The sequence below is a fragment of the Gilliamella sp. X-60 genome (assembly GCF_057063585.1).
In genome coordinates this window covers 1-57,671 of the sequence record NZ_JBXSQJ010000016.1, presented here as the reverse complement: position 1 = coordinate 57,671, position 57,671 = coordinate 1, and the positions used below count along the sequence as shown (strand labels likewise).

The window sequence follows — 57,671 nt, the reverse complement described above, 5'->3', positions numbered from 1 at the left end:
ATTAGGATCTTCAGGCAATTGACGATGAAAATAGCCATTTTGGTGTACATCAAAACCCAATTTACCTGAAACAGCTAGATACGCCAGCGAACTATTAATGTGCTGAGTATCTAACCCTGTTTTTATCGCTAGCTGAGTCAGATCAATTAGTGAATCAAATTGTAAAATAGATTGAATAAGTTGAGCATTTTGTAATTGCTGTTTTGGTGCAAGCAACTCAAGTAAGGCGCCTTCGCCAGAATAACCTTGCCATGGCTGTGCAGTTAAGCTCAAAGTAAGCCTTGCACCGTCGAGTTCGACTTCTACCATGCAGGATCCTTGTTCGCCACTTGCTAACCGATAAAAAGTTAAACGTTTAATATTGGTCATTAATCGCTTAAGTGCGCTTAACCGGTGTAGCCCCGAAATATACACACTATTGATATCGCCTTGAGCCATCAATTTAATACCGGTATTGGATGGCACTAGCCAGCTTGATTGTTGTTTACTAGTCACGGTTGGCAATCCCGCAATAAACGTTTGTGCTTGTATTCCCGTTATCGTAAAAACAGCGACCATTTTGGTATGAATTTCAGCTACATTACCAAGTGCTCGAATCCACCTATCTGGCATTGCAACAGGGCGCTCAATAATGGCTTTTATACCAATCACATCTCTATCTTGTTTTTGGATATGGTGCGTTGCCAAACCTTGATTGCCAATATTGAGATAAAGTTTATCTTTATTATTAACCTGAGTTAGCGCTTGCCTTAAGCTAATACCAATATCTACATTGGTTGTGCCTCGTGATATTTTTCCATCAAATCCTTGTTGTAGCAAATCTAAACGGGCATAAACACTGTTACAGGCAGAAAAAACTTCTGCTCTTAATTGATTCCCTTGCGCAGATAAAACAGGATCACGCAAAGTCACCGGCACCGGTTTAAAATATCGGGTCGCAGTAATATCAGCTAGAACCAGTAAAGATCTAGCAAGAATCTGTGGGTAAAGAGCATAACCAGCAAAAAATTGAGGGTTGTCAATAATTCCATCTGGTGTTAAGGCTGGCGATAACGCTAAGGCTAATACGTCGTTAGTGAGTTTTGATTGCTGAGAAAACTTCAATATAAATCATCCTAACACATTAAAAATAGACAAAATATCATGCTCATGAGTATAAAATAAGCAAAATATATTGTCTATATTTGATGTTTTTTTACTATTTTGATGAAAAATATTCTTGTTTTATCAAAGCTATCTAAATGATTTCTGCAACAGGTGAGCCCGCGTTAACATAATTGCCTTCTTTGATTGTCTGTTTTAAAACGCCGTTTCGATGTGCAATAACTTGAACTTCCATTTTCATGGCTTCCATAATAGCAATAACATCGCCTGCGTTTACGCTTTGATTATCATTCATCACCCATTTAAAAAGACTACCCGACACAGGTGACTGGACAATCAATTCAGAGATTTCTTCTTTCACGCTTGAAGATGTATCTAAATTAGCTTCCGTTTGCAAGGATAACCCAGCAAAGAGTTGTGCAGGAAAACCCAGTTTACAACGTTTACCGTCAATCTCGATAAATGTGTGAGTCAGCGTTGCTTCTTCTTGTGGTATTTGCCTTTTGGCCGGCGTTATTGTTGCAGTCAATTCAGTTTCGATCCAACGCGTATGCATTTTAAAATCATCACAAAAATCAGGATGTTCAATAACCGCACGTGCAAATGGTAATACACTTGCCACCCCCTCAATCGAAAACTCAGCTAAAGCACGACGAGCCCTTGCAATGGCCTGTTCACGATTATTTCCAACAATAATCAGTTTTGCTATGAGTGAATCAAACATTGCAGGGATCGTTGAACCCGTTACCACCCCACTATCTAAACGTACTCCCGGCCCCGATGGTGCATCAAACTGCGTAATTGTACCAGCTACGGGTAAAAAGCCATTAGCTACATCCTCAGCATTAATACGAAACTCAATGGCGTGACCTCGTGGTTTAGGCGTTTGGTTAATGCTAAGCGGTAAACCTTGGGCAATGCGCAGTTGCTCGATAACAAGATCGACACCCGTTGTTTCTTCTGTAACTGGGTGTTCAACTTGCAATCTTGTGTTTACTTCAAGGAAAGATAACTTGCCATCCTGACTAAGCAAAAATTCAACTGTACCCACGCCGACATAATTTGCTTTAGCACAAATATCAATCGAAGCTTGAATAATTTGTTGCTCTAATTGTTCGTTTAAAAACGGTGCTGGTGATTCTTCAATTAATTTTTGGTTACGACGTTGCAGTGAACAGTCACGAGTTCCAACCACAACAACATGACCTAATGTATCTGCAATGATTTGTGCTTCAATATGCCGAGGATTATGTAAAAATTGTTCTAAAAAACATTCACCACGACCAAAGGCAGTAGTCGCTTCGCGTACAGCGGAATGATAAAGTTCTTCAACTTCTTTCATTTGCCAAGCCACCTTTAATCCCCGACCGCCGCCACCGAATGCCGCTTTAATCGCTATCGGTAAACCATGAGCGTGCGCAAATTCAACGACCTCTTTAACATCTTGCACTGGTTGTTTAGTTCCAGCCACTAAAGGCGCGCCAACTTGCAATGCAAGTTGTCTGGCTCTGACTTTATCGCCTAATATTTCGATCGTTTCTGGATTTGGTCCAATCCATATTAAACCAGCATTTTGCACTGCTTTAGCAAATTCAACACGTTCTGATAAAAACCCATAACCTGGGTGCACCATTGTAGCGCCTGATTTTTTGGCTATAGCAATGATTTTATCAATATCGAGATAAGTTTCACTCGGTAAGTTGCCTGATAATCCATAAGCTTCATCTGCCATTTGTACATGAAGTGCATCAATATCCGCATCGGCATAAATTACAATAGACAAAAAACCCATATCACGACAAGCACGTATAATACGTACGGCAATCTCGCCTCGGTTAGCGATCAATACTTTGTGAGTTATTTTTTGATTATTTTCAGACATGATCAATATCACTCCCTTCAATTTCTTTAAACATCCCTATAGGATTAAATTTTATTTTGGCATTGACTGGAATTTGACCGGCCAAATCTAAATGGTATGTACACACAGCCCCGATAACAGGATAGCCCCCTGTTAAAGGGTGATCATTCAAAAATAGTACTGGCTGCCCATTTGCTGGAATTTGTATTGCTCCAATGCAGGTGCCTTCACTGGGTAATTCTTGCTCTTTGTCACGGCTTAAAGGCATGTCACCAGACAAACGTAAACCAATGCGATTAGATGCAGGTGTCACCTGCCATAGTTGAGAAGAAAGTAATTCTACCGCTTGCTTTGTAAACCAATCAGTACGCGGTCCAAGCACAATATCGAGTACAATAATATCATTACAAGTAGGATAGCGTATCATTGGTGTTTCGGTTAACGACACCGCATTTAAGGTTTGAATTTTTTTAATAGCTAGCGTTTGACCGATTTTAAGTGGCGATGGTCCGACTTGAGCAAGTGTATCGAAAGAGCAACTGGTTAAAACAGGTGATACTTGAAAACCACCACGCACAGCGAAATAACTACGCACACCACATTTTACGCTTCCCAAACTAATAATATCGCCTTTTTCCAATTGAATCGGTTGATACATGGCCTCATTATACTTTTCGCCATCTGATGTTGTAATGTGTATATCACACTCAGCCCCTGTAACAGCAACCAACATACCACAGTTTACCTGCGCTTTAAAACCACCTTGCGTAATTTCTAATACGGCTTCATTTATTGGATTGCCCACAATGCGGTTACCGCTATGTAATGCTCCCTTATCCATCGCTCCAGATTCAGAGATACCTAATGCCGCCTGACCAATGCGCCCTGCGTCTTGTAGAAGTGTTTGTAATCCTGTTGCTAATATTTTGATATCCTGTTGTTGATTGCTGTTGCTATCGCCTTTTTTAGTGGTAGGCAAATGATACTTCTTAGTGGATTTGCTAGCATCAACAAAATTAACTCGGCTACCGGGTTTCAATAATGCAGGTTGATCGCGATTTAAATCCCATACAGCGGTATCGGTTATACCAATAAGTTGCCAACCGCCGGGACTAGCTTGAGGATAAATACTACTAAACTCACCTGCTAAAGCAACTGAACCAGCTGGAATACGAACTCGTGGTGATGGACGACGCGGTACATTAAGCTGAGCATTTTTAGACACCATATAAGCAAAGCCAGGCGCAAAGCCACAAAAAGCCACTTGATATTCATTATTGGTGTGTCTTGCAATGGCTTCAGCAACAGTTATACCTAGATATTCAGCCACTTGGGCTAAGTCCTCGCCATTATAATGAACAGGTATTGTCACCAATTCACCAGATTGCATAACACTTGCTGAAATATCCAATTTAGCGATATGCTTAACAAGCGTATTAGCATTAGTCGCAATGGGGTTATAACGAATCAATATAGTGCGCGCTGCGGGGATTATCTCTTCTATATGCCAATGCATAAATACACTTTGCAGTGCATTGGTAAGCGCCATCGTTTGCTCAAGAGTTGTTAATTCAACAATAAACGCATCAACATTAACGGGTAAAAATCGCATTAAGCACCTCTATATATAGTAAATATCCAATCCCTAACTATAACTATTTTATAGCGTTGTGTCATATCAGAGACTAAATTTATTGCCGGCTTAACAAATTCGTATCTAATCATAGTTCTATTTTTTCGTTAACTTAACTAAGTTTCCAAAACTTAACTAATCTAATGATTATTTACCTTAGCAAACGAAACAATATTAATGCCATTTTGTTGTAATTTTTCACGAACTTTTTGCGCCATTGCTAAGGCACCAGCGCTATCGCCGTGAACACAAATTGATCCCGCTTCAATACCGACAAACTGCCCATCTATAGAAGTCACACCACCATCACTCACTAACTGTAGCATACGGTCTGCAACTAGATCGGGATCGTGCAACACAGCGCCGGCTTCTTTACGAGACACTAACGTACCATCGGCATGATATGCCCTATCAGCAAAAGCCTCGGCAACCACACGTAAGCCGTTTTCTTTAGCCCACTCAATGAGTTTTGAGCCCGCAAGCGCAACTAAAATCAGTGTTGAATCAATCGAACAAAGTGCATCAATCACAGCCATTGCCTGACGCTTATCATGCGCAATTGTGTTATATAAGGCTCCATGAGGTTTAACATAACTCACCTTAGCACCAATTGAAGCGGCTAACCCTTTGAGTGCACCAATTTGATAAATCACATCTGCGGTTAATTCATCGGCGGCTATATCCATATTACGACGACCGAAACCAACTAAATCAGGATAACCGACATGAGCACCGACTTCGACATGATTAGCTTTAGCCGCTTTTAATGTCTTTAAAATACCCGCTGGCGATCCTGCATGGAATCCGCAAGCAATATTGGCACTGCTAACAACTTTTAGCATTGCCTCATCATTTCCCATCTGCCATTGACCAAAACTCTCGCCAAGGTCACTGTTTAAATCAATACATTTAGTGATTGTCATATTGTCCTCTATTTTAAATAGTTAAAAATAGTAGCAACCGACATTATGCCCATATACCAAGTAATTGCACACACAACTACACCTGACAGCAATAGCCATCTTGGATAATGATATCCAGACATAAGATCAGCACGTCGCCAACCAATATAGACAAAAATAGTTAAACCAAGCGGTAAAACTAAACCATTAAAACCGCCCGCAAAAACTAATAATGATACAGGTGCGGTTCCCATGATTAAATAAATAGCTAGCGAAACAGCAATAAAAACAATAGTGGCAAACTGGCGTTGCTTTTCTGTAATTGCCCGTTTAAAAGGGGTAATAAAAGTCATCGAAGTATAAGCTGCGCCAATAATACTAGTTATCGCAGCCGCCCATAAAATCAAACCAAAAATACGTAACCCCAATTCACCTAAAGCGGCCTGAAAGGCTTGTGATGCGGGATTGGCAGCATAGCTTGAAATGTCAATTGTTACACCACTTGCAACCACACCTAAAATGGCTAAAAATAAGATGTAACGCATCAAACCCACAACCATTATTCCTTTGGTTGCCGCGCCCGAAACATAATCGATATGCTGAGCACCAACCATACCTTTATCAAGTAAACGGTGAGCACCAGCATAAGAAATATACCCCCCAACCGTTCCCCCAACAATAGTCGTAATAGAGGCAAAATCAACACTGCTTGGAAAAACCGTTTCCTTTAAAGCTTGCCCAACAGGTGGTTGAGAAGCAAATACCACAAACAAGGTCAAAATAATCATGAGCAAACCAAAACCAATCATTAAACGATCAATAAAATGACTGGCTTTACGGGATGAAAATATATAAACCGCTAAGAGCGCACTAATTGCCCCACCCCATTTAGGATCAAGCCCAACAAGTGCGTTTAAACCTAAACCAGCGCCGGCTATATTACCAATATTAAACACCAATCCACCAAATATAATCAGCACTGCAAGTATATAGCCACTAAATGGAATCGTCGCATTAGCAATATCTGAAGAATTCATTTTGGTTAACGCAACAATTCGCCAAATATTTTGCTGAACAACAAAATCAATAATAATAGAGGCTAAAATACCAAAGCCAAAAGCAGTACCAAGGGTGACGGTAAAAGTGGCTGTTTGGGTAATAAAGCCCGGACCAATTGCCGAAGTCGCCATTAAAAAAATAGCACTGATTAATGAGGCACGCCGATTTTTAACAAAAGCAACGGTACTACCGCTATTATTTTCCATATGCATGTTTCCTCTAAACTTATTTCTAGAATTATGACTATAGTTATACCAAATAGTATTTACAGACAATGACTATGCCATAGCTCTAACAAATTTTGATAAATAGGGATAAATATAATTACTGTTTTTAAAGTAAAAAACTAATAAAAAATAATTATAATGATTCATCAACAAAGAATAACGAACTTATTAATGATAAAGGAGATAACTCAATTTTTAACTTGCACTCAATTAATGTGCAAAAATACCCTTAAATAGGGTAAATATCTTTAATTAACATTACTAAAAATAATAATTTTTGTAAAGAAGTTTCAGATAACCCTACATTTCAATATAAAAAACTAAAGAAATTCATCTTATACCAATTTAAATATAAGGTAAGTTTTTTTTCATAAATTTGTTTTATGTTTTACATAAAACAAAAATAGAGTTACCCATAAAGATATTTTTAATAATTTTTAATGATATTTTTATAATATGTTTACTTAACTTACAATCTAGACATGATAACACTGATCCTCTCAGACAAAGAAAATCGGTCAATGGTTTCCACTATCTATCCAATTGTCTGACTGGTATTTAAAATAAGGCGGGGTAAAAATAATGCGTAACACAATTACTATCTAATGTCTTAATATAATGGAACTAGAAATTGAAATGTGCCACAATTTGTTACACACTCAATAATATGAGATTAGTTGATTTTAAAAACGACTAAGACTCTTGTCATTTTCTAAGTTAGTTTTGCACTCAGTATAAAGTATTAAAATCTAAAATAATCACCTTTTTTAAAATTAAAAAATCATATTGGCATATAAAATTAACATTTTAGTCAGGCTGTTATTTATCTTTTGTAAATTCACATTTATGCGTGTTGCAATTACTGTTTAAGTAGTAAATATAATTGATGATTAGATAAGGAGAGACAGTTTCCCAACTTCCTGCTGTTGGCTGGGAAACATTAATGTTTATGCGAAGTCCACTTATATTAAAAATGGCAATGGCAAATTAATTATTAAAAAATGACCTTAAATAGTGTGATTGATGAAATTAAAAAATAGCTCGCACTAATTGCTATCCCATAAGGTAAGGTAACGCCACCTTCTGGTTTTTTTAGATGCTTATATATAATTGCGATGATTGCCAGCGGTAGCCCAAAGAGTGTGATTATCATCAAAAAAGACAGAACGCTGCTGCCTGATGGAATAGAGATTAAAAGTACAGTAATTAATTTTATATCCCCTGCACCAACAAATCGACAATAAAACATAAAAAAACCACAGATTAAAAATATGCCCGATGCACTATAGTTTAGTTGACCATCTCCAAAAATAAAATTCAAAATAGTAAGGATGAATATTATGCCAACAATATAATTTGAAATCGTGCGGCGTGTTAAATCAGTATAACAAGAAACCAACAAGCATCCCCAAATTAGTAACAAAATAATATCATTAATTAATCCATGACTAATCATTATTTTCCTTGCCTCTGAACGTGATCTTTACTATAAAATTTTTCATTGCATCTACAAAAAAATGCATTCCAATCGCAGGTTTCCAATTTCTTATTCCAATCATTTAGTTAAATTTACATCCACCACCATACCAAAGACTTGTCATTCATCATACCAATAAAATTGATACTCTTTATCGCCATCAAGCTTAACAAAATTACTTTCGTAGTTTCTAAATGTTGCTACGTTACGTACAAGATATTTCTAAAAGCACCATCAATAATATCCCATATTAGCAATTTTTTATCTTTAGTACTGGCAATACATCCTGAATATTGGAAATAAAGTCGAATATCACTATCTTTTTTACGCTGACTCTAAATGATTACTTCTCCCATACCATAAACTTAATCTAATGCATCTAAAAAAGCGGTAAAAGTATTCCTACCAAAGAACTGTAAATAGTACAGCCCCTCCCTAAACCTCTCAAGTTTAATAATCCGTATTCCTGATTTTATTGTTATACAACAGCATAGAACCGCTATTCACGAATGATAGCCTTAATCTAAAGTCCTAGACTCATCTTTGATAACAAAATTTCCCGTCTCTGTCTGAATAATTTTTGTCATTGTATCAAGTAATGTCTGATAATCTTGAGCCTCATGTAAATATTGTACATTACCATTCATACACTTAGTGAACCATTTGCCGTATATTGCTTCATATTGAGCATCTGTTGACAAATTATTTGCCTCTGGATTGAGCATTATATAGTGGATCGCCGCCGTTTTAGCCACCCTCGCAATAAGACCTTTGTCTCTATTGTCTGACGAAGTTAACCCGCTAGTTATTGCTTGGCAAATACCTTTATCCAAAAATTGATCTCTAAGAATATCGGCCCCAGTATCATCTTTGCCATCAGTAATAATAATTATCAATTTATTATCAGCGGTACTACTTGCCATTATGGGAACAGTCCGTAACAGTGCAGTCATTGTATCTGTTCCTCCTCCTGGTTGCCAATTTCCATGCTCCATATACCTGAGTAATTTTCTATTGTGATCTTTATCGGAACTAAAAGGAACTAAATAAGGGGATAATTTAAATGTCCCGATATGCCTTGAGGCTTCTTGATACCTTTGGACATTAGAATTCATATTAATCACTCTTTCACTCATAATACCATTATTATATAAAGGGGATTGGCACATTCCCAAAAATGGTGAAAAATCACTACTCGCTGGCGAAATCGGTCGATTAAATGTTATCGTTTTCCCATCCATTCCCTCAAATAATTCATTAATTGTACCGTCTACATCAACTGTTTTAGTATTAGCAAATGAATAATGCACATCATTAAAATTTCCCGAAAACATATAGTTATACAGTTGAACTACCTTACCATATTGTTCTTTAACAATGTTTTTATTTCGACTGCTTAATGGGTAATCAGGATTATTTTCACCACAAGCAAATTTTGCATTTCCCATATTAATCTGTTCACTAGGAGATCGACTTCGACACAATCCTCCACTCACTAAAGCTCCATCACTATAAAGTCCTTTTGCAGGTCCAATTATTTGTGAATAATAACGATAATTAAAATAGTCTAAATAATAATAAACGGTGTTCTTGAATTTATTGAAATAGTCATAGGATGAATAATCATCTTTACCTTCATTATCTTTATCTATAGTAATCGCCCCATTTGTTTTTAAGCTACTCCATTTTCCATATGCAATATTTTTATTGGCCCAAAAATTATAATCAATTTTGTCTTTGCCATAAGGTGGCTTCATTTTGTACATAACCGAACAACCATAGCTCTCTCCATCAGCAGGGTTTGCTGTATTTTGCTTAACAGGTACGCCAATGTCATAAGGAACCAATGCAAACTTAGTTGAATCTCCATTAAACCTCTTAATAATGCCAATTATTGCATTATTCATATATTCGAGACGTTGCTGACCAGCGTCTATAGCTTCGGAGTAACTGTTACAATTTGGGTTGTCTACCGATTGATATTTGCACGTTACTGAACCTGAAAAATCGGCGACAAATGCGATATCATATGCATCAAAACGCTGAAATTTTTTTGTATTACCGTAACTTTCCGTATTACCTTCAATCGGTATAGATAGATTTAACACATCATCTTTTTTATTATTTTTATCACTACTAGTTAGGGAATTAGATTCTTGTGCATAAACAACACTATATACTCCTGATCTTTCGCTATATTCTATATTGATAGTAGCACCACTTTCTTTTGATAAATTGTCACTAATTTTTTGATCGGTAAAATAATTAATATAGTTCAATGCCATTTTACGATTTTGTTCAATTGCTTCATTACCAACATTTTTATTGTCTAAAGCTATAATGGCTAACGAGGCTTCGTTTGTTGCTTCAGAGAGCCGAGCACGATTACGCATTGTTTCGGCATAATTTATTGAAACTAACATACAAATAAATAGAGTAGGAAGCATAATCGCAAAGCTTACAGCAACAGCTCCTGAAGTACACTTAAAAAAAGATTTATTATCATTCATTTGGTTATACTTATTATTGCTCATGTATAATCCTCTAAAAAGCATGTTGATTAGCGATGATAAATTGGGCAAGCAGTCTCATCAACGTTCAAAATATCATTACAGCGAGACAACACTACAATGTTACTACATAAATTTGGTAAAGTATCCGTGGATTGCCTGTTTGAGTTGAGCCATTTTAAATAAAGGCTCTCTTCGTTAACAATACATATACTAACGCGATATAAGGGAATCCAACGTCCTGCTAACCCACTTGTAGGGTCGGCAATTCTTGGAACATACGGAGTAAGTTTTGAATAGTTATAGAGTGAATTTGAACGATTATTGATGCTGGGTAACGAGGTAAAATAGTTTCTTATTCCATTATTGCAGTTACCAGAAGGGCAAGATTCAGCGCTTAACGCGACAAGCTCAGCCCTTTCCAAGCTCGCAGGGTGAGCAACATCTTGAAAAATAAATAAACCATCTATTTTTAAAGCAACATCACGTCCATTTAGTAATGAACTCGCTATTTGACTGAGTTTTTTCGCTTGAGTATTATCAAACAGCTCATAGGATTGAAAGCAGGGGTTAGAATTACCGCATAATGAAAAATCAGAACCATTTATAGCAGGAAACAAAGATGATCTTTCGCGAAAAATTGATGCTACTGCATAATTCGCTCGCTCCAATCTATTTTGTAGCATGATGGTACTATATACATCATAGATAATGAATACTATAACCGAAAACAAACCGAGACACGCTGCAAACTCTATGGAAAGTATGCCGTTTTTATTGTGCAAAAAATTACCAGAAAATTTCATTTTTTAATCCGTTTCTCTATGTTCAATTGGATAAAACTCACGGTACACAATTGTTTTCTTTTTCAAAGAAGAGTCAATTATACGACTAAATAGTTCGGAAAAAATGGCGTAATAATGATACTCCAAATCAAATACTAATATGTGAGTATTATCGCTGAGAGCGTCTTGACACTTATTCTCTATTGCTTCTTCTATTGTTTCACAATAAGTTAGTGTTATATCTAATTCTTCTCCATTAGTCAAATAGGGCCACATCGGTACTTCAAGTAAAGCGAAATGGTTGACCACTTCGTCATAATCATTGTATTCATAAAGTGAAGTTTTTTTTGTTATCTCTGTAACCATTAAATCCAAAGACGAACCAATAGCCATAATTCGACTAAATTCAAGTACAAACAAAAACAGAACACCCAAATAAGGAACAACGATTGCAGCTTCTATTGAAACACTTGCTCTCTTTTGACGAAACAACAATTTCCAATATTTCAACATAATTTTTGCCCTACTCTATTATTATATAAAGGGTTAATCTTTCTTTTTCTTAAATATTGAAAAAGATGTTTTTGATTTACTTTTTTTGATTTTTTTATTACCAATAATAGCTGAAGCTATTTCTTTGATTTCACTGTTATTATGTGCTTTTTTAAATTTATCCATCCTTGGGATAAATTTACGTGTAAAATCAATACTTCGACCTAAAAACTCTTCAATATCATTATCTCGTAAAGCATTTTTTTTATCATAAGGAAGATTATCATTTAAACAAACCAAAAAGCGCTTATTTAATAAATCTGAATTTTGTGTGGTTGCTCGAGAAATTTCATCTAGCATTTTTTTAGCCACTTTAATAGAGAAAGGATCCCGATTTGTTACGATAAAAACGATATTTGAAAGTGTAATCATCTCATCAAAATGCTTAAATGAAGATGATAATCCCATATTTTGATCAATAACAGTAATGTTGAATTGTCCAGAATTCAAATCATCATATTTCCAAATCTTATCGCTAGATTCAACTTTTACTTGTAAAGAAAATTCAACATCAACTATTGAACCATCTTGGGGAATAGGCATTTCAAATAAAAAATCAGCATTAGGGCTAGTTGTTGCACCTTGAACATAGAGAAGAGGATAATTAGTTAACAAACTGATATGTTTTAGTGTATGAACCGCTAATGATGATGTGCCAATTCCGCCTTTACAACCTAAAAATGTAATAATGCTACCAACCCTTTGGCTTGAACCTTGTGGTGTCAAACTCTTTGAATGTAAAATAGAAGGGATTTTCTCCAATTGACCTTCTTCTAATAAGAAATGTATTCCTTTTCTTAGTAATAATTCAGAAAATTGGATTGAATCATGGCTACCAACGAGTATGGTTGATGTTTTAATTGGAATACAACGATTAACATTTTCTGATAATAACTCAGCATCATCTTCATCTTGGATATCTAGAATAATTGCATCGTACTTGTTCCAACGTGGCTCCTCTTTTAATTCAGATAAGTCTAACGAGATGATCTCCATACTTAATACATTGTAGAGAAAAAGTATAGAACGAATATTTTCAATCAATTCACTTCTTTTGCTTAAAATAGCAACGTGAAAACCAGAAATACGCCCAACCACAAATTCTTGTGAAAGTTCTTTTGATATATCTTTATCTTTTTTATTACCAAATAATTGCATAAGAATCCCACTAACCTTTTATTCAATAAAACCCATGTCATTAATAAATTTTTCACTCTCGTTAGATATTGGTACTGTTTTGCGTCGTTGTTTATCCATGTTATTTTTAATATTAAAGAAACTATTAATTACATCAGTTCGTTCTAAAATTGGTAACTCTACACTATCAAAACTATTATTAGATGTAACCAAATTAACGGTTGCAAATACGACCATTTCAGTCTTTTCACGGCCTGTCGTTGAGCTACGAGCCAATGCTCCTAAAATTGGAATCTCACTAACAAAAGGAATACGAGATAATGTTTCAGAATCTTGTTCATTAATTAATCCCGCAATAACAAAGCTGTCTCCATCAGATAGGTCTATGGTTGAACTGGTTTTTCGAGTGGATAAAGTGGGAATATTATAGTTATTAAAAGCATACGCTCCTGAAACTGAACTCACTTCATTATTAATAAATAATCTAATCCGTTTATCATTATTTACTTTGGTACTAATATTTAATTTAATACCATACTCTTTATAAGTAACATTAGCATCACCATCTTTATTCTTAGTTACTATGGGAATCTCGCCACCAACTAAAAATGACGCATTTTCACCAGACAGTACAGATAGGTTAGGTTGCGCTAAAATCTTGGCTAAACGGTCATTTTTTATTGCACGAATCATTGTGGTGATATTATGAATATTAAACCCCTTTTTTAGGCCTAATAGGGTAAACTCACCAATATTGTTCATCTCAGATCCACCATTTAGCATACTATCCAAGGTTAAACTTTGCCACTCAATACCCAATGAATCGGTAAATTTTTTGCTGACCTCAACAAAAGTTAATTTTACATTGACCTGATACTCTTCAATTACTCTGATATTATCAATAATATTGTTATAAACATAGTAGTCTTGGAAGGTAAGTTCCCGATTTCCTGACTCGCCTGTTGCTGTACTGCGTATTCGTTCTCCACTTTGCCCAACAAGTGAACCCACAACCGCCATAATTTTACCTTTTGTCGTCGTATCTGGTGTAGTGCCATTTAGTACATAAACAAACCGCCCACTTGGATCACCATTATCATAACGATCTATCGTTACGCTACTATTTGGAAAATTTTGTGCCAATCTATGCGTAATTTGAGATAAAAGCGGATCAACATTAATAGTATCATTAATAATAATGTTATTTGCATCATCATAAACCAGCAAGCTAGTTCTACCATTCGACTTACCATATATAATTAATGATTTACCATCAACAACTTCATAATTTGCTACACTATCTTGACTAATGAAAACAGTACCAACATTTTCAGGCAAAACAATTGTTTTGGTTTGCCCAATCTGTAAATTATGGATATTAGCAAAAGTCAAAGAAGAAAAGCCAATAGATAATAAGCAAACTAGCTGTTTAATTGTATTCATAATTGATTTAACTTTTATTAGCATTCTTAGTTACCTTTTAGCAAATTAATCTGTTTTTTCTTTGAAAAAATAGCTTTATCAGTTAATGGCCAGCTTTTTTCTTTATCACTTAACAAACGTAATCCATCATCAACATTTCTTTTATAAGTACTCGGATACATCATAATCGAAGAATTTGTCATCAATGTTCTTAATAATTTAATTTCTTGATTTGAAAGCTCTAATTGAATTTGACCTGCTTCTTGTTTTTGAAATTTAAAATCAACTCCATCATCTGCATTAATATAGAGAATTTTTTTACCTACAATGATAGGTTTTATCCGATTTTTAACAAAATCATCACTAGGCGAAACGAGTCTATCCGCTTTATAATCTTTATTATTAAACTTCGTTGATTCATCATCACTATAAAATATATAAAGATCAACGAGATCTCCACTCTTTAGATTTTTCACCAAATAAGAATCAATCTGTGCTAATTTGAATGGAAACATATAATTCCCTTCTTTTAGCGCCAGTAGCCTATAATCTTCTGAATTAGGTGAAGCAACAAAGCTATTTTCTATAAGAGTATCTTTTGCAATATTGTTTTTAGCAACATAAGCATCAATTGCTTTCGCATTGGTCACATATTTGGATTTTTCATTAGACTCAATATCGACCTCAATTGATTTAAAATAGTAATAATCTTTAGTCAAGATTGTCTTTTTACTAATATCATTCTTTGCAACAGCCACTGTTATAATTTCTTTTTTTGGTACTTCTATTTTAGGTTCTTCTTTAACTTCAACTTGCGGCTGAACCGGTGGCTCAGCAACAGGTGTAGGTGATGACTTTGTAAACAACAATGCCAGTCCCACAACTAGCATTAATATATACAGAACAATTATTTTTTTCTCTTTCATACAAACTCCATATGATTTTATATTTATTGTTATTTTTTTTGCATTTATTTATTCTCTAAATAAAAATCAAATGCAAAACAGTGGGCTTTACCGTTAGAATTAAGACCTGCATCAAAATCCTTCACTATTGAGTTCTGTTTAGTTTTTATTTGTAGAATTAATGTTTTTTCAGCAGTAAAAGTTCCGGTTACATTGGCAAAATCTCGATCACTACGGGAAATTCGATTAATAATATAATTTATTCCTGCAGTAGGAAGCGTTACATCATAAAATGATAATTTAAATTCCGTTGGCGAGATTTTTTCAATTAAGTATTGCTTTTTGCCTAATTGATTAACTGTTTCGAAAGTGATTCTGCTGAATTTACCGTGTTCGCCTGATCGAACAGCTAAAATAGTCGACGAAGCCATCGCCTGATTGACTTGATTATTTTGTTTAGATGTAGATGGATTAGTATCCCTGCCAGAATTAGTTACAGCGGCTTGTCGAGGAGCAATTTTCTGATCAGTTTCTGTTTCTAATTTGGCTACATTTGATAATTTAGCACTAATTTCTGACTTAGCGGTAGTTTGTGAATTAGTTTCTTTTTTAGGTTTAACTGCGGTATCTTTTTTGGATACTTGCTGTGAGGCTATTTTTTCAGTCGTATAGCGCTTTTGATTATCACTTTGTGCTGGTGTAATCTCATTAAATTTAATCGCATCAACTGGTTCTATCTGTTTTAATTCTTGAATCAGGATTTCTGGATCATTAGATAATCGATGCCTTAAACAGAATGTTTTAGCTAATTGCATTTTATTTAATTTCACCAACGTGTAAAGCAAGTTGTGAAGAATAGTTTGATCACGATATCCTTTTGTATATAAAATATTTAGGTGCTTATAAGCTTCATTATAGTCTTTATTCAAAATTGATAGCATTGCTAGGTTATTTGTGACTTTGTTTTCATCATAAAAGTTTTCTCTAGCTAGGCTGAATGAATAACGTGCAGCATCATATTGTTTCTTTTTCAGCAAAACGATACCTTTTATATTATATGCTTCACCATTTTTACGATTGATTGCAATTGCTTTATCTAAATATTCTAATGCTGTGTCATTATTCCCCATTTTAGATTCAACATGAGCATACAAAGCAAAAAGATTATCATTCTTACTTTTATTTAAAACAGGGGTTAATGTTCTTTTTGCTGCTTCAAAATCATTAGAAAGGTAATAAACTTGAGCAAGTTTATATCTTGTATCCTCGATATCAGAACGTTGTAAGCGTTGTTTATAAAGCTCAATTAAGCCGCCGTAATTTTTTGTTGTTTCATGAATATAAATCTTTTGTTGCTCATTCAAATCGTATCTGACGGTACTGTTTTGACATCCAACAGCAACAAACAACATTGAACATACCACAATAAATTTTGGTTTTATTAACCTTCTTGGTTTACAGTATATTGAAAAATAGTTCATTATCTCTACATCCCTATCTATTACTTAATGTTGATATAATATTCATGACAATAGGTCCTGTAATAATCACAAGAACAGGCGCTAAGAAAAATCCCATCATCGGTAATGTCATTTTGGCTGCAATAGCAGCAATTTTTTCTTCTATTGTTAATTTTTGTATCTCTCTAATTTCAGAAGATAATTCTAATAATGCCTCATAAATTGAGTTTCCATAACTAATACTTCTCTTTAACGTAACACAAAACATTCTGATTTCTTTGCAAGGTACTTCTCGCTGAATCAAATCAATTGAGAGTTCGATACCATTAACATCCATCATTAAACAAGCCCTTTCTAAGATAGCTGCCACGTCTCTATTAATTGGTTTCACTCTCGTGCTTAAGTACCTAAAACCATTTTCAACTGTCATGCCTGATTTAACCATAATTGCCATCATATCAATGATCAGTGGTAAGTCTCGTGAAATTCTTCTGATTTTTTTAGCTGTTTGTATTTTTAACAGCCTATCGGGCACAATAATGACCACAATAATAATAAAAACTAAAACAATCAATAAGATATTTGAATCAATTATAACCAATGAAAAGATTTGATTTACAAGATAAAAAAATGAAAATCCAATAACAACAGCGTAAATCTTCCAACTATTTTGTTCTTGAAAGCGACGCAAAAAACTTAAACTTACACTATTTTTTGCCGCAATTTTTTCAAAAGCAACATTCTTTTGGTTAATATGTTTTTTAGTTATTTTCTTTTCTTTATTCTCGCTATTTAAAAGTAAACTGAGTTTTTCCTTTCTTTGATACAGTAAATAGGAGTTTATCAACTCTCTACTGCCGATATAGATTAAAATAATTGGGATTATTATATTTAGTAAACTAATCATAATTTAAATGATCTTGCTAATCATCCCCTTGATAATGATAAGACCAATAACCACGCTACCAACAACATAATACAAAATATAGTGACCAACTGTTGTATTAACCAAATAATCATAATTTGCCTGTGAAACTAATTTAAGTATAAAGATAAAAGCAAAAGGCATACACCCTAATATTGTCATCGTCATTCTTAATTCCGCTGTTTTACCATCTCTGGTTTTAGTTAAAATTCGATTGCTGGCTAGCATTTTAGCTAATCGACTCAAGACTTCCTTTAATTCTCCCCCACTATCAAGATTAACCATTACCGTTAAAATAAAAAAATAATATTCTGGAAAAGGGAGTCGTTGATAAGAGTTTATTAAAACTCCCTCAATGTTATCACCGATTTCTATTCGGCTATCCACTTCTCTCATTGTTTTACCTACAATACCACTAATTGAATCTCCACATGTTTTAAAACTTGTTGTTATTGCACCACCCGATGATACAACACCTGAAATAACATTTATTGCTTCGGGGAATGTTTCGTAAAATTCTTTTTTCAACTTCCGCTTTTTAATAACAACATTTAGAACAACTGTGGCAACAGCACTAATTGGAATTACAATATAGCTATCATAATGGAGGTACTTTTCATTCAATATGATGCCCGCAACCGTACCTGCTAAAATATAAATAAGCAACCGAGTTTTCGATTGCCCCATTATAAGCAGATTGTGATAGGAGCTAATCATTACTTTAAAATCAAAGCTGATTCTATCCCAAAAAGATTGTTTCTGTCGGGATAGTTGGTTTTCAACCAAACTAGATAATGATGTATTCTTCACTTCGACATTATGAAAAATTTGCAATCGTATTCTACGACGACGCAATACCCACATATTTATAATAGAGACGAGAATAAGTACAACTGAAAGGATGAAAATCATACTTTGAGCCCTACTGCGTTTAACATTAGCTTTTCTAATACGTCTGACATTTCATAATATTGAGCGCTTTCATAAAGTGCAGAGCGTTTAACCAGCCCATTACAGACAAATTCACCTTGAATCTTACCTTGTTCGTTTCTATCATCATGAATTTTAAATTTAAACACATCATGAGTAACAATATTTTCAGACTCTAAACCCATAATTTCAGTAATACTCATTACTTTACGTTGCCCATCTGGAAGGCGAGAAACCTGAATGATAAAATTAACCGAAGAAGCAATATAGTGCCTAATTGCAACCATCGGCAATTCAGGCTGAGCCATAATAATCATGCTTTCTAGGCGAGATAATGCATCTTTAGCCGTGTTGGCGTGTAGTGTAGACATTGAGCCATTGTGTCCAGTATTCATGGCTTGAAGCATTTCATATGCCTCTTCACCACGACACTCCCCTAAAATAATTCGGTCTGGCCTCATCCGTAGTGCGTTAACTAATAGATTTTGCATAGTTATTCTTCCGCGACCATCTTCTCCGCCTACTTTTGTTTCCATTCTAACCACATGGTCTTGTTGTAGTCTTAATTCGGCAGCATCTTCAAGCGTAACAGTACGTTCATGCTCACCAATAAATCCAGATAATGCATTTAGCATTGTGGTTTTACCCGAACCCGTTCCACCGGAAATAATAATGTTCATCCGACAACGCGCCGCAATGACTAAAAAGTTAGCCATGTCTTCGTTTAAAGAACCATAGTTGATTAAATCATGGAATGTGCGACGACCAGCACCGAATTTACGAATTGACATCGAGGTGCCATCAATAGCAATTGGTGGAATAACAACATTAAGCCGGCTACCATCCGGCATCCGAGAATCAACTAACGGGTGCGACTCATCGATATTTTTGCCTACTTTGTTAACTAAGCGTCTTGCAATATCAAGTAGCTGGCGTTCGCTAATAAAAAATTTATCCGTTTTGCTAAGGACTCCTCCCCGCTCAACATAAATACTATAAGGACCATTAACCAAAATATCGCTGACAGTTTCATCTTTCATTAATGAATCAATTGGACCATAACCAATGATTTCATCACAAATCATACCAGCCAATACATTGGATTCATCAGTTGAAATATAAGCGTTACCTGAATTAGCGATATCCCTAATCACATTTTGCACTTCACGTTGAATTTTAGTTGGTTCATTCTTTAACTGCTCAATAAGTTCCAAATCAAGGACTTGAAAAACTAAATCACGAACTTTACTCCATTCTTCAGGAAACTTAAATCGTTCATTAACCATAGTGCTTTTCATTAATAACTGATCGTAAATTAACAAAAGCTACTAGAAACCGATAAACAGTTCTAGTAACTTTTACTTGTAAGAATAACGACAATAATCTATACCAAGATAGATCCCTAAGGGATTTTAACTATTAAAACGACGATTATATTCTAATTATCTACCGATAATAACCGTCCTTATAAAAGTAAAATATCCCTTGAACGCCATAATTACTTATGGGTTTGGAGTACCAGGTGTACCACTAATAGCTGCACCTATTGTGCTTGTTAATTTATTTTTTAATGAACTAAATACACTTTGTAACATATCATGGACAGGACCACTATCACCTTTAAAGATAGCTAATACAACAGCAGCAACACCAGCTGCAACAATTGCATATTCGATCGCAGTTACACCTTGTTCACTTTTAACAAATTTGCCCAAGACGTTTCTTACTTGAGCATGAACTACTGATAAATACATCATAATTTTCTCCTTAAATATTTCTTACATTTTTTATTTAATTGATTTACCTTCTTATCGAAAGCTTAAACATTATACATATATAAATTTAAAATAGCTAATTATTCATCAAAAAATTTCAATTAACCACCATTTAAAAATTGATTATAATCAATAATGTGAAAAAAAATGATTACTAAACATATCTTTATTTCAGATTGATATTTAAACTAAAAATTTGTGTGAATATATCAGTATAAATAAAGGCAAAATTAGTTTGCTTTCGGTTTAGCTGTAGAATACATAGCATTTTAATGTTTTAGAAAAACACGATGTTGTTTACACTTTATGATTAAAATAATCCTCTAAAACTCATAAGGCGTTTTTCCAAAACACCACTTAATTTGGTGTTTCCGGTTTATTGAATCAATAGATATTTGCTGAATATGCTCCATTTCCATTTAAAGAGTGAATTACTCTTTCTGCTTGTCCACTTATTTGAGGAATGATGGAGTTATTGAATATTTGGTTTATGCGATAAAAATCACATGCGTTAATAACTTGATGCTCTCGTATTTCTTGATATGACCTCATTATTATCAAAATAAATACACTCTTGTTTGCCGTTTAGCTTGTCGCCTTCATTTATTTTCTATGGTTTTTTCAAATTTAATTGGAAAATTGAGATCATAATTTATTGTTTAATAGCGTTCATTTTTACTAATTCGAAGAAATAAACTCCCGTTATCTGGCTTTTCTAGTCTGTTACAAATTGTCTAGCTATTGACCAAAACCTTTTTGCTAAATCAATAGCCCATATTTTTCATTATGATGTAATCATCTATATATTGCCAGTAACAACAATTAGCAACTTCCTACCTATTTCGTGTAATAAACTATATAATAAAGGCCGTCATTACCAACTAGCAATTACGGCTAATTTATCTTTTAAGGACGAAAATACACTATTAAACATATCATATACCAAAAAACCTTGTTGTCCTTTAAATATCGTTAATACCATTGTTGTAATTCCAGCCGATATAATCGCATATTCAATTGCTGATACACCTTGCTTATTTTGCACAAATTTAGCAAGAAAAGAGCCAACTAGAATATTCACTGCAGATATCATCACATTTTCTCCATACCATATTGTTTATAATTGTTATATCAATGAATTGTTTTTTATTTTAATAGCCTTTTTTATTCTAATAACAAATTGAATAAAATTCAAGCTAATAATGTATTTTACATAAACTATTGTTTGCCAAATATCATCCAACTATATTTATTTTATTATAGCTATATTGTTTTATAATAAAGTTCTTTAATAGTTGAAATAAAGGCTGATTCAGTATATAACTATTTAAATAAAACAATTGGTTATTCTAATTTGAAAATATGTCAAAAATATAATAAAGGTAAGGTAATATAATGAAATTATTTGGAGCTAAAAAAAATTGGTCTTCTCTTATTTTACTGTTGGTTTATATCATCCTTAGTGCTATTTTAGCTTATGTATATTTTACAAAATCCGGTTATGCGCATGAAAAGTTCGTGTTTAAGGAACTGTTTCTGTATATTATCTTAACAACAACATTATGTTTTATTGTACTTGTGCATATCGGTCTTTGTAGCCGTCACTATTTTATTATTGCCCTTAGCACACTATTTCTGTTTCTATTTTTGTCCGAAATAAGTTATTCCATCTATTACGGACAAATAATATCAGATGGCGTGCTTGACTCTGTTGTAGAGACTAATTCTCATGAAGCATTGTCAATGTCTAAACAAGTTTTAATCATAACAGGACCCGCATTTATTGCGACTTTTCTTATTTTATTTATCTTTAGAAAAGTAGTTTCTGTTAAATTTAGACCACTAATCCCCTTAACAGTTTATCTACTTATCTTAGTAATTATTTGTACTATGGCTCCCGCCTCAATCACAAAAAATGAAATTAAACTAGGACATTATAAAAATAGTGCAGATATAGTTCGTAGGTTTTATCCCGCTGCATTGGGTAATTTATCCTATCTTCTGGTTAGTTATACATCAACAGATATCTATTCAAATATTCATGAAATTGAAAAATTTAATGAAGCTGTTCTTTTACCGCCTAACAAATCCGATAAAGACTTGATCGTATTTATCATGGGCGAATCTTCTTTAGTAACCCGTTATAGCGCCTATGGTTATCATAAGCAAACGACTCCTTTTATGACCAATATTTTTAGTCAAAATGGAGGATGTATTATCCAAAATAGCCACTCTACAGCAGCTTTTACTAGGGATTCTATACCAATGACACTTTCATTCAGTGTACCCGAAAGTAGTGATAATTTATTTAATAATAAATCGATTATTGAAATGGCTAAGTTTAATCATTACAAAACCTATTGGCTAGCTTCGATTGCGCAGGAAATTCAAGGTTCATTTAATACTAAATTTGGTTTTATCGCACGTAAAAGTGATGTTGTCTCCTTTAGTGACAAAAAATATGATATTAGTTTGAGTCAGCTATTAGAAGCAACCCTACAAAACGATAATTCACCGAAAAAATTTATTTTTGTCCATTTGCGTGGTAGCCATAAACCCTATGAAAATTATGATGAAGTTGATAAGCAGGCTTTACCTGACGCCGAAGAATATGATCTGACTATTCATCATACCGATCGTACAATTAAGGCCTTGTATGATGTTATCAATAAATATAGTGATAATTATACTGTGATTTATACCTCGGATCATGGTGAGATTGTTAATGTAGGGCACGGTATAGGAAACAATCCTGACCAGTTTTTAATTCCATTTATGTTTACATCAACTAATCACCACTATGACTGCCAATTTATCGAATCGTTTCGAGGATCAACAGGTTATTTAAGTGGGCTGATGAATAAATATATTTTATCTATTCTATTAGGATACAATATTGATCAAACTATTCTTGAGAAAGAAAAAAGTAATGATCGAGTATTTATGCCAGACGGTAATGTCATGCCTTTTTTAGAAGTGCTTAACAAGCACTAATCCTTTACTTAATATGTTGAGTAACAAACTGCGAATATTGACGCAATAGCATTAAAGAGGGGCTAGCTTGTTAGCGTTGTCAAAAAAGATAAATAACCTAACAAATACCCCTGTTTTTGCTATTACATGCTTGTCTCGTTTATTTTCAATAGTAGACTTAGTTGAGAATGTGGATAATTTTCCAGTAAGGCTTACGCATTATTAACAGTGAGCCTAACGACTTAAATTACCCATCACTAATAGCCTAGTAAGAACAGGTTATTGATAACATAAATCACGTTTAGGTATATCAAACTTGTGGGCACATTTTCTGTGATTAGAGATATAACGTTTCGGCAAGAACTTTAAGTCAACTGTTGAAAGAACTCGTCTTGCGAAAATATGTTGTAGGAAAACGCTGGGCTGTTTACACTTGACAATTAAGCTAATCCTCTAAAAATGCATAAGGCTTTTTAGCTGAAATCGCTTTATACAGTTTAACTACATTGTAGTAGTTAATATTTTTTCTATTTTTTGAATCTTCAAATATTTGCTGATTATGCCATATCACAATTAAGGTACATATCACGCTTTTTGTTTTACCATCCGTTTTTGGACTCGCTGGTTTCGTGAATTTTGTTAAATTGTTTACATCCATTTCAATATTAATACCTTTACCACTATGTATTCTTTTTTGGTTTTATATGCCAGTATAGGAAACATAATGCGTTTTATAGTAAAGGAGGGATTGAAACCGCCTATAAAATCATGTTTTTTGCTAGTTTGTGTTGAAACATAATTTATTATAAATGGTGTAAAAGAATTAATATTAAATTTTCCAAATGGTTAATATCAAAACATTATTTAAATATATAATTCTAAAACGCAATAGTGATAGATTAAACATGACTGCTACTCAAAGTAAATTAAAGTTTTGGTATATTTTTGATCATTTCCACTCGCATTAAATAATCATAAAGCGGGACTAATTGTTTAAATCCTTCCATTAATTTGTTGGGCAAATCGCTATTTAACACATCTTCAATATGCTCACTTGTTACCATAACAGCAAGATTTTTGCGGTTATACCATGTTGCTATTTTTGCATCTTGCTCTTTGATTAATGGCCGTTTATAACTTTCACCAACAAGCTCAAATGGTTTTTTAACGCAATGCGTCATCGCTAAAAACTTCCTAGTATCATTACGAATTTCTTCTCGAAAAATATCCATCGTTTGTTTTGATGAACAATAATAACCAAGTCCATATTGATAACTACTTGGGCTAATTTCAAAAAAGTAAGCGGGTGCTTCTTTCCAATCTCGATTGGGTCGTTTAAAGGTCAACCATAAGCGACTACGATAAAGTGATTTATCATTTGAAAAACGAGTATCACGATGAATACGTGAAATCGTTTTACCAATTGAGGGGCGAGTTTCGAACCATTTATCAATTTTAAGCATCTCTGGTGCTAGTTGCTCAACCAAAAGCCTAAAGGGTTTAACTAAATCGTTATCATAAATAGCGCGATGTTGTTCAAACCAAGGTTTGCTGTTATTTATCCAAGCATCTTGCAAAAAATTAAGCCCTGCTTGTGTAAAACCAGTGAAGTTTGCCATTGCTTACCCCTTAAATAATGCTCTTACTTTTTCTAAATCTTCTAGCGTATCAACCCCTATTGCAGGTGGCTGTTTTGCCACTGCAACATGAATTTTTTCACCGTACCAAAGTACCCTAAGTTGTTCCAGCATCTCAATTTGCTCAAGTGAAGATGGCGCCCAATTGATATATTGACGAATGAAGCCAGCACGATAAGCATAAATACCAATATGGCGAAGATAAAAGTCACCAATACTGGATTGTTTTAATAGATCAACCGATTTAGCAAAACGATCCCGTTCCCAAGGAATCGTAGCACGAGAAAAATAAAGCGCATATCCATCTTTGTCGGTCACAACTTTAACTGCACCGGTATTAAATGCTTCTTCAACAGAAGCAATTGGCACCGCTAATGTTGCCATTCCGGTTTTATATTGCACCAAGTTTTCAGCCACTTGATCAATAATAACAGGTGGAATTAAAGGTTCATCCCCCTGTACATTGACAATGATTTCATCATTAGCAAACTGATAAGCATTAATGACCTCTGCTAACCTTTCAGTACCAGAATTATGCTTGTCACTAGTAAGAATGACTTCACCGCCATACTCCTTGACTACGTCAAAAACTCGCTGATGATCTGTTGCAATAATCACTCGAGTGGCTGACGATTTTTTTGCTTGCTCCATCACTCGAACAATCATAGGTTTACCATGAATATCCGCTAGCGGTTTAGCTGGCAAACGACTTGAAGCATACCTAGCAGGAATAATAACTGAAAAATTCATAATTAATACCTTAACTCTTATTCTTAAACAGGCTGTGATTGATTAAGTGGCTTTGCTTCACTTTCTAGCAATACAGGAATGTTATCTTTGATTGCATAAACTAGATTATCTGCTTGGCAAATTAACTGCTGATTGTTGGCATCATATTGTAGTTGCCCATGGCACTTAGGACAAGCAAGTGCACTTAATAAGATTTCTTTCATGTTTTATTCTCTTTGAGATTTTGTCTTGGCTAATAACAAACAGATCTGATCAACCGCCTCTACGGGTATTACCGCATCAATGGGTAGATACCACCAATTTTTCTGGGCAAATTGCCTACATTTAACGGCGTCTTTTTCAGTCATTAAAAGTGTTTGTTCACTACTTGCGACATTGTTTAACAACGATAAAGTAAATTTTTGGTGATCGGCAAAAGAAGCAGTTTTAACCACATCCACTTGCATTTTAATCAACATATCAAAAAAACGTTGCGGGTGACTAATACCCGCAATAGCACAAATATTTTGCAGCGAAGATAATGCTTTTTGTTCTTTTGTAAGCAAATTTACTGCATATCGTGGTGCTAATTGCATTTTGAAAGTTTTTTCTGAGTACTGCTGGGTTAAATGATTTACACTATCACCATTTATGATAATCAAATCAACTGATTTTAATCGACTTTCTCGTTCTCTCATTGGCCCTGCAGGCATCCACCATCCATTACCAAATAAGCGCTTTCCATCAACCACTACGACCTCAATGTCACGCGCTAATGCATAATGTTGCAAACCATCATCGGTCAAAATAACATCTAACTCATACTGCTTTAATAATGCTTGAACAGCTTCAGGGCGATGAGGAGATACAGCAACAGGTACATTAGTACGTTGAAAAATAAGTACCGGCTCGTCACCGGCTTGTTCGGTTGTGGTTGTATTATCTAAAATAAGCGGATAGCTGTCAGCCTTGCCACCGTACCCCCGCGAAACAACGCCAACTTTTAATCCTTTTTGTTTTAATGATTCAATTAAACCAACAACCAGGGGGGTTTTGCCATTACCACCAACGGATAAGTTGCCAATAACGATAATAGGTACAGGAGAGAGCCAAGATTTGAAAATACCTAATCGATACAAAGAGCGACGAATAAAAGCAATCAAACCATATAATAAAGAAAATGGTATAAACAACCAAAATAATCGATTTTTACCATACCACAGTTTTTCAATCATAACTTTAACATCACTTAATTACATTCAGTAAAATTGTTTTATCTTTTAATGTCGACATAACAATTATTAAAATGGTTGCCTATAACAAACGATAGCCTATTTTACTCATAAATTGGTAAACTACCAAACCAATCATGATACCATCTAGGTTTAATTTCGCCTCGCATGGTTTTTAACTTCCAAGTGTGTTTATTAAAAAATAGACTTATTTGACCAGTTCTAGCAGTAACATAATAATCCAAGCGTAAATCTTGATACCGCGTTATTACCTTATTGGAAGGCAGTTTCCAAGGGTTATAACGAGATGTTGACGCCAATGATTTTACTGGTTTAACATGGTTTAAAAATGCATAACTTGATGAAGTACTACTACCATGATGCGGAATTTGCAAGATGGTGGATACTAACTGATCTCGATATTTTGTAATTAACTGATATTCCTGATTACGCTCTAAATCTCCAGTTAATAATACAGAAAAGTGCCCATCAGTCACTTGTATTACACAAGAATCCTCATTTTGGGCATATTCAACCAATTTATTAGGCCACAATATATTAAATGTCAGCCCGTTCCAATTAATACGATTATCAGCTAAACAGGGATAGTTATTATTTAAATTAGAAGAAGAACTCATTAACCATGCCTTAGGGTAAATTTGTTGAAGTAATTTTAAACCTCCAACATGATCATTATGTTGATGACTAATAATAATGCCCTGTACATTCAAATTATGCCATTGTAAAAAAGGAATAATGACCCTTTCCATAGCTGAACTTTTTTCCCAGTTGGCTCCCGTATCATACAAAATAGCTGACTTGCCATCATGAATAACAATTGCCAAGCCATGGCCAACATCTAACATATCTAACCGCCAACGATAATGTTGCTGTTTAAAAAATGGTGTGACTAATATCGCCCAAATGACTAACAAAGTAATACTAAAGTGGTGCCAAAGCCCAGTGCGCATTATAACTACACCTAACCAGCCTAAAAGACTTAACCAATAAAAGTCTGAAGGAATGTTAAGCCACAACCAATTAAGCCGATTTAAACTAAAAAATAACCATTGCAAAGATTTATCAGCAATCACCCAAAACCACAATGCGATGGAAAAACAGTTAATAACACTAAATATTAACGCTAGTAAAACAGAAGGAAATGTAAATAACGAAATAACAGGAATCGCAATCAAATTAGTTAAAATTGAAACCGAACTAACACCTTGAAAAACTAAAAATTGAATGGGAAGTAACAACAAGGTTAACCCAAACTGTAAATGCAATAACCTAAGTACATACCAACGCTTTTTGTTCTTTACTGCTTTAGGGAGCGGCAACCAATCAAACAAAAAAATTAAGCTAATTACCGCATAGCAAGATAACCAAAAACTTTCAGACAAAATCATCAACGGATCAAACAGTAATAATAACGCAATAATTCGATTAACTTTTTGCCATGCACTTATATGATGTTTTGTATAACGTAAATAAATCCAAATTGATAAAGCCAGTATAGCTCGCAATGTAGGAGGATTGAAACCTGTTAACCATGCGTAAAAGAGAGCGCATAACCACCCGATAACAATCGGCACAAAAAAATAGATAAAGCGCTTTGGAATAAAAAATAGTAACACTTTAACCATAAAACAGCTCAGGCCGAAAACCACTAAAATATGCATACCCGATATAGCCATTAAATGGGCAACACCTGTTTGCTTCATCACCATACGATGTGAGTCATCTAATTGAGAACGATCACCAAAAGCAAGGGCATACAAGATACCTCGATAACGAAACAAATCAATGTAAGGTAGTGCTGAATCAGTAATAAATTGTCTTAGATCAGATTTACTATCTAATAGTTTGGCATCAACTAATTTAGCTGATAGTAAACTTCGGTTTGCTATTGAAAAGCGCTGGCTATCAAATCCTCCTTCATTTAAATAGCTATGTACAACTTTGGTTTTTAGTGTTAATTGCCAAATTTGTCCCGATTTGGGAATGTCTGGCTTATCCCAATAAACCGAAATAGGAATATTATTAGATAGCATAACATCTGAAATGGAAAAAACAGAAAATGACAAATAATAAGGATCAACTGCTGTTGCTGTTTGTCGTGTATTTATATTTACTATTTTGGCTTTAACAACAAGGGATTTATCAATATAAGGCGAAATACTCGATAAATATTGTTTAGAATATGCCGTAGACCATAAAAAACCTAAACCAAATACAATAAAAATAGACAAAATAGAGTGTAATTTAGCTGGAACAACCAGCACCAAAATTATCAAGTTCACGGCAATACCATACCACTGCCAATCAGACAATAAATATGGCAAAAACAATAATGGCAAGCAGCCTAGCGAAAACATGATAGCCAATAAATCAAGAGAATAAAATTGTCGCATTAGTGCCCGCCCTATTTATTTTCACCCAATAGCCAGCCTATCACTTAATATGCCTAACAAGATAAATGAGTTTGATTTTTTCGATCAGTCTTCCAATTTGATCATTAATTTAGATAAGATTAATTAAAATTTGTTTGTCATGTTCCTAATTAAAAAATACAACATAGTTATTGAGTTGATGGATTTTTCATGGGCGGATTGGATTGAATAAATGAGAGGACATTGCTCAATGAATTAGCTTGCTCAAAATAAAAAAGCCAGTGATTCGACTCAAAGGCTTTTAATTAAACATAGAATTTAAAGATTATGCGTTTGCAGCTTTATTTACTCTTTCTCGCAACTCTTTACCTGGTTTAAAGTGAGGGATATATTTATGTTTCACTTCAACACTTCCACCAGTTCTTGGGTTTCTTGCTTTACGTGGAGCACGATAGTTTAAACTAAAACTACCAAAGCCTCGGATTTCTACACGATCGTTACTTTCCATGGCTAAAGCGATCTGCTCAATAATATCTCTAACAGAATCATCAACTAATTGCACAGGGAGATGTGTGCGCCAGTTAACAATTCGTTCTACTAAATCTGATCTGTTCATGGTCACTCCTAATTTATTTATGTGTCATGTAACTTATTCAGTTTATACCATAAAAGAAAAAGAGGGCAAGCCCTCTTTACTCTTTACATAAATATTTTTTACTCAGTTTTTGAAGCGGCTTTGAATGCTTCAGCCATTGCATTAGTAAATGATGTCTCTTCTTGAGTTGCCGTACTATTTACCGCAGCAAGTGCTTCTTTTTCGTCAGCTTCATCTTTTGCACGTACTGATAAAGAAATTGCACGAGTTTTACGATCGATATTGACAATTTTAGCTTCAACTTCATCACCAACTTTTAATGCCGTTGTTGCATCTTCAATACGTTCACGAGCGATATCTTGTGCTTTTAAGTAGCCTTCAATACCTTCAGCGATTTCAACAGTTGCACCTTTAGCATCAACTGCTGTTACACTTCCTTTAACAATTGTGCCTTTTTTGAAGTTAGAAGCAAAGCTACTAAATGGATCGTCTTCTAATTGTTTAATACCTAGAGAGATACGTTCGCGTTCAGCATCAACTTGTAACACAACTGCTTCGATATCATCACCTTTCTTATAAGCTTTAACTGCTTCTTCGCCAGGCATATTCCAAGAGATGTCTGAAAGATGAACTAAACCATCAATACCACCATCTAAACCAATGAAGATACCAAAATCAGTGATTGATTTGATCTTACCGCTAACTTTATCACCTTTATTGTGTGATTCAGCAAATTGTAACCATGGATTTGGTTTGCATTGTTTAAGACCAAGAGAAATACGACGACGCTCTTCGTCAATTTCAAGTACAACCACTTCAACTTCATCACCAAGACTAACAACTTTAGAAGGATGAATATTTTTGTTTGTCCAATCCATTTCAGAAACGTGAACTAAGCCTTCAACACCCGTTTCAATTTCAACGAAACAACCGTAATCAGTTAAGTTAGTTACTTTACCTGTTACTTTAGTACCTTCTGGGTAACGCTTAGCAATTGAAACCCATGGATCTTCGCCTAATTGTTTTAAGCCAAGAGAAACACGTGAACGTTCTTTATCAAATTTAAGTACTTTAACAAGTAATTCTTGACCCACTTCAACCACTTCACTTGGGTGTTTAACACGTTTCCAAGCCATATCAGTGATATGAAGTAAACCATCAACGCCACCAAGATCAACAAACGCACCGTAATCAGTAAGATTTTTGATAATACCTTTAACTTCAGAACCTTCTTGTAGATTTTCAAGAAGTTGTTCTCTTTCGGCGCTATTTTCTGATTCAATAACCGCACGACGTGATACAACAACGTTGTTACGTTTTTGATCTAATTTAATTACTTTTAATTCGATTTCTCTATTTTCAATATGAGACGTATCGCGTAATGGACGCACATCTACAAGCGAACCAGGAAGGAACGCACGAACGCCATTAAGATCAACCGTAAAGCCACCTTTAACTTTACCATTGATAACACCTAAAACTGTTGCAGCATCTTCAACTGCTTTTTCTAGAATTAGCCACGCTTCATGACGTTTAGCTTTTTCACGAGATAAGATTGTTTCACCAAAGCCATCTTCAATTGAGTCAAGCACAACATCAACAATGTCGCCGACTTGAACTTCTAATTCGCCTTGGGCATTTTTAAACTGCTCTACTGGAATTGCTGATTCAGATTTTAAACCAGCATCAACTAAAACAACGTCTTTGTCGATAGCAACAACAGTACCACGGATAAGATTACCAGAACGAGTGTCTAGTTGATTTAAAGACTCTTCAAAGAGTTGAGCAAAAGATTCAGTCATATTTATATACTTAAATTAATATTAACGTCCACATTACATCATGTCTTGTGGGGTTGTTTAAAATACTCCAAATATCCCTATATTGGAGCTTGATAAACGCTGAAAGTAACCTTACAACGCAAGTTTTTCGTTTATATACTTAATAGATTGATTAAAAACATCTTGAATAGACAGTGATGTGGTATCAATTATTAGAGCATCAATTGCAGGTTTTAGTGGCGCAACAGTTCGATTACGATCGCGCAAATCACGCTCAGTTATCTCCTGCAAAATTTGGGCGAATTTAACATGATTTTGCTTATCTTGCAACTGTTTCATCCGTCTTTCTGCACGAGAGTGTGCACTTGCGTCAAGAAAAATCTTAACAGGCGCATCGCTAAATACCACGCTGCCCATATCACGTCCATCGGCAATCAGTCCCGGCGCTTGTCTAAAGTCACGTTGGCGTTGTAATAAAGCAGCTCTAACCGTATTAATAGCCGCCACTTTTGATGCTGCGCCACCTATCTGTTCTGTGCGGATGTCTTTCGTGACATCAACATGATTTAATAGCACCTTAACTTCACAACCATCAGTATTAAACGTTAACGGCAAATTAAGCGCTAATTGCACAAGCTGACTTTCATCTTCGAGTGCAACATCTTGTTTAATCGCACTAAGTGCTAGCACCCTATAAATAGCGCCAGAATCTAAAAGATGCCATTTAAAATGATTGGCTAACGCTTGGCATAATGTGCCCTTACCAACACCACTTGGTCCATCCACAGCAATAATGGGAACAGGTTTATTCATTTTATTTTTCGCTTAATCGTTTAAATTGTTCAAAATAATCAGGAAAAGTTTTCATGGTACATTTAGGATCTAATATTGTTACAGCTGTATCAGAAAGCGCCACGAGTGAAAAGCACATAGCAATACGGTGATCGTTATAAGTTTCAATTTCGGCATGAGTTAATTTTGCAGGTGGCAAAATAGTAATATAATCTTTGCCTTCATCGATCGTTGCCCCTACTTTACGCAATTCAGTTGCCATTGCATATAAACGGTCAGTTTCTTTAACTCGCCAATTATAAATATTACGGATTGTAGTTGGTCCTTTAGCAAATAAAGCAGTTGTTGCTATTGTCATTGCTGCATCAGGAATATGATTCATATCCATATCAATACCGTGTAATTCACCGTGTGAACATTCAATATAATCATCAGCCCAAGTTACTGTAGCACCCATTTTTTCAAGCACATGGGCAAATTGTGTATCACCTTGTAAGCTTTTTTTACCAATGCCTGTTACCCTAACTGTGCCACCTTTAATTGCAGCAGCAGCTAAAAAATAAGAAGCCGATGAGGCGTCGCCTTCAACTAAATAATGATCCGGCGATTGATAACACTGATTTGCTTTAACCGTAAATTTTTGATAGTTGTGATTTGTGACCGATACACCAAAAATAGCCATCATATTGATAGTAATATCAATATAAGGTTTAGATACCAAATCCCCAATGATAGTAATTTCAGTATCATTTTGTGCCAGTGGCGAAGCCATTAACAAGGCTGTTAAAAATTGGCTAGATACTGAACCATCAACTTGGATGTTACCACCGGTAAAACCACCTTGAATATGTAGTGGTGGATAACCTTCATTTTCGAGATAATCAATATTAGCTCCACCTTGACGCAATGCATCAACTAAATGACCAATTGGACGTTCTTTCATACGAGGTTCGCCAGTTAACACAATATTATTAGAACCAAGACATAATGCAGCAGCTAAAGGACGCATTGCCGTACCAGCATTACCTAAAAAAAGCTCTAATGTATGGTCAGATTGCAACATTCCCCCTATACCTTGAACATCACAAATGGTGCGATCGTGCGATAACTGATACTTAACACCTAATGCTGCAAGTGCATCAAGCATATAACGCACATCATCACTATCTAGTAAATTAGTTAAACGAGTATTACCTTTACTTAGTGCTGATAGTAATAACGCACGATTAGAAACGCTTTTCGAACCTGGCAAATTAATCGTACCACTAAATTTTTTTATTGGTTGTAATGTTAAGGATAACATAATGACTCTCTTTAATATTCTTTAAAATTTTTCTAACGTCGTTTTTAATAAATCAATTGCTTGCTTATCTTTCGCACTATTTTGCCATAACTTATCAAATAAATGACGATACCGTTTAATGGCATCATAAGATGACGTGATTGACGCAATACCAGTAGTCACGTTAGGTAACTCACCTAATCGAAATGGGCTCATTGCTAATGAGATGGGATTTCCATCTTGATAAAAAATCTGAAAAGCAATTGATGGAATCGCTTCTTGGGTAATAGCAATAGTGGGGGCAAAAGATTGTTGTTCTATTAGCTCAATTAAATGATAAACTTCTTTACGTGCTAATAACACCCTTTCTGACTTCTTACCTGGTGAAATTGTCAAATTTCCCACTAAACCAATATGCAAAAATCGCTCTACATTACGCAAACTAATTAAATTAATCACCTTTGGAACTGATTGATGAAACTGCTTTTTACGTTCTTTTAAAATTGACAAAATGACCGAATATTTTTGATGATCAATCGACTCGCTTGATTCATTGAGCATCAGAGCTAAATGAGAAAGATAATCAGGTGAAGTTAATAAAAATGAAAATGGATCGAAGTGAGAATAGATATGCGTTGATTGCTCTTCTAACTGACGCATGCGCTCAAAAAAACCTTCACCACTCGAATAATATTCGGTATCAATGCCAAGCAGACTTGCAAAAGACGTATCGAGTAAAGATGCCAGTCGCTCTAAAGTTTCGATTTTAACAATTTCACCTTTTTCTAACCGATAGACTGCTGCTCTTGAAATTTTAAGACTTTCTGCGACATCTTCAGCCTTCAATGAAGCGGCAATCCGATACGCTCGTAAACGCTGACCTATAGCACAATAATCAATCGATCCAGTAATCATAATACACTCAAACTATTGGGATTTTGGCAGTGTATCACAAGGTGATAACAATGCCAATTTTTGTCAAAATGGTTCGGATTAATATACATTTGAGTCTATTATTTTAACAAAATTTGTTGTAAAGCCGATGCGTTTTCAAACTCGGTATACTCGGTTATTGCTTGTGGTCGTTTTGATAAATCAGCGATATTACCTAATGCTTGAGAAGCAAAAACGAAACCTTTTGACTCCATTACAGCTCGAGTATAAAAATCAATCAAATCTTGCTTGGTTATTTTTTTTACCTGCGCTATTTTTTTAGCTCTAGAGTCAAAAGCAAATCGAGATAACCGATAATCTGCCATATAACGCCCTAACTCTTCATCCAATGTTTGTGGTGGCATATTTAATTCATCAAGCACACCCTTTTTATATTGCTCAATATCGTCTTTCGATAATGCTTGCAATTTGTTTAGCATGATTGGGAAAAACTCTTGATAACGTTTTAGCAAATAAGCTGGATCATATTGGTTGCTTTGAATTAAAAATCCAATTCCTGATGACTCACCTACGGTCACTGGTTGAGAAAATACAGCATAACCAAGCTGTTCATTAGTGCGCAGTTGGTCATAGAACCATGGTGAAATAATTTTTGACAGTAGATAACTTAATGTTTGTCCGGTGATTTGGTCATAATTAGCAGGGATATAACTCATCATCAGAGCATTATCAGTTGTTTTAGCTCGCTGAGTGAGCCTAGCTGTTAACGCATTTTTGATTTTGATATCTTCTATCGGTGTAAACTCTGCACTACGAACCAACGTTTTTTGAATGGCATGATAAAGATCTAATGATTGATCATTTGATAAATTACCAACGCTTAGCATATAAGGTACTGAACTTGTTAACAACTGATCCCGATAAGCTAAAATATTATCAATACTGATATTGTCTATAATTTTACGTTTTTCACCTCGTTCAAAATAACGTGGCATTACCGATAAGGCTTTTACTGGGTTGATAGCTAATAAATAGCTTTTAGCATGCTCAGCAGCGTCAAGTTGTTGCAAATACCATGATTTAGCCAAAGCCAAACTTTGTTCATCAATATTAACTTGTCTGTAACTATCAAGAATTGCCAAAACCATTTCGGATAAATGCTGATTAAAACCACTCGCTGTGATCATCAATCCGTTATCACTACTTGTTGACAATGACATACCAGCAACGCCAGCTTGAAACTGTAACTTAGCTAAATCACGACCAACAATGTAGTCAAGCAAATCAAATGTTACCACTGATTTAGCATCACTAAAAGCTTGATTGTTGCGTAACGAAGCAACAATAGCAGCTTTAGGTTCATTATTAAAATACTGACTAACAAAATGGATATGATTACCACGTTTACTAAACTCAGCTGGTTGAGCTTGATCACGGTTTTGCTTCATAATTGAAAAATCATCAGGAATATAAGGATTTAATTCGGGCAGATTAAACGCATAATTTTTGCCTAACATTGCCCAATTCGATTTTTGATCGCGGGTAATATTATCCACTTTATACGGTGCATCAACAAAATAAGCGGTCTTATTGGTAGTTTGATTTGGTGCAATCACCCAAATTCTAGCATTATCTGCCGTCAAACTTTTTAAACGTGCCGTAATGGCTAATTTATCAAAATAAGTAGCAACATAATCTGAATTTAATACGTTTTGTACGGGATATAACAACATCTGGTCGGATAGCCATTCTACATATGACATATCACGCTCAACATCTTGATATTTGAACCCTAACGCTAACACTTTTTGCATTTCTTGATAATAAGTGTCAGAAATTCCCTCTTTTTGCATCAGCTGTAAATAATTAAAAATAGCCCCAATAACTTTATCTTTTTGTGCAAGCCCCTCATCAGTTAAAGTCGCATTGATACTAAAAATGCCACTATTACCATAGCGAATCGGATCGCTTCCAGCTTGAATACCTTCAATCAATCCTTGTTTTTGTAGCTGATCAGCCAACGTATTTTGACTACGATTACTAATTAGATAAGCAATATATTCATCACTTTTGTTTGCAAATTTAGACAAGTTATTTTCAATTGGAAATTGCAACAACAATAACTTTTTGGGTTGAGCTGGTATCATGGCAATTTGCTTACCTAAACTATCAGCAGTGATTGCTGGTTTATCAACCTTAGGCGCATTGATATTTTTATTAGGAATTTTTCCGAAAGTGCTTTCAGCTAATTTTGCCAATTTATTGATTGACTGATTACTATAAATCACGCCTACCATAATATTGGAGGAATAATAATTACGATGAAATCCAACTAATGCATCTTGCAACTTACTACCGTCTTTATCGCTTAACGTTTCTAAATTACCGCCTGAAAATTGCGAAGCTGGATGATTTTGATTAATTGTTTCGGAATCAACTTGCCCAATTCGAAAACCATCATTAGATCTGGCCATAGTCATTTCGGCATTAACGGCATTGCGTTCTTTATCGGCAAAATTAGGATCTAAATTAGGTTCAGCAATCGCATCGGCTAAATAATCGAGTGCTTTATCAAATGCACTATTTTCAATCTCAAAATAAAACGCGGTTCGATGTGCCGCAGTGCTAGCATTATAACTGCCTGCATGAAGGCTTAAAAACTGAGAAAAGCTAGCAGGCTCTGGGTAATTTTTTGATCCCATTAGCACCATATGTTCAGCATAATGTGCCAATCCTTGCTGTTCTTGCGGATCTTGTAATGATCCAACAGGCAACGCCAATGAACCGAGTGACTTAACTGCATTAGGATCAGACACAAGCAGCACTCGCATTTTATTTGAGAGCTCAATCACTTCATATTGACGCTTGTCACGATCGCTTTGTTGTACTTTTTCTAACAAAACTGGTCTTGCAAGTTTATTTTCAATAGCAAAAGATATAGGTGAAGTAGTCATAGTTAATAGTCCAATAAAACTACCAATTATTAAATTCACTACTCTTTTATTTTTCAAATCCATCATATTCACTCGCTTGACTTTATCGTAAAAAAATAAGTTTTAAAAAGAAAAGAAAGAGAATTTATCAAAACACCTAGGCATGATGATAAATTCCGCTATTATGTGATAAATACAATTAATGTTCCCGAGTTTTTCGAAATTCAACATCAGGATATCGTTCTTCGGTCAAATTCAAATTAACCATACTTGGTGCAATATAAGAAAGATTATCTCCTCCATCTAAAGCCAAGTTCTGCTCGCATTTACGCTTAAACTCTTCTAATTTTTTCACATCAGAACACTCAACCCAACGAGCAGTTGTCACATTAACAGGCTCATAAATGGCTTCAACGTTATATTCCGATTTTAAACGCGCAACGACCACATCAAACTGTAGCACACCAACAGCGCCCACAATTAAATCATTATTCGCTAATGGGCGGAATACTTGTACCGCTCCTTCCTCTGATAGTTGAACAAGTCCTTTTAATAATTGTTTTTGTTTGAGAGGATCTCTTAAACGAATGCGACGGAATAGTTCTGGTGCAAAGTTAGGAATACCAGTAAATTTCAAATCTTCGCCTTGCGTAAAGGTATCACCAATTTGAATCGTACCATGATTATGTAAACCAATAATATCGCCGGCATAGGCTTCTTCAACATGTTCACGATCACCGGCCATAAATGTTAAGGCATCAGAAATATTAATATCTTTGGCAATACGCACATGACGTAACTTCATACCTTTTTCATATTTACCTGATACAATGCGCATAAATGCCACGCGGTCACGATGTTTAGGATCCATATTAGCTTGAATTTTAAAGACAAAACCACTGAATTTTTCTTCTGATGATTCAACTTCACGTTTATCGGTTTGACGAGGTTGAGGAGTTGGTGCCCAAGCAGTTAAGCCATCAAGCATATGATCAACCCCAAAATTACCCAATGCCGTACCAAAAAAGACTGGCGTTAAATCACCCGACAAGAAAGCATCTAGATCAAATTCATTGGAAGCCCCTTGCACTAATTCAAGCTCTTCGCGCAGTTGCTGTGCTAAATCATCACCGACCGCTAAATCTAAATCAGGGTTAGTTAACCCTTTAATAATTCGCACCTCTTGTATAGTATGGCCTTGACCAGATTGATAAAGATATGTTTCATCTTTCGCTAAATGATAAACACCTTTAAATAACTTGCCACAACCAATCGGCCACGTAATCGGCGCGCACATTATTTTTAGCTCGTTTTCGACTTCATCAAGCAATTCCATCGGGTCGCGAATATCACGATCTAACTTATTCATAAAGGTTAAAATTGGTGTATTACGCAAACGCGTGACTTCCATTAATTTACGTGTGCGATCCTCTACCCCTTTTGCCGCATCAATCACCATCAAACAACTATCAACCGCAGTTAGCGTGCGGTAAGTATCTTCAGAAAAGTCTTCGTGTCCGGGAGTATCCAATAAATTAACCAAACAATCATTATAAGGAAACTGCATAACTGAGGTGGTAATTGAAATACCACGTTGTTTTTCCATTTCCATCCAGTCTGATTTAGCATGCTGGGCATTAGCGCCACGGCCTTTGACTGTACCTGCTGTTTGGATTGCGTGTCCAAATAAAAGTACCTTTTCGGTAATGGTGGTTTTACCGGCATCAGGGTGAGAAATAATCGCAAAAGTGCGACGTGCATTAACTTCGTCTAAATAAGCTTGTTCTGTCATAAAACTGTTTTAATCCACACAAAAATAATCATCTATTTTAGCAGGTATCTGTCTGTTTTGCCATTGATGTTATGCACAAGCCCATTTGCCTTATTTGTTGAACTATGCATAATATTTGCCTAATAAGTCATGCATAATTTACTGCTTCTTGACAAAAAGTTTCAGGAAACTATGCGTTTTAGTATAAAACCGGAACTAGCTATGAACATTCGTGATTTAAAATTGTACCTACATTTATGCGAAACCTGTCACTTTGGTATCACCGCACATGCCATGCATGTTAGTCCTTCAACCTTATCAAGACAGATCCAACGGCTTGAAGAACATTTTGGTCATCCGCTATTTATTCGCGATAACAGGCAAGTACAAATCACTCAAGTCGGCGAAAAAGTCAAACGCTTTGCTCAGCAAGTAATAAACATGCACCAACAGCTAAAATATGATTTAGATCAATCCAACCAACAGCTTGTCGGCGAACTTACGCTTTTTTGTTCGGTCACGGCCGCATATAGCCACTTGCCCGAAATACTCGATCGATTTAGAAGCCACTATCCACTTGTTGAAATCAAGCTTTCAACCGGTGATGCCGCCGACGCAGTTGAAAAGATACAAGCCAATGCAGCCGATTTAGCCATTGCTGGCAAACCTAAACAACTCCCAACTGGCATTGAGTTTTTAAAATTTGGTGAAATTGAAATGGTCTTGCTGATCCCCAAACTTAACAGCACATTTAGCGACAAATTACATCAAAAACAACCCGATTGGCATAATATTCCGTTTATACTGCCAGAACACGGGCCAAGTCGCCACCGTATCGATTTATGGTTTAAGCAAAAAAAAATCACCAATCCCAAAATTTATGCAACAGTTGCGGGGCACGAAGCCATTGTATCAATGGTTGCTTTAGGATGTGGCGTCGCTTTATTGCCAAAAGTTGTAATGGATAACAGCCCAGAGCGAGTAAGAGAACGCATAACCGAATGGTCTACCAACTTAATGGAACCGTTTGATGTAGGTATTTGCGTACAAAAGAGACGGTTATCTGAAAAAATCATCGCTGCCTTTTGGGCAATTTGCAATTTAAATCTACCTAATAACGAATAACAAAAATATAGTGTATAATCGCGCATTAAAAACTAAAACCATCATAATGGACGTATTAAATTACTGAGAAACGACTCATTTTTTGCAAGATATAACAATTAAATCTGATAAATATGATTGTAATGGAATTCCAAATGAAACAGATAAAAATGTTAGCCTCATTGATACTTCTTGCTGGTGTTACCCTACCATCAGTAACACAGGCCAACACGACAGAATCAATCGAACCAGTTAAAAAGACAAAAGCGACCACATCTGGGACAAACACAGATACCAGCATAAAAACCGACAACAAAACAGTTGCAGCTACAGCTACAACCAATACCAAGATTGACACTAACAGTGATACCCCAGTCCAAATTGACAACACAATCCATAAACCTAAGTGGTTAGTTCGCAGTACATTGGCTTATTATGATGGCGATAGCAACGATCTTGTTACCGCTGGACTGGGCTTTACGCCGTTATCAACCACCATTATTACTCCTGAAGTCGAAGTTCCGAGCAAACCACACTTTCAAGAACGACGACAAGCCAAATTAAATCGTTATATTGACACCAAAATTGGCGAGGGAACACTATTCGGTTTTAGAAAGCAAGAATTAACTCCTTTGTTTGACGGCAAAATTGCAGGTACTGAAATATTAGCGGTACAAAGGCAAGACGGCGTGGGCATGCTGCTACAAATTCCGATTGATTTTGACAAAAACAAACCTTGCATTGTTGCCGTTCCTGCCATTGATTCAGACGGAGTACTCAATGCCAAAGATGTACAAATTCGTGGATTATGGGGACTTAGGCACAACTGCGCAGTGGTCTATAACGACAAAGGATTAGGCAATGGCATTTATGATATCAAACGCAAGCTTGGTTTTACTGTATGGGGCGAAGTGGATAGCGGTAATATCTTATTTCATCCTTCGATAAAGAATAAAGAAAAATATATTCAAAAATATCCCCATCGCTATGCCATAAAACAACTGCACTCAAAAATCAATGCCGAAGCACGCTGGGGCGAACATGTTCTAAAATCTCTTGAGTTTGCCTTTTATGAACTTAATAGTATGTTTTCGCCCAATAAACAGGTTATATTTAATAAAGACAATACCCTTGTTTTAGTCTATGGAGCGAGTGATGGTGGCGGTGCAGCATTAAAAGCAGGCGAATTGGATGACCAAAATATGATAGACGGCATTGTAGCAGTTAATCCACAAATTCAGCCGAATATTGATAAATCCCGAGTTACCCTCAAAATAGGTAACAGCAACAAACAAAAACTAGAAACAAAATCCATTGCCAATTACAGTGCTTATGGCGCACTATATATACCGTGTGCAATTCCCGCAATAAAACCTTATAAAGACAATGCTTACGTGCCTTATGCCAGTTATTTTCTTTACTCACAACAACGCTGTAATGCCCTAAAAAAGGCAAAACTACTCACGACAGGTACGCCCGAAGAAGCCCTAGAAAAACTACACCAAAATGGTTGGACACCCGATATGGACATCCAACTACCCTATTTTTACTACACGGAATCCATTGGTCTACCTTACCAATATATTAGTGCTTATGGCAAATACGATGTCACCGAAAACATGTGTGATTTTTCGGTCGCTAGTACTCAGCAAAATCCAATATATTACAGTGGAAAAGTCGCGCCATTAGAAGAAATTTCGTTTGAACAAATATGGGGCATGGCAAACGGACATTTGCCGCTTTGGAATAGCCGAGATGCAACGGTTTTGGATCTGGTTGAAAACGAAGATCTCAACACGCCAAGACGTGAATTTTATTCTAGTTCGCAAACCAAAAATATGGTTGATTATGGCACTAAAGGCGCAATTTGTGTTTATAAAAAATCACAAGATCCGCGCGTTAAGCAAGGCATAAAACAAGTTATGGCATCGGGCAACTTAAATGGTATAAAAACTTTTATTGTACATGGACGCAATAATGTTAAACAGTTACCCAACTATACATCGCGTGCTTATGTTGCTTTAAATAGTTTAGTTGAAGGAAAACAATCGCAACTACGATACATTGAAGTTGAAAATGCTAGTTACTTAGACGGCAGACCACCATTTGACAACACTTTACTACCAATTGATTATTATGGCGAAGATGCCATTGAATGGTTATGGGCCAATTTAACCACCAACGCCACACTACCGGTAAGTCAAGTAGTGCGAGCCAAAGCGCGCGGTGGCAAAAGTGGTTATGCTCCACAAGTAACCAGTAAAAATTTAAAATCGATAACGCAAACGCCGAATCGCAATGATGTCATCCAAACAAACGATGGCAAACTGATATTACCAAATTGACAGTAAATATCCCAAAACCGCTATCGGTTTAAGTGGCTATATAACAGCTTAAACCGATAGCAGAAAAATCCATCTTAGTTCATGCTTTCTTTCACCGCTAAACAAATTTTGGGATATAACACAAAAAACAGCGAGGCTAATTGTGTATAATGTTGTTTAATATCAACAATAGTTTCGCTTAACAAATACAACTTTGGCCGTCTATTGGCCATGCGACTTAGCACATCACCGACAAAATCGATAGAAGCATAATTTTCCAGCCATGCACCTTGCCACATCGCGTTCATAAAATGTTGATAATCGGTCGGATAAGCATCAATATAAGGCTGGATATGCGCTTTTGTTATTTGATTAAATTGAGCCACACTTGGCGACACCCCATAATTAGCCCAATGCTTTGACAAAAAGTGATCCCACACAATATCTAACGTAATGGGAGCAACGCGCTGATGCGATTTTCGAAATAGCAATTTGGCCTGTTTAACTTCAAATAGGCTATCAGTTAAACTATCAATTTTGCGATGCAACATAATGCCATCAGCAATAGTGGGATCATAAGTTAAATAAGGATCACCTTTAACAAAATCCGCCACAGTATTACCAATTAACGAACTACGCGCCAACGTAGCCAAATGTAAATGAGCCAAAATATTCATAAAATAGCAACACTCATTATTCACGATGCTTAAATTCGCCTTCGGCAAAACCTTCTCGCCAATAGCTAGTAATATGAAAAGCATCTGGCTGCAAATGTGTAAACTTATCCTTAACGGCATGACGAACAGCTTGTGCCAACGAACGTTCCATTCCGCCCCAAAATAATAACTTATCTTGCCCTGATAAATCGGCACTGATCACCGCATCAATTAACTGATGAGGTTTATCCGAATTTTGCACCAACCAGTTAACTTCAACACTTTTATTAACTGGTAATGACACCATATCACTTTTATGATTAACCTGCATAAAAGCAAAAACCTTTTGTTTTTTAGGCAGATGCTCAAGTGTATAACAAATAGCAGGCACTGCTGAAATATCGCCCATCAACACCAAACAATCATCAGTAAATTTCAACTTACCGGCAGCGCCAATCAAACCAATTTGATCGCCAACCTTAGCTTTTTGCGACCAAACCGAAGCTAAACCAGTGTCATGAATGGCAAAATCAACAAAAAATTGATTGGCAACATGATCAAACTCGCGCACGCTATAGCTACGAACAAGCTGACGCAACTTATCGTCAACAAGGATTTTATTATTTTCATCAAGTTGTGGAAACGCAATTAAGCCAGTTAAAGGATCTGGGAACAACAATTTTAAATACGGACAAATCCATAATGGATCAATATTAACTGGTTTATTGCAACCAAACTCAATGCGAATAAAGCTCGGTGAGATTTTTTCAACATTCAATACTGTTAATAACGCATTAACAATGACTTTTTTGTTTATTTTGATTTTTTGTTTTTTTTCATCCATCATGTCCACCCTTATTTTTATTGTTAATTAAAATCATCATACAACAAAAAATGTTAGAGTTATGCTATTTTTACAATTGAAAAAATAGATACACTTGTTCGACCTAATAGTGGAAGAACAAGCTCAGGCAAAAAACTAATTGTCAAATAAATTTAAAACGTTAACTTACCAAAAGCACCACACCAATCTTGATTAAACTTAGTAATTGCTGCATCCACAGCTGGATCAGAAATAAACTGTTCTGCCACATCTACCGGCAACGTAATAGACTTGCAATCTGCAAGCATACAATCTAACGCTTGCCTTGGTGTTCTAAAACTAGCGGCTAATACCATTGCCTGTGGACAATGCAAATCTAACAATTTTTGCAACTCAAGTACGGTATCTTTGCTATTTCCACCTTGAGCATCGATGCGGTTGACATAAGGTGCAATATATTTAGCTCCTGCTAATGCTGCCAAAAAGCCTTGTCCTGCACCATAAACAGCCGTGCCTAACGTAGGAATACCTTGCTGGGCTAGTGCTTTTATTGCAATCAAGCCTTGCGCATTAACAGGGATTTTAGTCACAATTGACGGCACCTCCTTTCTAAGTTGATGAGCTTCTTTTATCATTTCGTCGGCATTACTTGAAAGCACTTGGGCAAACAGCAATTTATCTGAACCTAACACCTCTTGTAATTCATCTAATAACGAAAAAATTGGCTTGCCCGATTTTGCTACAATGCTTGGATTAGTGGTAACCCCACTAATAGGTAACACTTTAGCTAAACGTTTGATATCGGCAATATCGGCGGTATCTAAATATAATTCCATGGTTAACTCCTAATTCAGAATGAACAATCACTTGTTAACATATAACAACATTTGCATAACAAACATCGTAGAAAAAAATAACTCTACCGCCTAGAAGACGAATTTGCCATTTACTGGATTTTTATACGCTATATAAAAAAATGAGACTTAGATCACACAATTAAAACTTTAAAATAACTTATTAAATAAAAAAGATTTATAACAATTTCCATCTTTTTTTAACTGTATATAATCTAAATAAAACTACACCACTTAATTTATCCTTATGACAAAATCCATCAACAACGCATTAACCAAGTTTGTAATTCGTCAGCAAACAATCAATCGTATCTATTTTGTAAATAACAGCAATTGCGCTCCTTTGCATACCCACCCCATCGACTTTCCACAAATTGAAATCATATTAGAAGGAACGCAACAAATGCAATGGGCGGATAACAATGGAAAAATTATTGAAAAAATATTATCGACTAATGATCTTTTATATATTTCCGCTCACAGCTGGCACAAGCCCCTTTGGCACACACCATCGACCTTATTAAGTATCTTATTTGATAAACAACAAATCGGTATAAGCTTATTGCATTGGGATGGATTGCAGTTAATTCCACAAGATCAAGTCAATACGCCAAGACGAGGGCCTCGGATTGGCACATTTATCATTCAAGCACTGAGCGAACTCATTTGGCACAACCCACTATGCAAACACAATCAAACCGCCCACTACCTTATTCACAGTTTACTGAGCAATACGTTAGATTTGCTCAATACCGACATCAAAACTTCATCCAAAACAACCAGCCTATATGAAGCTATTCGCCAATATATCGATATACACTTTCGTGAAGATATAACGCGTGACTTTTTGGCAAATATGTTTTATATCTCACCCAATTATTTATCACATCTATTTCAAAGTGAGGGAAAAATAGGGTTAAATGAATACCTAAATCATATTCGCTTAGAATATGCAAAATCGCTATTAAAGGATTATGATCTAAATATAAAAGAAATTGCCCTTGCATCAGGTTTTAAAGATAGTAATTATTTTTGTCGGATTTTCAAAAAAAAGACAGAGCGAACACCAACCGAATATCGTCGACAATATCATAGTAAGTTAATGTGCAAATAGTTTTTTCACAGTTAACGTTCAAACGCTTTTGTTTTTCACAATGAGCTATAGAAAAAGTTAAACCATTGGAAGCTCAAGAATTTATTATTAATGATTTTGGTCAGGCTAATTATCAATTTCCAATAAACGGTAAGCAATCAGCATTTGCAAAATTAGTTGATAACAACGGCAATGAAAAGACTATTTGGTCGAAACAGATTAATCGATTTTTAAATGAAAATAAAGCAGAAAAAGGAGATAAGATTATAATACAAGGTGATAAGTTTATAATGAATAAGAAGCAAATTAAGTCTATAAACTTATCACAAATAGAAATTTAAAAACCACATGAGTGGCTTCTAAAACTTGATTAATTCCAACTTGCATTACCAACTCTATTTTTTGAAACTATCGCTTTGTGAGAGTTTTGACAATTTAAGCTATCACCATCAATTTCACCGTTCTCACATTTTTTACGGTATTCATCTAGTAGTTCTTTATTATTTTTGAAGTCTTCTACAGTATAGGTCTTCTCATTACATCCGAATAAAAACATGGCAGTAATCATTACTAGTATTTTTTTCATATAAATTCCTTATAATTGTGGGTTAATATTAAATTAAGATCTATTGTGTTTCGTTAAGAAATCATTTACAGCCAACCGCAGTAAATCAGAAATTGTCTTCAAAGGCAACTTTGCTCGTTTATTTTTTATTTCAATATCGTCTAATTCTTCATATTAGCTTTCATCAATTTCAAACGAAATTTTTCTCATGACTTTAGATTTAGATTCTTTTTTACCGCTAGAATATAGACGATCTGCTAATTCATCAGCCAGTTTATTTGCTTAGTTGTTTATAGTAATTTGATAAGGCATTGTAATGAATATAAATAAAAAAACAAAATTAACACTTTATCAAAGACAAGAGATTTGTCACATAAATCATAAAGAAAAAATAACTGTCACTGAATTGGCTAAACGCTTTATGATTAGTCGTCCGACTATTTATAACGTACTAAAGAAAACCCGATTGAAGCTGTCTGTGCATCTAACCAGTATAGTTAAACGTTATAAAACAATTAGTTATAAATCTAAACATCTGGTTAAAGTTAAAAAGTCCATTGAAGATAAATTAAGACAACAAGCTAACTAAACACTATAACAAAACCTATCCGGGCGAAATAATCACTGAATAGCATAACCAATGTTTCTGAACCGCCTATGCGGCGGTAAACACCATGAGTTATCTTATATGTCTGTAGCGTTTTTTCTAAACCGCCTATGCGGCGGTAAACTTTATTACGATATATCTAACGAAGATTATCACTTTCTAAACCGCCTATGCGGCGGTAAACCGACTAAACCAGCAAGTGCGGCTGCACCATCTTTTCTAAACCGCCTATGCGGCGGTAAACTAGAAACCGATATACTATAAACCTTGTTTAGCAAAAGGCAAATAGGATTTCTGTTTTCAAAAACCCTTTTTTGTATCGCTTTCCTAATATATTGTTTTTATTTACTTTAATTTATTAACAAAAAAAGGGTTGGCAGCGTTTTGGTTATTTTTATGATGGGTTAATTTTACTATTAAAAATTATTCAGGTAGAGTATTGATTTTATTAAATTTTAGTTTTGTATATTTTTAAAGCAAAACATACAAAACCCAAAAAATAAAAAATCAATCTAACTTAGGATGCTGATCCACTAAATTCTGTCGCTGAGCCTGCAGGGTTTCGATCTTCTGTTCAATATCTTCGACTTTGTGCTCAATTGTGTCAAAGTGATCTGATAAGATTTCTTTGGCTTCTGAACGATCTGATGCCGCTGGCGTTGCGCCACGCAATGGTTGATTTGCGGTTTCTCTCATCTTTATGCCAGTAACTAAACCAATTAATGCCACGACCATTAAATAATATGCTGGCATATATAGATTATGACTTTCTTCAACCAGCCAAGCGATAACGGTAGGTGTCGCACCGGCAACTAATACCGAAATATTAAAAGATATCGCCAATGCACTATAACGAATACTGGTTGGAAAGATAGCCGGTAAAATGGAAGCCATAACGCCAGTAAAACAGTTAAGTAATACAGCTAAAATCAATAATCCTAAGAAAATAAGACCAATAATGTCACTATTGATCATAATGAAAGAGGGATAAGAAAGAATTAATAAACCTAAGCTACCGCCAATAATAAATGGTCGGCGACCAATTTTATCGCTAATAAAACCGATCAATGGTTGCACAAATAGCATGCCTATCATAATGGCAATAATAATTAGCACTCCATGTTCCGTATGATAATTTAGGTTGTGAGATAAATAGCTAGGCATATAAGTAAGTAACATGTAATAAGTCACATTAGTAACAATAACAAGCCCCACACAGACCAGTAGGCTTTGCCAATATTTGGTTATGATCTCTTTAAATGTCATTTTAGGTTGATTGGTAATATGATCACGATCATTTTGATCCAATAAATCGGTATGCTGCTGAAATGCTGGTGTTTCATCTAATGCATGACGTAAATACAGCCCAATTAATCCAAGTGGCAAAGCAAATAAGAATGGAATTCGCCAGCCCCAATCATGAAATGCATTTTTTCCAAGAATGCTTGATAATAATACCACTAAGCCAGCACCAACTAAAAACCCAGCAATAGAACCAAAATCTAACCAACTACCCATAAAACCGCGTTTGCGATCTGGCGAGTATTCGGCAACAAATATGGCTGCGCCAGAATATTCGCCGCCAATTGAAAAACCTTGCGCAAATTTAGCTAGCAGTAATAATATAGGGGCAGCAATGCCAATTGATGCATAAGATGGAATTAAGCCGATACAAAAAGTGCTTAATGACATTATGATAATGGTAATTGATAATACTTTTTGTCGTCCAAATTTATCGCCAAGAATACCAAAAACCAATCCCCCTAACGGCCGAACTAAAAACGGAACCGAAAATGTGGCAAGCGCTGCCACCATTTGAACACTTGGCGAGGCATCAGGGAAAAAGACTTGCCCTAATACATAAGCTAAAAAGCCATACACACCAAAATCAAACCATTCCATTGCATTACCTAATGCTGCTGCAGTAATGGCTTTTTTTAACTTGCTATCATCAATTATTAGAATATCGTTGATGTTTAATGGTTTGTTTTTGGACTTTCTTGTTTTTTTCATAAAATACCGCCTGTTTACCTAAAAATAATAAAAAAGGAATGATGCAACAAGGTAAACGGTTACCTTTTAATACATAAAAAAACAATACTTTTTGGACTACACATCAAAATGTGTTTATCAGCTAATTAAAATTGAAGCAAAAGACAGCAAAGATAAAAAAAGAGGATAATAAAAAAGCAAAAACTAATGTTTTATTGTCTATTTTGTTTTTTACCAAATCACAACAAAACAATTCCTTTTCGTGTATATTGAATACCAATTATAGCAAAATAACCCTATTTTGTAAAATGCAGCAAATAAACTGCTAATCATGTAGCTGTATAAACATAATTAGCAGTTTATTTTTTTGAACAAAAATAGATCCCAATCACAATGAATACTATCGAAACAAGATGAAAATAGGCAACTGGTGTATGTAAAAACACAATACTGAAAATGCCGGCTGATAAAGGGATGATGTGGGTATAAATTTGCCCTCTTGTTGCGCCAATTTCAACTATGCCTTTATTCCAAAATAGATAAGATAGCCAAGATGCAAAAATAGCAATATAAAGTAAACCCAGCAAAAAGTCAGGGGTAGTATAATGTGCTAGGTTAGAAACTGGATAACAATAAAAATAGACTGAAGCAATAGGCAATAACATTGCTGAACCTAACACTGCACTGATAGTTACAAAAGCATTACCCGATATCGATTTATCTTTTAACCGCAAAAATGCGCTATAACAAGCCCAGCTTAGTGCAGATGCCATTGCCCACAGGTCGCCTTTATTGATATTATTAAGTTCAGTTAAATTGGTTAGGTTTCCTTGTAAAATTAAATAAATCACACCGATAGTACTAAATAAAACCCCTAAAATATTATTTTTTGAAATCGTATCATTAAATAATAATTTATTCATAACCAATACCATGCATGGTGTTGCCGAAAGGTAAATTGAGGCATTAAGCGATGAGGTATATTGCAATCCAATATAAAGTGTTAGCGGGAACAAAATTTGCCCAAAAATAGCGAGCAAACATATTGGCCAAATCGATTTTTTAATTTTAGGCAGATCACTGCGGAGTTGTTGATGGTATAAACACAATAATAACAGTGCAGTAAGAACCCATCGACCTTCGGATATTATCATAGGATCGGCTTGTGTAACTAAAACGCGCCCAACAACATAATTTCCGCCCCAAAAGCAAGCCGCTAATGTAAGTAACAAATATGGCATAATAATACCCTAACATTAAAATGAAGATATAATGATTGTTGAGCGTATTATATACCTAAAAATAGTCAGAAAATAACGGATTCGAAAAACAAACATGCCACCTAATTTAGGTTCACTGATTTCGGCTAATTTATGTAAATTTAGATAAGAATATCAACTTAATCTAGAATCCTTATTTGTTATCCTTTAAAATAATTAAACCCAAACTGATAAGGTAATCCCTATGCGCTGGAGAGACCAAAGAGAGAGTGATAACATCGAAGATCGCCGCTCACAATCAGGAAGTGAAATGGGAACAAAAATCCCCATTGGTGGTAAAGGCAAAGTTGTTTTATTTATTGTCGTGTTAGTAGCGGGCTATTATGGCGTTGATTTGACCGGCTTGTTAAATTCAAATCTAATTGATACTAGCAGTACTGAGCAAAGTACCAATCAATATTCAATTGATGATGAAGATGCAGCTAAATTTACATCAATCATTTTAGCCAGTACTGAGGATTATTGGCATCAAGAATTTCAACGTTTAGGCAAAACCTATGTTCCCCCAAAATTAGTACTTTATAAAGGCACAACAAGAACATCGTGCGGCACTGGGCAAACCTTTATGGGGCCGTTTTATTGCAGTATTGATAAAACCGTTTATCTTGATATGTCGTTTTATCAAGAGATGAAACAGCGACTTGGCGGTGGTGGTGATTTTGCTCAGGGCTATGTGATTGCGCATGAAATTGGTCATCATGTACAAAATTTGCTGGGTACATTTAGCCAAGTTGAGCATTTAAAGCAGGATCAATCAACAATAACAAATAATCAATTATCCGTTAAGTTAGAACTGCAAGCTGATTGTTTTGCTGGTATGTGGGGCAATGCAATGCAGCAACAAAATCGACTCGATACAGGTGACATTGAACAAGCCTTAAACACAGCAAAAGCTATTGGCGATGATCGCTTGCAACAACAAAGCGAAGGATATGTGGTGCCCGATAGTTTTACGCACGGCACATCTAAACAACGTTATAGTTGGTTTAAACGAGGATTTGATAGCGGTGCAATTAATGAATGCAATACATTTGCCCAATAAGGAAAGAATATGCTAAATAAGTTAGTTAACCGCGTTTTATTAGTGAATGATGACGGATTTGATGCACCGGGCATTAAGTTATTGCAAGAAATCGCAAAGCAAATAGCCCACGAGGTTTGGCTTGTTGCGCCAGCGATAGATCAAAGTGGTGTATCGTGTTCAGTAAGCCTAAAATCGCCATTTAGAGTTACTCAGCATGGTAAACACGAATTTGCCGTTTATGGTACACCTGCCGATTGTGCGTTATTTGCGATTAAATATTTGATGGCGGATCATTTACCTGATCTTGTGCTATCGGGAATTAATAATGGTTCGAATGTAGGCTTTGAAACAATCTTATCTGGCACGGTTGGTGCGGCAATGATGGCAATGACGTTGGGCATTCCTGCGATTGCTTTAAGTCAAGTAACCAGTGAAGATAATCAGCCAATTAATTGGGATTGTGCTAAGCACCATGCACAATCAGTTGTCGCTAAATTACTTTCGTTATCGGCTCCGCAAAATATCTGCTTTAATGTCAATTTTCCTGCCTGTGCAGCACATCAAGTTAAAGGTTTGAAAATAACCAAACAAGGCGATAGCGATGTAAGTCGTTTTGTGGTAATGCCAACCCAAGATCCCGAAGGCAATGACTATTTTTGGTTTAGAGCTAAACGCAATTTGCGAGTAATTGATGATAATAAAGAACTTGATGCCGTTAATGCCAACTTTATTACCATTACACCATTGAGTTATGAAAGAACAGATTATGCCTTTTACGAAAAACTATTAAACTCATTTAATCTTTAATTATTTTTTGGCGATTTGTCTTCCTAACTATTAGGAAGACAAATTCGCTATTAATTATCTTTAATCCACTTTATTGTTTGCATCTTTTACCAATGCACAAAAGAATAATGATACTGCGACCATAACTAACGCAATCCAATAGATGATCTCATGCCCATAGGCTTTTGAGACAAATCCTTGTAGCATTCCAGCGATAATTATGCTAAAGACAACACCATTATTAAATAAGGTTGAAGCCACGCCCATTTGAGTTGGCAATAAGTCCTGAAAATAGATAATGCCAATATTGGCCACAATCCCAATAAATAGCGCGTTAAATAGCTGTAATGCTAACAATGCGGTTTTATCGGTGCAAAAAATCATGCCAATATAAAAAATTAAGCCACAGATAATCGCAATAAAAAACAGGTTTCGTTTGCCTAAATAAGGCACTAAATATCCCGCAATAATCATAACGGGAATTTCAATACCTGCAGCAAGCCCCATTAACACCCCTGGTAATGAATCAGATAGATGCAATACAACATCCACATAAATTGGCATATCAATGATATACATCATGTTTGCTGTCCACATAAATACGGTGGATAACAATAAGCAAAGCACATTTCTGTTTTGCCAAATTGGTTGATTTGCCGCTTGTAGCTCTGTTGCGCTATTTAGTTGTGAAGTGGGATTTTTTGCAACTGAAGGTAAAAAAATGGCAACAAACAGCATCGCGACCATAAACATGCTCATGGCGGTTAAATACATAACCGTAAAGCCAAATTTAACGGCTAAACCAAATGAAATTGGCGGACCAAACACCCAAGCTAGCGAAAGTTGAGCACGAATGAGTGAATTAAAGGCCACAACATTACGCCCCGTTTTTACCGCATATTCGCGCGCTAAGGCAAAAATTTGTGGCATAGCAGCAGAAGATAACGCAGCAAACAGCACCCCAAGGGTGATTAACACCAAATAGTGACGTGAAAAGGCAAAGATGACGCTGTTAGCAATACCCATTAAACAGCAGAAAATGACAATATAACGCCTGTCACCTTTTTGGTCAGAATATTTAGCCAATAAAAAGCTACCCACAATGCTCGCTAAAGCATTAATCGAGAAAAAAAGCCCTACTAAACGAGAATCAACGTTGACTTCAAAGGTTAAAAATCGACTTAATGTGGGAGATTGTAAAGCGCCTGCAATACCCACAATAAAAGTGGTAACTAGAAAAGCAAAAAAAATAGTGCCTTGTTTTTGGCGAAACGAAGATACATTAGCCATATCAATAAATAATAGAGGAGAGTTTATGCCAATTATATACTTAAAATCGACATACACGTAACAAAATTTCGAACTAAAATTCGAACTAAAATAAGCTTTCTTCGATTTTTTTGACCATTTATTATGGTTTAAATCGACGCTAATGTGACTTTAAATTTTACAGCTGTAATGATTTGAATTTATTATGATTGATGTTGTAATGATTAATCTGTTTTCCAAAAAATAAGGCAATAAGATTTGCAATATGATAGCTAATTGACAATTAAGCAATAGTGAGGCGCGCAATTTTACCAATAAATAACCCAATTTATTTACCTATCTATTTGATATAAATAAATTAAAATTTTGATAGATATTGAATAATATTCTTTTTGGTCACTTTTTCTAAAATCACTGCATTTTTATCTTGAAAATAGCCGTTATTAGTTATTTCATGATTAGCATCTTGAACAAATCGCACAGGATCATAAAAATTGAAGGTGTAGTGACGGTTATTTATGGTGACGCTAAAATTTAAAATGATACCTTTTGCTTCACTTTCAAATTGCAATAAATCGTCATACCAATCAGGTAGTTGAATCATCATTTATCCTATTTTTGCTATATAAAATCTATACTGAAAATCTAAAAATTTTTGATGCATAATATTATTGATTGTATATTAATAGATTAAATATTTATTAACTGGTTGTCTTTGTTATTTTATTCAAATACTTTGAACTTTGATAATCGATAATCGCCTTTATCGTACACACATCCAAGTAAAACATTCCCTTGGGTTTTTATGGTTATTTCACGCTGATAACAATACTGCTGTTCAAATTGCCACGCTATATTTGCAATATCTAGATATTTTAAGATAAGTTCAAAACTACTATTAGCATTGATAGTAAAATCATTTAAAAATGTAAGGGAACTACGCTCGACATCAACGCCTAATGAGTATATTTTGGCTTCTATTATCATAATCTCTATTGCATGATAAAAATAGCTAAAGCCTTCGTCTTTATTAGATTCATCAAAATAATGTTTTTTACCTAATACTTTGGGGGGTAAAATTGCATATAATGCTTGTTCGGATAACCCTACTTTTAAGCCTAAATAACTACCTGTTTCTAAAAAGTTTTTTATATTCATTGATTTATCCATGACATGGGGAATAGATATAACACAAAAAAACACGCGGTATTATTACCTTAACGTTTTGTTATCACAATGAGTATTTATTGGTTTTTTAGTACTATTTATGTTGAGTACTATTTAACATCATATAAATAAAATCCCTCTTCAGTAAGATAAAAAGCCCGTTTGCAATCTTGCATAAATATGGAAGATATCAAAAACGGCCTGAGATCATCATGATTAATGGCGTACTGAATAAAATCGATCAATTGTGCTTTAAATGCCCTGACTAGTTGCCCCGCAAATATAGCTTTTTTACCCTTATAAACAATTAAGTGATGTGCAATATAATAGCTATCCTTTTCAAGGAGATAAACAAGGTCTGAAAATGACTGAGTAAATAAAGTTAAATTGCCCTTACGCACAACGTCTAACATGTTGAAAAATATATCTTGCTTATCAGCTCCTAATACAAATTCTTTGTTGGCTAAATTTTTAAATACGTAATTATTTTTCATTGATCTATTTATGATGACTTAATATCTGTAAGTAACTGCTTTAGTCGTCTAATTTCATTAATTAATCTTGGTATATCCTGTCGTGCATGAGCAATAAATTCTTGATCGGCAATAGTAGCGCCAATAAGCTCAATGTCTTCGCCTCGATTATTGTTACCGCCTGTCATGATAAAATTACCACCACTAGTATGATTTCTACCCTCAACATAAGACACCCAAGGTCCTTTAGTTGCGTTATTACATCGCATTTGTATCAATTCTAATTCGTCATCAGAGATATTCGTTGTTCGTTGCATTGACACCTCTTTAGCTAAGCACGGTAAAATAATGGGAAAAGTTGATTATCTTGATTGCTAAATGCAGTATATAACCATAAATTGATCATTAAATAAATTTAAAACCAGTAAATCATCTCGATAAACAAACATAATGATTTATATTTCTAGGCAAAATCATCCTATACTTTAATTAAATTTTATTATTAACAAACTTATATCCATTAATCATTTTATTTTTCTGCATAATCCAGTTCAAAAAGTTAATCGGCTATTCTTCTATTATCATTTTAAACCAATCTTAACGCAGTTGTTTGCTCTGATACAAAATTGGGAACTAAATAGTTTTGTTTTAGATTGTTTTAAAATAAGTAACTAGGGTAAATAGTCTTTATCATTTGTTATTTAATCGTCGTTTTAACTTTCTTATTTCAGGCGTTAATGCAAAGCAGTCTTCTATAGACTCATCAGATAACGACCAATAATCAATGAGATCCATATAATCATCATGATTATGAAATAAAAGCGCTAATACTTGGCTAATTTTTGGCGATGACGCGCTAATTCCAGATGATAATAAATCATTGGCCACATCAAGTAATAAAGTCATGAGTATGTGCTTTTGTAACTTTGAATATGTTGAATTAACATAAGCATAGAGGTATTTATCGAGCCATGTTTGCGTTCGATACTGATCGGGCAGTTCATACGCCCAATCTTGAGTGAATTTATCACCGAGTGGTAAATGTAGATCGTTACATAGCTGTTTTAGTTCACACATATTTTATTCTTTCATTATTGATGAAGCTATAATTGATAATATCCCCTGTTGCTTGTTGCGTTACAGCTCTAAAAAATTATCATTTTCTGCATAATAATTTAATGATTGAATAAAGTCATCTATCGTGGCTGACGGCTTTTGATCTAAGACAACATCAACAACATCAGCAAATTGTTGACCTGAATAGAGATAATGTAAATGCTTTTGCCGTACAAGAGGAGGGTAAATTTCTTGTCCATCATCATCGACTTCAGGATAGTCATCAATATAATAGCTTTCTTGATTTTCCAACTCTTTGTCTTCAACGCCATATACACAAAAATCATCATCTCGTTCAAGACTATTTTTCATATAGTTGATTATATCGTTTATTGAATAAAGATTTTCTTTAATAAGCATGTTTCTAATACCCCTATATCATTTTGGAACATTATAATATTGCGAATATAATCTCTACTTTTATAAAAAGGCCGTTTCAGCATAACCTATTTTTATCATTGAGAGATTTTTTAATTTAACTCCGATACCATGTTCACTATCGCCAGACCAGGCAAACATAAAGCCATATTCATCCTTTTCTGGTAATAAGTAAATTTTAATGAGTGAAATTTGCGATAATGCTTTACCGCCATCTTGCTTATAAGCTTGAGTAATATAAGCCGTGATTTCATTATTGATGATGTGATGTAGTTCGACTTGGTGAGATTTAATTGTAACTATCCCCTAAAATAGTACAGCAAAAAAGTAGAAAATTCTCTATGATAAAAGTAAAGGGGATTTAATTATGAAAAAAATGACTGAACATCAGATTGTATCTATTTTAAAAGAAGCTGAAGCCGGTATTCCTGTCAAGGAGCTCTGTCGTAAATATGGCATGGGTAATTCAACTTTCTATAAATGG

Annotated in this window: 53 protein-coding genes (1 of these 53 running past the window's edge); 10 read left to right on the top strand and 43 right to left on the bottom strand. The window is 35.0% G+C overall.

Translation table 11 applies throughout. From position 1 onward, the window contains the following. The 18 genes from ACYIAM_RS09195 to ACYIAM_RS09110 form a co-directional block, all read right to left on the bottom strand. Nucleotides 1-1,104: the 5' portion of an SWIM zinc finger family protein gene (locus tag ACYIAM_RS09195; protein WP_483748041.1), read on the bottom strand. The gene continues 249 nt to the left of window position 1, outside the view; the window shows 1,104 of its 1,353 coding nt (coding positions 1-1,104); the start codon lies at nucleotides 1,102-1,104; its stop codon lies off the left edge, out of view. A gap of 133 nt (nucleotides 1,105-1,237) precedes the next feature. Next, nucleotides 1,238-2,986: an acetyl/propionyl/methylcrotonyl-CoA carboxylase subunit alpha gene (locus ACYIAM_RS09190; protein ID WP_483748040.1), complete on the bottom strand. Its 1,749-nt coding sequence runs from the start codon at nucleotides 2,984-2,986 to the stop codon at nucleotides 1,238-1,240. Further along, nucleotides 2,979-4,577: a 5-oxoprolinase subunit B/C family protein gene (locus tag ACYIAM_RS09185; protein ID WP_483748039.1), complete on the bottom strand. Its 1,599-nt coding sequence runs from the start codon at nucleotides 4,575-4,577 to the stop codon at nucleotides 2,979-2,981. Before ACYIAM_RS09185 ends, ACYIAM_RS09190 begins: the two co-directional genes overlap by 8 nt. A gap of 161 nt (nucleotides 4,578-4,738) precedes the next feature. Continuing rightward, complete coding sequence (locus tag ACYIAM_RS09180) at nucleotides 4,739-5,515, bottom strand: LamB/YcsF family protein (protein WP_483748045.1); 777 nt, start codon at nucleotides 5,513-5,515, stop codon at nucleotides 4,739-4,741. Nucleotides 5,516-5,529: 14 nt separating this feature from the next. Further along, nucleotides 5,530-6,765: an NRAMP family divalent metal transporter gene (locus ACYIAM_RS09175; RefSeq protein WP_483748038.1), complete on the bottom strand. Its 1,236-nt coding sequence runs from the start codon at nucleotides 6,763-6,765 to the stop codon at nucleotides 5,530-5,532. 1,015 nt (nucleotides 6,766-7,780) lie between these two features. Beyond that, nucleotides 7,781-8,242 carry an A24 family peptidase gene (locus ACYIAM_RS09170; RefSeq protein WP_174796037.1) on the bottom strand — a complete coding sequence of 154 codons (462 nt, stop codon included), beginning with the start codon at nucleotides 8,240-8,242 and terminating at the stop codon, nucleotides 7,781-7,783. Nucleotides 8,243-8,781: 539 nt separating this feature from the next. Next, nucleotides 8,782-10,797, bottom strand: a complete 2,016-nt coding sequence (locus ACYIAM_RS09165; RefSeq protein WP_483748037.1) for a hypothetical protein — start codon at nucleotides 10,795-10,797, stop codon at nucleotides 8,782-8,784. A gap of 26 nt (nucleotides 10,798-10,823) precedes the next feature. Continuing rightward, nucleotides 10,824-11,579: a tight adherence pilus pseudopilin TadF gene (tadF, locus tag ACYIAM_RS09160; RefSeq protein ID WP_174796035.1), complete on the bottom strand. Its 756-nt coding sequence runs from the start codon at nucleotides 11,577-11,579 to the stop codon at nucleotides 10,824-10,826. Between the two features lie 3 nt (nucleotides 11,580-11,582). Next, on the bottom strand, nucleotides 11,583-12,071 hold the full coding sequence (locus tag ACYIAM_RS09155) for a TadE/TadG family type IV pilus assembly protein (RefSeq protein ID WP_174796034.1): 489 nt from the start codon (nucleotides 12,069-12,071) through the stop codon (nucleotides 11,583-11,585). A gap of 33 nt (nucleotides 12,072-12,104) precedes the next feature. After that, entirely contained in the window at nucleotides 12,105-13,268 is a 1,164-nt protein-coding gene (locus ACYIAM_RS09150) for a CpaE/TadZ family protein (protein WP_174796033.1), read from the bottom strand. Between the two features lie 18 nt (nucleotides 13,269-13,286). Further along, the gene (locus ACYIAM_RS09145; protein WP_174796032.1) at nucleotides 13,287-14,690 is read right to left on the bottom strand and encodes a type II and III secretion system protein family protein; all 1,404 of its coding nucleotides are present in this window, start codon (nucleotides 14,688-14,690) and stop codon (nucleotides 13,287-13,289) included. 26 nt (nucleotides 14,691-14,716) lie between these two features. Beyond that, the gene (locus tag ACYIAM_RS09140; protein ID WP_174796031.1) at nucleotides 14,717-15,595 is read right to left on the bottom strand and encodes a CpaB family protein; all 879 of its coding nucleotides are present in this window, start codon (nucleotides 15,593-15,595) and stop codon (nucleotides 14,717-14,719) included. Nucleotides 15,596-15,639: 44 nt separating this feature from the next. Then, on the bottom strand, nucleotides 15,640-16,986 hold the full coding sequence (locus ACYIAM_RS09135) for a tetratricopeptide repeat protein (RefSeq protein ID WP_483748036.1): 1,347 nt from the start codon (nucleotides 16,984-16,986) through the stop codon (nucleotides 15,640-15,642). 82 nt (nucleotides 16,987-17,068) lie between these two features. Further along, the gene (locus ACYIAM_RS09130) at nucleotides 17,069-17,941 is read right to left on the bottom strand and encodes a type II secretion system F family protein (protein ID WP_174796029.1); all 873 of its coding nucleotides are present in this window, start codon (nucleotides 17,939-17,941) and stop codon (nucleotides 17,069-17,071) included. A gap of 3 nt (nucleotides 17,942-17,944) precedes the next feature. After that, a complete protein-coding gene (locus tag ACYIAM_RS09125) occupies nucleotides 17,945-18,871 on the bottom strand; it encodes a type II secretion system F family protein (RefSeq protein ID WP_483748035.1) in 927 nt (308 codons plus the stop codon). After that, nucleotides 18,868-20,187 (bottom strand): TadA family conjugal transfer-associated ATPase, encoded by a 1,320-nt coding sequence (locus tag ACYIAM_RS09120; protein WP_202984915.1) that lies wholly within the window; start codon nucleotides 20,185-20,187, stop codon nucleotides 18,868-18,870. Before ACYIAM_RS09120 ends, ACYIAM_RS09125 begins: the two co-directional genes overlap by 4 nt. 204 nt (nucleotides 20,188-20,391) lie before the next feature. Continuing rightward, nucleotides 20,392-20,646: a Flp family type IVb pilin gene (locus tag ACYIAM_RS09115; protein WP_483748034.1), complete on the bottom strand. Its 255-nt coding sequence runs from the start codon at nucleotides 20,644-20,646 to the stop codon at nucleotides 20,392-20,394. A gap of 892 nt (nucleotides 20,647-21,538) precedes the next feature. Beyond that, nucleotides 21,539-21,760, bottom strand: coding sequence for a Flp family type IVb pilin (locus ACYIAM_RS09110; protein ID WP_174796027.1), 222 nt, complete (start codon nucleotides 21,758-21,760; stop codon nucleotides 21,539-21,541). A gap of 299 nt (nucleotides 21,761-22,059) precedes the next feature. On the opposite strand from ACYIAM_RS09110, the gene ACYIAM_RS09105 reads away from it, so the two are divergent. Continuing rightward, nucleotides 22,060-23,658: a phosphoethanolamine transferase gene (locus ACYIAM_RS09105; protein WP_483748033.1), complete on the top strand. Its 1,599-nt coding sequence runs from the start codon at nucleotides 22,060-22,062 to the stop codon at nucleotides 23,656-23,658. Nucleotides 23,659-24,563: 905 nt separating this feature from the next. Here the strand turns inward: ACYIAM_RS09105 and ACYIAM_RS09100 are convergent. The 12 genes from ACYIAM_RS09100 to prfC form a co-directional block, all read right to left on the bottom strand. After that, nucleotides 24,564-25,256, bottom strand: a complete 693-nt coding sequence (locus ACYIAM_RS09100) for a DUF2461 domain-containing protein (protein WP_483748032.1) — start codon at nucleotides 25,254-25,256, stop codon at nucleotides 24,564-24,566. 3 nt (nucleotides 25,257-25,259) lie between these two features. Then, complete coding sequence (gene kdsB / locus ACYIAM_RS09095; RefSeq protein WP_483748031.1) at nucleotides 25,260-26,024, bottom strand: 3-deoxy-manno-octulosonate cytidylyltransferase; 765 nt, start codon at nucleotides 26,022-26,024, stop codon at nucleotides 25,260-25,262. Between the two features lie 23 nt (nucleotides 26,025-26,047). Next, the gene (locus ACYIAM_RS09090) at nucleotides 26,048-26,227 is read right to left on the bottom strand and encodes a Trm112 family protein (protein ID WP_483748030.1); all 180 of its coding nucleotides are present in this window, start codon (nucleotides 26,225-26,227) and stop codon (nucleotides 26,048-26,050) included. Nucleotides 26,228-26,230: 3 nt separating this feature from the next. Then, entirely contained in the window at nucleotides 26,231-27,238 is a 1,008-nt protein-coding gene (gene lpxK / locus ACYIAM_RS09085; protein WP_483748029.1) for a tetraacyldisaccharide 4'-kinase, read from the bottom strand. 101 nt (nucleotides 27,239-27,339) lie between these two features. After that, a complete protein-coding gene (locus ACYIAM_RS09080; RefSeq protein ID WP_483748028.1) occupies nucleotides 27,340-29,649 on the bottom strand; it encodes a DNA internalization-related competence protein ComEC/Rec2 in 2,310 nt (769 codons plus the stop codon). Nucleotides 29,650-29,953: 304 nt separating this feature from the next. Continuing rightward, nucleotides 29,954-30,244, bottom strand: coding sequence for an integration host factor subunit beta (gene ihfB / locus ACYIAM_RS09075; RefSeq protein ID WP_065638907.1), 291 nt, complete (start codon nucleotides 30,242-30,244; stop codon nucleotides 29,954-29,956). A 98-nt stretch (nucleotides 30,245-30,342) separates the two neighbouring features. Continuing rightward, on the bottom strand, nucleotides 30,343-32,025 hold the full coding sequence (gene rpsA / locus ACYIAM_RS09070; RefSeq protein ID WP_483748027.1) for a 30S ribosomal protein S1: 1,683 nt from the start codon (nucleotides 32,023-32,025) through the stop codon (nucleotides 30,343-30,345). Between the two features lie 111 nt (nucleotides 32,026-32,136). Beyond that, a complete protein-coding gene (gene cmk, locus ACYIAM_RS09065; RefSeq protein ID WP_483748026.1) occupies nucleotides 32,137-32,817 on the bottom strand; it encodes a (d)CMP kinase in 681 nt (226 codons plus the stop codon). A gap of 1 nt (nucleotide 32,818) precedes the next feature. Continuing rightward, nucleotides 32,819-34,099, bottom strand: coding sequence for a 3-phosphoshikimate 1-carboxyvinyltransferase (gene aroA, locus ACYIAM_RS09060; protein WP_174796018.1), 1,281 nt, complete (start codon nucleotides 34,097-34,099; stop codon nucleotides 32,819-32,821). 21 nt (nucleotides 34,100-34,120) lie between these two features. Then, complete coding sequence (locus ACYIAM_RS09055) at nucleotides 34,121-34,993, bottom strand: helix-turn-helix domain-containing protein (RefSeq protein WP_174796017.1); 873 nt, start codon at nucleotides 34,991-34,993, stop codon at nucleotides 34,121-34,123. A gap of 98 nt (nucleotides 34,994-35,091) precedes the next feature. Further along, nucleotides 35,092-37,926, bottom strand: coding sequence for a pitrilysin (gene ptrA, locus ACYIAM_RS09050; protein ID WP_483748025.1), 2,835 nt, complete (start codon nucleotides 37,924-37,926; stop codon nucleotides 35,092-35,094). A 178-nt stretch (nucleotides 37,927-38,104) separates the two neighbouring features. Beyond that, the gene (prfC, locus tag ACYIAM_RS09045) at nucleotides 38,105-39,697 is read right to left on the bottom strand and encodes a peptide chain release factor 3 (RefSeq protein ID WP_483748024.1); all 1,593 of its coding nucleotides are present in this window, start codon (nucleotides 39,695-39,697) and stop codon (nucleotides 38,105-38,107) included. A 201-nt stretch (nucleotides 39,698-39,898) separates the two neighbouring features. On the opposite strand from prfC, the gene ilvY reads away from it, so the two are divergent. Together ilvY and ACYIAM_RS09035 are read left to right on the top strand one after the other, a co-directional pair. After that, nucleotides 39,899-40,801, top strand: coding sequence for an HTH-type transcriptional activator IlvY (ilvY, locus tag ACYIAM_RS09040; protein WP_065638941.1), 903 nt, complete (start codon nucleotides 39,899-39,901; stop codon nucleotides 40,799-40,801). Between the two features lie 134 nt (nucleotides 40,802-40,935). After that, nucleotides 40,936-43,125, top strand: coding sequence for a 3-hydroxybutyrate oligomer hydrolase family protein (locus ACYIAM_RS09035; RefSeq protein ID WP_483748023.1), 2,190 nt, complete (start codon nucleotides 40,936-40,938; stop codon nucleotides 43,123-43,125). A 74-nt stretch (nucleotides 43,126-43,199) separates the two neighbouring features. Here the strand turns inward: ACYIAM_RS09035 and ACYIAM_RS09030 are convergent, their stop codons facing one another. From ACYIAM_RS09030 to fsa, 3 genes are all read right to left on the bottom strand, one after another. Then, on the bottom strand, nucleotides 43,200-43,781 hold the full coding sequence (locus ACYIAM_RS09030; RefSeq protein WP_483748022.1) for an acyl carrier protein phosphodiesterase: 582 nt from the start codon (nucleotides 43,779-43,781) through the stop codon (nucleotides 43,200-43,202). Between the two features lie 16 nt (nucleotides 43,782-43,797). Next, nucleotides 43,798-44,607, bottom strand: coding sequence for a siderophore-interacting protein (locus ACYIAM_RS09025; RefSeq protein WP_483748021.1), 810 nt, complete (start codon nucleotides 44,605-44,607; stop codon nucleotides 43,798-43,800). 149 nt (nucleotides 44,608-44,756) lie between these two features. Next, the gene (gene fsa, locus ACYIAM_RS09020; RefSeq protein ID WP_483748020.1) at nucleotides 44,757-45,419 is read right to left on the bottom strand and encodes a fructose-6-phosphate aldolase; all 663 of its coding nucleotides are present in this window, start codon (nucleotides 45,417-45,419) and stop codon (nucleotides 44,757-44,759) included. Between the two features lie 265 nt (nucleotides 45,420-45,684). Between fsa and ACYIAM_RS09015 the strand changes: the two genes are divergently transcribed. Both ACYIAM_RS09015 and ACYIAM_RS09010 read left to right on the top strand, forming a co-directional pair. After that, nucleotides 45,685-46,551: a helix-turn-helix transcriptional regulator gene (locus ACYIAM_RS09015; protein WP_483748019.1), complete on the top strand. Its 867-nt coding sequence runs from the start codon at nucleotides 45,685-45,687 to the stop codon at nucleotides 46,549-46,551. A 65-nt stretch (nucleotides 46,552-46,616) separates the two neighbouring features. Further along, entirely contained in the window at nucleotides 46,617-46,871 is a 255-nt protein-coding gene (locus ACYIAM_RS09010) for a hypothetical protein (RefSeq protein ID WP_483748018.1), read from the top strand. A gap of 29 nt (nucleotides 46,872-46,900) precedes the next feature. On the opposite strand, the gene ACYIAM_RS09005 is transcribed toward ACYIAM_RS09010, so the two are convergent. Continuing rightward, a complete protein-coding gene (locus ACYIAM_RS09005) occupies nucleotides 46,901-47,116 on the bottom strand; it encodes an EexN family lipoprotein (protein WP_174796009.1) in 216 nt (71 codons plus the stop codon). Nucleotides 47,117-47,411: 295 nt separating this feature from the next. Here ACYIAM_RS09005 and ACYIAM_RS09000 point away from each other — a divergent pair, with 295 nt between their 5' ends. Both ACYIAM_RS09000 and ACYIAM_RS08995 read left to right on the top strand, forming a co-directional pair. Further along, entirely contained in the window at nucleotides 47,412-47,684 is a 273-nt protein-coding gene (locus ACYIAM_RS09000) for an HTH domain-containing protein (protein ID WP_483748017.1), read from the top strand. Nucleotides 47,685-47,735: 51 nt separating this feature from the next. After that, entirely contained in the window at nucleotides 47,736-47,966 is a 231-nt protein-coding gene (locus tag ACYIAM_RS08995; RefSeq protein WP_483748016.1) for a hypothetical protein, read from the top strand. Nucleotides 47,967-48,209: 243 nt separating this feature from the next. Here ACYIAM_RS08995 and proP read toward each other — a convergent pair whose 3' ends face one another. Together proP and ACYIAM_RS08985 are read right to left on the bottom strand one after the other, a co-directional pair. After that, nucleotides 48,210-49,715 (bottom strand): glycine betaine/L-proline transporter ProP, encoded by a 1,506-nt coding sequence (gene proP / locus ACYIAM_RS08990; RefSeq protein ID WP_483748015.1) that lies wholly within the window; start codon nucleotides 49,713-49,715, stop codon nucleotides 48,210-48,212. A gap of 338 nt (nucleotides 49,716-50,053) precedes the next feature. Further along, nucleotides 50,054-50,935 (bottom strand): DMT family transporter, encoded by an 882-nt coding sequence (locus tag ACYIAM_RS08985; protein WP_483748014.1) that lies wholly within the window; start codon nucleotides 50,933-50,935, stop codon nucleotides 50,054-50,056. Between the two features lie 223 nt (nucleotides 50,936-51,158). Here ACYIAM_RS08985 and ypfJ point away from each other — a divergent pair, with 223 nt between their 5' ends. Together ypfJ and surE are read left to right on the top strand one after the other, a co-directional pair. Further along, nucleotides 51,159-52,016 (top strand): KPN_02809 family neutral zinc metallopeptidase, encoded by an 858-nt coding sequence (ypfJ, locus tag ACYIAM_RS08980; protein WP_174796005.1) that lies wholly within the window; start codon nucleotides 51,159-51,161, stop codon nucleotides 52,014-52,016. Between the two features lie 9 nt (nucleotides 52,017-52,025). Next, entirely contained in the window at nucleotides 52,026-52,805 is a 780-nt protein-coding gene (surE, locus tag ACYIAM_RS08975; protein WP_483748013.1) for a 5'/3'-nucleotidase SurE, read from the top strand. Nucleotides 52,806-52,865: 60 nt separating this feature from the next. On the opposite strand, the gene ACYIAM_RS08970 is transcribed toward surE, so the two are convergent. The 7 genes from ACYIAM_RS08970 to ACYIAM_RS08940 all read right to left on the bottom strand — a co-directional run bounded on the left by ACYIAM_RS08970 (nucleotide 52,866) and on the right by ACYIAM_RS08940 (nucleotide 57,169). After that, a complete protein-coding gene (locus ACYIAM_RS08970; protein WP_483748012.1) occupies nucleotides 52,866-54,074 on the bottom strand; it encodes an MFS transporter in 1,209 nt (402 codons plus the stop codon). Between the two features lie 337 nt (nucleotides 54,075-54,411). Further along, on the bottom strand, nucleotides 54,412-54,660 hold the full coding sequence (locus tag ACYIAM_RS08965; RefSeq protein WP_174796002.1) for a hypothetical protein: 249 nt from the start codon (nucleotides 54,658-54,660) through the stop codon (nucleotides 54,412-54,414). A 116-nt stretch (nucleotides 54,661-54,776) separates the two neighbouring features. Continuing rightward, nucleotides 54,777-55,211 carry a hypothetical protein gene (locus ACYIAM_RS08960; RefSeq protein ID WP_174796001.1) on the bottom strand — a complete coding sequence of 145 codons (435 nt, stop codon included), beginning with the start codon at nucleotides 55,209-55,211 and terminating at the stop codon, nucleotides 54,777-54,779. A gap of 119 nt (nucleotides 55,212-55,330) precedes the next feature. Continuing rightward, nucleotides 55,331-55,714 (bottom strand): hypothetical protein, encoded by a 384-nt coding sequence (locus tag ACYIAM_RS08955; protein ID WP_483748011.1) that lies wholly within the window; start codon nucleotides 55,712-55,714, stop codon nucleotides 55,331-55,333. 8 nt (nucleotides 55,715-55,722) lie between these two features. After that, nucleotides 55,723-56,010 carry a hypothetical protein gene (locus tag ACYIAM_RS08950; RefSeq protein WP_483748010.1) on the bottom strand — a complete coding sequence of 96 codons (288 nt, stop codon included), beginning with the start codon at nucleotides 56,008-56,010 and terminating at the stop codon, nucleotides 55,723-55,725. Nucleotides 56,011-56,383: 373 nt separating this feature from the next. Beyond that, nucleotides 56,384-56,770: a hypothetical protein gene (locus ACYIAM_RS08945; RefSeq protein ID WP_483748009.1), complete on the bottom strand. Its 387-nt coding sequence runs from the start codon at nucleotides 56,768-56,770 to the stop codon at nucleotides 56,384-56,386. Nucleotides 56,771-56,830: 60 nt separating this feature from the next. Continuing rightward, complete coding sequence (locus tag ACYIAM_RS08940) at nucleotides 56,831-57,169, bottom strand: DUF7716 domain-containing protein (RefSeq protein ID WP_160431041.1); 339 nt, start codon at nucleotides 57,167-57,169, stop codon at nucleotides 56,831-56,833. Between the two features lie 385 nt (nucleotides 57,170-57,554). Between ACYIAM_RS08940 and ACYIAM_RS08935 the strand changes: the two genes are divergently transcribed. Further along, nucleotides 57,555-57,671: transposase (locus ACYIAM_RS08935; protein ID WP_483747552.1), on the top strand; the 117-nt coding region annotated here is incomplete at its 3' end.

Bases quoted from the DNA above. Each gene is read 5' to 3' on its own strand.
- ACYIAM_RS09185 (WP_483748039.1), bottom strand. From the start codon at position 4,577: ATGCGATTTTTACCCGTTAATGTTGATGCGTTTATTGTTGAATTAACA.
- ACYIAM_RS08960 (WP_174796001.1), bottom strand. From the start codon at position 55,211: ATGAATATAAAAAACTTTTTAGAAACAGGTAGTTATTTAGGCTTAAAA.
- ilvY (WP_065638941.1), top strand. From the start codon at position 39,899: ATGAACATTCGTGATTTAAAATTGTACCTACATTTATGCGAAACCTGT.
- rpsA (WP_483748027.1), bottom strand. From the start codon at position 32,025: ATGACTGAATCTTTTGCTCAACTCTTTGAAGAGTCTTTAAATCAACTA.
- ACYIAM_RS08965 (WP_174796002.1), bottom strand. From the start codon at position 54,660: ATGATGATTCAACTACCTGATTGGTATGACGATTTATTGCAATTTGAA.
- ACYIAM_RS09130 (WP_174796029.1), bottom strand. From the start codon at position 17,941: ATGATTAGTTTACTAAATATAATAATCCCAATTATTTTAATCTATATC.
- ACYIAM_RS09030 (WP_483748022.1), bottom strand. From the start codon at position 43,781: ATGAATATTTTGGCTCATTTACATTTGGCTACGTTGGCGCGTAGTTCG.
- aroA (WP_174796018.1), bottom strand. From the start codon at position 34,099: ATGTTATCCTTAACATTACAACCAATAAAAAAATTTAGTGGTACGATT.
- ACYIAM_RS09170 (WP_174796037.1), bottom strand. From the start codon at position 8,242: ATGATTAGTCATGGATTAATTAATGATATTATTTTGTTACTAATTTGG.
- proP (WP_483748015.1), bottom strand. From the start codon at position 49,715: ATGAAAAAAACAAGAAAGTCCAAAAACAAACCATTAAACATCAACGAT.
- ACYIAM_RS09140 (WP_174796031.1), bottom strand. From the start codon at position 15,595: ATGAAAGAGAAAAAAATAATTGTTCTGTATATATTAATGCTAGTTGTG.
- ACYIAM_RS09190 (WP_483748040.1), bottom strand. From the start codon at position 2,986: ATGTCTGAAAATAATCAAAAAATAACTCACAAAGTATTGATCGCTAAC.
- ACYIAM_RS09135 (WP_483748036.1), bottom strand. From the start codon at position 16,986: ATGTTGTTTGTTGCTGTTGGATGTCAAAACAGTACCGTCAGATACGAT.
- ACYIAM_RS08995 (WP_483748016.1), top strand. From the start codon at position 47,736: ATGTTTCTGAACCGCCTATGCGGCGGTAAACACCATGAGTTATCTTAT.
- ACYIAM_RS09105 (WP_483748033.1), top strand. From the start codon at position 22,060: ATGAAATTATTTGGAGCTAAAAAAAATTGGTCTTCTCTTATTTTACTG.
- ACYIAM_RS08970 (WP_483748012.1), bottom strand. From the start codon at position 54,074: ATGGCTAATGTATCTTCGTTTCGCCAAAAACAAGGCACTATTTTTTTT.
- ACYIAM_RS09100 (WP_483748032.1), bottom strand. From the start codon at position 25,256: ATGGCAAACTTCACTGGTTTTACACAAGCAGGGCTTAATTTTTTGCAA.
- ACYIAM_RS08945 (WP_483748009.1), bottom strand. From the start codon at position 56,770: ATGTGTGAACTAAAACAGCTATGTAACGATCTACATTTACCACTCGGT.
- ACYIAM_RS08985 (WP_483748014.1), bottom strand. From the start codon at position 50,935: ATGCCATATTTGTTACTTACATTAGCGGCTTGCTTTTGGGGCGGAAAT.
- ACYIAM_RS09025 (WP_483748021.1), bottom strand. From the start codon at position 44,607: ATGATGGATGAAAAAAAACAAAAAATCAAAATAAACAAAAAAGTCATT.
- ACYIAM_RS09055 (WP_174796017.1), bottom strand. From the start codon at position 34,993: ATGATTACTGGATCGATTGATTATTGTGCTATAGGTCAGCGTTTACGA.
- ACYIAM_RS09000 (WP_483748017.1), top strand. From the start codon at position 47,412: ATGAATATAAATAAAAAAACAAAATTAACACTTTATCAAAGACAAGAG.
- ACYIAM_RS09080 (WP_483748028.1), bottom strand. From the start codon at position 29,649: ATGCGACAATTTTATTCTCTTGATTTATTGGCTATCATGTTTTCGCTA.
- surE (WP_483748013.1), top strand. From the start codon at position 52,026: ATGCTAAATAAGTTAGTTAACCGCGTTTTATTAGTGAATGATGACGGA.
- ACYIAM_RS09125 (WP_483748035.1), bottom strand. From the start codon at position 18,871: ATGATTTTCATCCTTTCAGTTGTACTTATTCTCGTCTCTATTATAAAT.
- ACYIAM_RS09035 (WP_483748023.1), top strand. From the start codon at position 40,936: ATGAAACAGATAAAAATGTTAGCCTCATTGATACTTCTTGCTGGTGTT.
- kdsB (WP_483748031.1), bottom strand. From the start codon at position 26,024: ATGAATTTTTCAGTTATTATTCCTGCTAGGTATGCTTCAAGTCGTTTG.
- fsa (WP_483748020.1), bottom strand. From the start codon at position 45,419: ATGGAATTATATTTAGATACCGCCGATATTGCCGATATCAAACGTTTA.
- ihfB (WP_065638907.1), bottom strand. From the start codon at position 30,244: ATGAACAGATCAGATTTAGTAGAACGAATTGTTAACTGGCGCACACAT.
- lpxK (WP_483748029.1), bottom strand. From the start codon at position 27,238: ATGATTGAAAAACTGTGGTATGGTAAAAATCGATTATTTTGGTTGTTT.
- ypfJ (WP_174796005.1), top strand. From the start codon at position 51,159: ATGCGCTGGAGAGACCAAAGAGAGAGTGATAACATCGAAGATCGCCGC.
- ACYIAM_RS09165 (WP_483748037.1), bottom strand. From the start codon at position 10,797: ATGAGCAATAATAAGTATAACCAAATGAATGATAATAAATCTTTTTTT.
- ptrA (WP_483748025.1), bottom strand. From the start codon at position 37,926: ATGACTACTTCACCTATATCTTTTGCTATTGAAAATAAACTTGCAAGA.
- ACYIAM_RS09145 (WP_174796032.1), bottom strand. From the start codon at position 14,690: ATGAATACAATTAAACAGCTAGTTTGCTTATTATCTATTGGCTTTTCT.
- ACYIAM_RS09120 (WP_202984915.1), bottom strand. From the start codon at position 20,187: ATGAAAAGCACTATGGTTAATGAACGATTTAAGTTTCCTGAAGAATGG.
- ACYIAM_RS09175 (WP_483748038.1), bottom strand. From the start codon at position 6,765: ATGGAAAATAATAGCGGTAGTACCGTTGCTTTTGTTAAAAATCGGCGT.
- ACYIAM_RS09115 (WP_483748034.1), bottom strand. From the start codon at position 20,646: ATGATGTATTTATCAGTAGTTCATGCTCAAGTAAGAAACGTCTTGGGC.
- ACYIAM_RS09150 (WP_174796033.1), bottom strand. From the start codon at position 13,268: ATGCAATTATTTGGTAATAAAAAAGATAAAGATATATCAAAAGAACTT.
- ACYIAM_RS09155 (WP_174796034.1), bottom strand. From the start codon at position 12,071: ATGTTGAAATATTGGAAATTGTTGTTTCGTCAAAAGAGAGCAAGTGTT.
- ACYIAM_RS08955 (WP_483748011.1), bottom strand. From the start codon at position 55,714: ATGAAAAATAATTACGTATTTAAAAATTTAGCCAACAAAGAATTTGTA.
- prfC (WP_483748024.1), bottom strand. From the start codon at position 39,697: ATGACAGAACAAGCTTATTTAGACGAAGTTAATGCACGTCGCACTTTT.
- cmk (WP_483748026.1), bottom strand. From the start codon at position 32,817: ATGAATAAACCTGTTCCCATTATTGCTGTGGATGGACCAAGTGGTGTT.
- ACYIAM_RS09015 (WP_483748019.1), top strand. From the start codon at position 45,685: ATGACAAAATCCATCAACAACGCATTAACCAAGTTTGTAATTCGTCAG.
- tadF (WP_174796035.1), bottom strand. From the start codon at position 11,579: ATGAAATTTTCTGGTAATTTTTTGCACAATAAAAACGGCATACTTTCC.
- ACYIAM_RS09005 (WP_174796009.1), bottom strand. From the start codon at position 47,116: ATGAAAAAAATACTAGTAATGATTACTGCCATGTTTTTATTCGGATGT.
- ACYIAM_RS09090 (WP_483748030.1), bottom strand. From the start codon at position 26,227: ATGAAAGAAATCTTATTAAGTGCACTTGCTTGTCCTAAGTGCCATGGG.
- ACYIAM_RS08950 (WP_483748010.1), bottom strand. From the start codon at position 56,010: ATGCAACGAACAACGAATATCTCTGATGACGAATTAGAATTGATACAA.
- ACYIAM_RS08940 (WP_160431041.1), bottom strand. From the start codon at position 57,169: ATGCTTATTAAAGAAAATCTTTATTCAATAAACGATATAATCAACTAT.